Genomic DNA, 57,070 nt, shown 5'->3' with positions numbered 1-57,070 from the left:
CATGACCTTGGTCTTCGTGGTCAGGGGCTTGGGAGCGAACCACTGATCCAACAGGTCGCTTTGGGTGTGGCAGTCCCAGACAAGCTGGCGGCCCGCGTCAAAGGCGCGGCGGATGGTCATCCTGTGCAAGATGGTGTCGAAGGTGATGTCAAATTGCCGGGTCGTCATTCTTCACTCCATTCAACCTGGACATCAGGTGATCAAGATTGTCATAGCGGCTGGCCCAAAGCGCGCGGCGCTGCGCAAGCCAGGTGTCGATGGCCTGGATGGCCGGGGTCTGAACAAAGCAGGTGCGCACCCGCCCCTGCTTTTCGCTGCGGATCAGGCCGGCCCTTTCCAGGATGCCAAGATGCTTGGTAAAGGCAGGCAGGGCCATCGCATGGGGCTCGGCCAGTTCGCTGACCGAGGCCGGGCCTTGCAGCAGGCGTTCGACCACCGCCAGCCGGGTGGAATCGCCAAGCGCACTGAAACTGACATGCAGATACTTATCCATATGGTTAAGTTATCTGCCGCCCATCCGGACCGCAACGAAAACTTATCCAAACGGAGAAGTTTTCCAAGGCACGGCTCATGGCGAGACTGACCGGATCGGCACAACGACCGTCCCGGCGGCGCTACCCTGCTGGCGCGTATCGCCCAAAGATGCGACCAGCGGCGTCCTCGGACCTGACGCCCTGGTTGGCCCCCTGTGAATCCCCGCGGCCCCTGGCTAGACTGCAATAAACAGGAGCGCGCGATGACCATCACCCAGCAAGACGAACTCGACGGGCTGATGGCCATTGGCCGGATCGTCGCCAACACGCTGCAGGCCATGGGCAAGGCCATGGAGCCGGGCATGACCACGCGCGAACTGGATGCGCTTGGCCGGGCCATGCTGGACCGCGAGGGCGCGATCTCGGCGCCCGAGGCGAGCTACAACTTCCCCGGCGCCACCTGCATCAGCGTCAACGAAGAGATCGCCCATGGCATCCCGGGTGACAGGATCCTGTGCCGGGGTGATCTGGTGAACATTGACGTGTCGGCAAGCAAAGCGGGCTTCTTCGCAGACACCGGCGCCAGCTTTTGCCTTGGGCCAGTGCGGCCCAAGCTGCAGAGCCTTTGCCGCGACGGACGACGCGCGATGGAGATCGGCGTGACGCAGGTCGCGGCGGGCAGGCCCTTGGAGTCTATCGGCAATGCCATCGGCCGCTTTGCCACGGCGAGGGGCTATACTCTGATCCGCAATCTGGCGAGCCATGGGGTCGGCCGGGCGCTGCACGAGGCGCCCGATCAGATCGCCACCTGGCCCAACCGCGACCGCCGCAAGATGCATCGCGGCATGGTCCTGACGGTGGAGCCCTTTCTGGCCACGGGTGCCTTGTGGGCGGCTGAGGGGGATGACGCCTGGACGCTTTTGGCCGATCCCACCACGCCGGTGGTTCAATATGAACACACGGTCGTGGCGACCGAACGCGGCCCCTTGATCGTCACACTGCCCGGCTAAGCGCCTCTGCCGTCATTAAATGCACAAATGTGGCCGGGCAAAGGGGTCAACCCATGGCCCTCTTTGATTGATTGCGGATCTCTGAAGCTGACTTGGGTTGGACAAGTCCCTTTGGACTTGAATCGCTGCTGTCGAGGATTTTCGCAAACCTCCAAATAGGAGCTGAGCGAGTGCTTTCCGCACCTTGCAACGATCCGGGCCCATCGACGCGCTCGGCCCTTTGCGGGCACTCACTGGCGGGAAAAAGACTACCCCACCTTCTCACTCAAGGCCCAGCCTGCGCAGCGAAACGCTTCCGAATCCCCAGCCGCCCCCGATACGGCGGCGCTCTGAACATCCAGCGACAGTCCGGCCGAACTGAGAGAGGCGGCAATTTCCCTCTGAACTGACACGGTGGACCAATGCTGCCAAACCGGTCCGGTCTGGCCAGCCGGTTGACCGCTGCAAAGACGGTGAAACGCAAAAATGGCGGGCCGTACGGATCAACCCGACTGCCCCACTGCTCCATACAGCAGTTTTTCTCACTCGACAGAAGTGACAAAATTGACAGAACCAGGTGAGAGGGGCGCCGTGCATCTCTTGGTCACGGGGGGGCTGTCACTTTTGTCTTCTTGCCCGCAGAGCCCCATTCAGCCTTTCGCGAAGACGACAGGGTTGACGAGATAGAGGCGCGGTGGCGCCCCTCCGTTGGGTCCCGGGGAATGGGACGCGGGCCGGATGAGCTCTGCCTCTTCAAGCTTGCGCAGGGCGGGATCAAGGTCAGGCTTGCTTTCCAGCCCCTTGCGCCGGAGCCGTTGGATATCGCGAACGCTGAACCGCGGCTCCTTGCGTTCGGCCAGCAAGTCAAAATGCTGCCGGGCAGCCTTTTCGGATTTCGGCGGGCTGTCTTCGGCGAAGGTCGTGCGGGCCATGGGCAAGGCGTATTCTTTCAGGAAGGCTATAAACCTGCCGATGGCACCGAAGTGGATCGCGCGGGGCTCCACCTCGCCGGTCGCGGCCTATCAGAACCGTCGCCACCCTGATGGCAAGCCCCGGCAGCTTGCCGATGAAGGAGTGCAATATGCCGTCGGCGGTCGCCTCCAAGCCCCGGGTCTCATGACGCAAGATGTCTGGCAGATAAGTGAACGGCGCGACGACCGGATGCAGCCTGCCTTCCTCGTCTTGCTGCAGTTCCAGCGAAAGGAGACGCTCGTAAGCCGCTTGCAGGAAGCTGCCGTCATCCTGTTGGCAGGGGCGCTGGATGGGTGCGGGATTGGGCCAGAAGGTGAGGAAACGCGCGGTCAGCCCGTCGTTGTCGCTCTTCAGCAGCAGCGTGCGCAACCGAACCGGCTGGATCGACCCCAAGACTGCGATCGACAGATTTTGCAGGGTGACGCTCTCACGCCCCATCCTGTCAACCACACAGGGGCGCCCACCACAGGCCTCTTACCAGAAGCTCTGGTCCGTGCTGCCAGAATAGCGGGTCATCCCGGTGATCCAGGCTGACAGTTCGTCGCGGAAAAGCAGAAGCCCCCGCACCAAGCGCGAGAGATCGAAGGCCAGTTTCTCGATGGTCGCATTGTTCATCACGCGGCGCGCCGGACGCGGACCCGGGCCAGCATCGGCTTCAGCAGGCCGGTCAGGAACCGTATTTCCGGTCCTCATGGCCTGCTTGACCGCCTCTTTCCAGGTCAAATCGAAGATGGCGGCGACGTCAGCCTGTTCTTGCCACTTGCGCATCTCGGCCTCGATCTTGCGCAGGGGGTCGAGGATAGCATCCATGGCCGGGCTCTTGTTCATGCTGGGCGTGCCATTGTTCATCGCCCAAAGGATGGTGGATGCCCTCCGGCTCTGCCAGGGAGAGCCCCATTCGGGTTGGACGTCTTCAAGCTGCTGGATCATCACTGGCCGCCTTTCTGCATCAGCACATCGTTCCAATCGAGGCCGTCGGGCGCGGGCATCAAGCGCACCCTCCAGCCCAAGGCAGATGCACGGGTGGTCAGCTCCGTGGCAGCGGTCCTGCCCGCCACATCACCGTCTGATGCGATGATGAGGGAGCCCGGGCGGTCTGGCAGAGACAAACCCGCCATCCCCGGCAGACCACAGACGCATGGGCCAAAGACGCAAGCCACAGGCGAGGCTCAGGGCCGTCGCGATCCCCTCAGCCACGACGAGCGGCCCCGGACCATCCAGAAGCCGAACGGCACTCCCTTTGACGGGCCCGGGCATGGCCTTGTTGGGGTCCAGTTTGGCCTTGCCGGTGCCATCCTGTTTGATCCCGGTCCGATGCAGGGCAGGCAAAGCGCCGCCCTTGACGAACCCCAACATCGCAGGACCGTGCCGGGCGCTCGGCCCGCGCCATGCCGCAGGGTGGAAGCGGAGGTCCTGGACCGAGGCGCCATCGAGATTGCGGCCCCGCAAATAGACCTCGGCCGGCGTGCCCCGGATCGGCAGCGCCGCCCGCCAAAGCGCCAAGGCCTGGCGGGCGCGCTTCACGGCCTCGGCCCGCGCCTCGGCCTCAGCCCGGGCCAATTCCGCCGCATTGGCGCGTTTGAAGGTGCCGGGGACCAGTCCCAACGCCTTCGCGAGGTCCTTGAAGCGGCAACCCGCCTTCTTGCAATGGACGAGGAGCTTCTGATCCAAGGCTTCAGACAGGGTCAAAGCGTTCTGCCTCTGATGTCGTTCAGGCTGACAGATCGGGCAAGGTGCCGTGCCGTAACGCCCGTACCAATGGCCGCCGAGAGAGGAGGTCATCTCGCTGGCGCTGTTCATCGCTGGTCCCTCGGCAAACAGTTGCAGCCAAAGACCGGGACAGGCCCCAATGGCGGACGAAGCGCGCCATTCCAAGCGATGCTGTGATGTCTGCGCCCATATCCAATTGGCTCATCAAGGTCATGGTGCAGGCGATCAATCCGTCGGGCCGGTCATGGAAGAGCGCCGTTCGAAGCGTTCCTCGGGGCGTTCCCGGGTGTCAAAAGGCGGCCGCAGGTTCATGCCTTTCAACATGCCAGCCTGTTGACAAATGTTGACTTTGGAGCGGCAGATTTCGGCCTCGCTGAACAAGGCAGGGTCGGCAGCCGTGACACCCCAGCCAGAGGCACTGCAAGCCGGATCGGGGGGGGCAGTCTGTGCGGAGTTCAATCTTCTTCAACCTCTTCCATGAGAAGGGGCGGGCTGGACGTGCCATCTTCGCAGGTGTTTTGGCTGCCGAAGATGGAAGCCGCCGCCCGTGCAGAGGGTGGCGGCTTTCCTCCAGCGGGAGTGCGTTTGGCCTTGGCGCGCTCAATCACGGCAATCAGCTCGGATTGCGGCCAACGGCTCATGCCGCCAAGCTTCACGGCCTTCGGCAAGGTGCCTTGGGACACCCAACGCCAAAAGGTCGGAACTGAGATCTGGAGGAGGGCCGCGCCCTCGCGGGCGGTCAAAAGCGGGTCGGTCATCTAATGGCTCCATTTGAACCGACATGGAACGACAAATGATGAAATGAAAGCTGCGTGAATGGCTGGACTGGATCGGAAAACCTACCCACCCCAGCGTTCCGGTCAACCTGAGGAGTCCTCTAGGGACGTCTGACAAGGGACGTCTGACAAGGGACGTCTGACAAGGGACGTCTGACAAGGGACGTCGGCCTTCAGTTTCTTCAATGGAGTCCTGAACTGATTTATGTGGGCGTCTGCGGAACTCACATCTAGTCTAGCCGAGGCGCTGCGCCGGTTGGAGTCCAATTGACGACCGTGGCAACTCTTTCTTTCGCAGACTGGGAGATCGGCTCCTTCCCCTTCCAAGCTGAGTGATTTCGTTCGATCCATTCGGTGATCGCAGCCTTGCTGCTGCGCCTGAATATGTGCCCTTCTTCGAAGGCTCGCCAAGCAGAGACGTCCAGGGGAAGCTCTGGGGCAAAGTGGGGATGCTCAAATTGCATAAAGGTCTCTGGCACGGCCTGTAGGGATTCGATTTCAGGTTCGCCAAGAGGGCCTGCGAACAAAAAGCCCTTCGTCCAACCCTGGTTTCTTAGCCAATCCTTTTTGTCCTCAACAGCGGCCGTAGTCTTGCCCCAATCAGGTTCCTTCTCAATATAGACTTTCCCGCTTTCAGCATGTCCCACCCCATCTGCCCTTTCGATCAAACGCCAAAGATCGGGGTCAGAAAAACCCAAACGTGGCTTCGAATCCATTGGGACAGTAAGCGGAATGGTTGGCCGAATACCTGACTCGTGCGAGAAGTTTGCCTTCAACCACGGCAGTCCGCAGGGCAGCAGACATTGCGATGAAGCCAGGGGGCCAATGTCCGCTTGACGGCGATTGCGCGTCCAAACTGTCAAATTCCCAATCTTCCGCTCTGGGATCACCATCGGCCATTGGTATTGCGGCATCCTCAATCGAAAAACCGGACGCAAGCCGCCAAATCCAGAGTAAATCCTCATTGGTCATCTCGATTATCTCTTTCTATGCCTATTTGTCTTGACCCGTCACCTGCTTTACCCAGCGCGCCATTAAGACGCGCCTTTGATCAAGATAATCCGTCCGGCGACAAGCCCGCTGGACCGTGCCGCCCACGACATGGGCCAGGCAGCTTTCGACCACCTCATGGGGCGCGTCGGTGGCCTCGGCCAGCCAATTGCGCAGGCTAGAGCGGAAGCCGTGCGGGCGGGCTGCCACCCCCATCCGCTCCATGAGTCGTCCCATGGTCATGTCCGAGATTACGCCCTCTTTGACGCCGGGGAACGGAAGCCCTCCCGGGCCAGGGGCTTGGCTTGGTCGATTATCGCCAGAGCGGACACCTGTCAGGATGAGAAGCCGCAAGGCCAGGTGGGGGATGGAGCCGTCTGACGGGCTGGCATCCAAGGCGGGCACCTCTGGCCAGGGGACAGAGGGCACGTTCCGGACCTTATGCCGCTGCCTGCCCAGAAGCACCTTCGCCTTTTCGGTGGCCTGCAAGTCCACGTCGAGGCCCAGCGCCGCGGCATGGGTCAAGCAGATCCCCAAGCGGTTGAGGGCCTTCTTCGCGGTGTCGGCTTTCGTGTGCCAGATCGGCGCCAGAGTGTCGCGAATATCGGTCTGGTCAATGTCGGCCACGGGCACCTTACCCAGCTTTGGCAGAACGAGAAGCGCCCACGGAGAACCAACGCCCGGCCTCTCCATCACCCTTCAATTCGGCTTTGCGGCTGTTGAAGGCGTCCTCGGCACTGTCTTTCTGCAGGTGGAGGTTGCGCAGAGCCTCGCGCCGATCCTTTTCGCGTTGATTGATCGGGTCCACCTCTTGAGCCACCAGAGCCCGCCATTTAGAAGCCGCCGTCCTTGCATCCTATAGGCTAACGTCTTGGGTGGAGCCCAGACCCATTTCCCGCCGCCGCCCGTGAACCGTGACGCGCAAGACCCATTGGCCTTTGCTGCCCTCACGTTGATGGAGCCAAAGCCCGCCGCCGTCGCTATTCTTGCCAGGCTTGGAAGTTTTCGCCTCTTGGGCGGTCAACTTGTTCAGGGATGTGCGATCTTCCTGTCCACCCGTTTATCCACCTTTGACTTTAGGACCGGATGAGAGGGACTGTAGCGGATAGAAGACGTTGTAAGTCGGGTTCGGTCGAGGTCTGGTGTTTGATTAGACCTGAGAAGGACCAATATGGTGCTTCGTTGCCCATCTCCGGCACCAGTCGCCACAATAGCCGCGCCTCCGCAATGATGGCGCGGTTTATCTTGCGGTATATAATGCCGGTTTGCAGGCCTGACCATCAAGTTTTCAGCTTGCATTGGATAAAGAAAAGGAGTCCTAGTGGTTGAAAGCCGACAGTCGCTTAACCCATGCCACGCCCGACCCCGATCTTCTTCACCAGCCGCAGGATTTGATCCATTCCCTATCGTTGACGGGTCATTTCAACCCTGACGAAGGGTCGTCTGGATGCCCACCAACAGAGGATGGCTAAACCGCCAATGGCTCGATTTCATTCGCGAATTCCTCAACTCTGGCCAGATTTCGGCTCCAAACAGGACCGAAACTTATCCCAGAGGCGCGAATTCTTTCAAATACGTTTATTTCGCCGCACAATAGTCGTGCTATGGCAAAAGCCTCCGCCCCGCCGTATGGGATTCCATAGTAATTCTCGGTCAAGTTCTCAATTTTATAGGATCGCGGCAACGATTCCAAAAAAGAACGCTCAGAGGAAATATCGTAATCTGATAATACAATAGCATCGACAGTTTTCCTAAGCTCTGCAAGGAATAAAGGCAACTCGTTCTTTTGATAACAACCCTTTTCTCGCGGCAGCTCCTTGACCTCGAGCTCTATGAATTCCAGATTGGCCGAGTTGAAGCGTTCTTTCCAGAGTGATGATCGCCTATCCTTCACACCACACCCTCTCATCTGCAAATTGATCTGCGCAGGACCTGAGCCTGGTTTTCCAAAAATCTGAGCGAATACTTTCCGTGTAGAAGCGGACTCCAAAGGTGCCTTTGGCTGCAATGCGCAGAATTTTCCCCCATCCGTGAATGTGAAAATCGGATCAAGGTATTGCGCAACACCAAAGCAGAGTTTCTTGGCATAACGCAAGCCAGACCTTCTCACCTCCCACCCTGTACCCAGAGAATCTTTTTCCGTTTCCATGAAAATGCACAGGATTTCAGATTTCAAATACGAGGTCATGATTTATTTCGTCTTTCTTGCCAGCAGATCGCCGGACGCCACCAGGAAAAATTGATCCTTGCTGGAATTATGGCAGCTCTTGAGCGGGTAAAATCACAGGCCCTGCATTGATTGTAAATCAAACCCGCGGTTCCCGTCGTGATTTCAAGGCCAACAACGCCCGTGGCTTTGGGGAAAGGAAGGCGGAAGCCGGTCCATCCGGGCTTCGGTCAGCCGGCACGGGTTGCTCCCCAATCAGGTCTCCTGACCGACCATGAAGACACGCGCCCGGCATCATGAATGGCTCCTGACCCTAGACCCGGACGGCAAAGGCCTGTTGGTCGCCGACGCCAAAAACGCGCTTATACCGCGCGATCTCTTCGGCCGGGCCCATCGCTTTATTGGGGTTGTCCGACAGTTTCACCGTCGGGCGCCCATTGGCCGAGACCGCCTTGCAGACCAGGCTAAAGGGGGCCAGCCCGTCGTTCGGCGACAGGCCGACGAAGTCGTTGGTCAGCATCGTCCCCCAGCCGAACGAGACCTTGCAACGCCCGGCAAAGCGCGCTTGCAGGGTCTCGATTTCGGTCACATCCAGCCCATCCGAGAAGATGATCAGCTTTTGCCGCGGGTCCTCGCCGCGGGCCTGCCACCAGGCGATGGCGTTTTCCGCGCCCTCGGCTGGGTCGCCGCTGTCGATACGGATGCCGGTCCAAGAGGCAAGCCAATCCGGCGCGCGGTCCAAAAATCCTTTGGTTCCAAAGGTATCGGGCAAGATGATGCGTAGGTTGCCCTCATGCTCTTCCTGCCAATCGGCCAAGACCTGATAGGGGGCGCGGGCCAGTTCGGCATCGTTGCGGGCCAGTGCGGAATAGATCATCGGCAGCTCATGGGCATTGGTGCCGATGGCCTCGATGTCGCGGCGCTGCGCAATAAGGCAGTTGGAGGTGCCGGTGAACTTCGTGCCCAGCCCCTCCATCATGGCCTGAACCGCCCAGTCCTGCCACAGGAAAGAATGGCGCCGCCGCGTGCCGAAATCCGCGATCTTGAGGTCGGGGATCTGGCGCAGGCGGGTGATCTTTTCCCACATCTTGGTCATGGCGCGGGCGTAAAGCACTTCCAGCTCGAACCGGCCCAAGGTGCGCAGGACGGCCCTGCCCCGCAGCTCCATCAGCACGGCCAGCGCGGGAATTTCCCACAACATGACCTCGTGCCAGCGGCCCTCGAATGTCAGCTCGAACTGGCCGTCGCGCTTTTCCAGGTGATAGGGCGGCAGGCGCAGGGCCTCGAACCACTCCATGAAATCGGGGCGGAACATTTGGCGTTTGCCATAGAACATATTGCCGCGCAGCCAGGTGCTTTCGCCCCGCGACAGCGAGAGGCTGCGCACATGATCCAGCTGCTCGCGCAACTCGCCCTCGTCGATCAACTCGGCCAGGCGGATCTTGGAGGACCGGTTCAAAAGCGAGAATTGCACCGTCGTATCCGGCTTGTTGCGGAAAATCGACTGGCACATCAGCAGCTTGTAAAAGTCCGTGTCGATCAGGGACCGGACGATCGGGTCGATCTTCCAGCGGTGGTTCCAGACACGGGTGGCAATTTCGACCATGGATGGGCTCCTTCGGGCAGCACCATGGCACCGGGGCGGGCCAAGGTCAAATCAGCCGGTGTCGCGCAGGGGTTCGCCCGAGCAATGGTGGGCGATGGCGGACAGAAGGTCCTGTTTGCTCAGGGGTTTCACCAGAAAGCCGTCCATCCCGGCGGCCAGGCAGGCGGCGCGGTCCTCGCCAAAGGCATTGGCGGTCAGGGCCAGCACCGGGCAATGCGGCAAGCCGCCCTCTGCCTCGGCCAAACGGATGTCGCGCGTCGCCTGCAGCCCGTCCTTTTTCGGCATCAGCACATCCATCAGCACCAGATCGGGCTGGGTTTCATGCCACAGGCGCAAGGCTTCCTCGCCATCCTCGGCCTCGATCAGGGCGGCGACCTGATCTTTCAACATCTTACGCAGGATCATCATGTTGGTGCGGTTGTCCTCGGCCACGAGGATGCGCAGGCCCGGGCGCAGTTCGGTCTTGGCGGCGGCCGTGGCCTCGACCGGGGCCAGGCCAGTCAGCGGCATCGCGACGCGCAGGGTAAAGGTCGAGCCATGGCCGATTTCCGACCGCACCGAGATCCCGCCGCCCATCCGTTCCGCCAGCATGGACGAGATCGTCAACCCAAGCCCCGTGCCACCGAATTGCCGGCTGATGCCGTTGTCAGCCTGGGCAAAGCTTTCAAAGATGCGCTGGATGCGGTCGGGCGCGATGCCGATCCCGGTGTCCTGCACGGCGATTTCCAGCATCTGACCGGGCACGCAGGGCGGGCGGACTTTCAGAACCACTTCGCCCGCCAGGGTGAATTTCACCGCATTTCCCACAAGATTCACCAGAATCTGCCGCAACTTGCCCTCGTCGCCCAGAACGGCAGCAGGCCCCTCCATCTCGATCCGCAGGGCGATGCCCTTTTTGGCGGCAACCGGGGTCAGGATGCGGACCACGCCTTCGACCATGGCGCGCAGGTCGAAGGGCCGCGCCTCCAGCGCAGAGCTGCCGGACTGCAACTTGGCCAAGTCAAGGATATCATTTATGATTTCCAGAAGCAGTCGCCCCGAATCCAGGATCGTTTCGACGTAATCGCGCTGCGTCGCGTTCAGCCTTGTCTGGGACAAAAGCTCTGCCACGCCGATGACGCCATTCATCGGCGTGCGAATTTCGTGGCTCATGTTGGCCAGGAATCGCGACTTGGATTGCACCGCCTCTTCGGCGACCAGGCGTGCCCGCGCCAGTTCGGCTTCGCGCGCCTTGGCCTCGGTGATGTCGCGTTCGACGGCAATCCAATGGACCAGCGCGCCATCCTCGGCAAAGATCGGCGTGATCGAGGTTTCGACCCAGAAGAGCCGCCCCGACTTGCCACGGTTCAAGATCTCGGCCCGGACAGGTTGCTGTCGTCGCCGCGCCTCAACCAAGCGCGAGGTTGTGGCGCCATCCGTCTCGTCGGCGTTCAACACCTCTGCCGGAAGCTGTCCCATGACTTCGGACAATGTATAGCCGGTGATCCGCGTGAAGGCGTCATTGACCCAGGCGATGCGGCCATCTGGCGCACAAAGCAGAATGGAATCATTGGCATAGCGCGCCACCAGGGCCAGCCTTTGACTGTCGCGCGCGGATTTCGCCAGCTCTGCCCGGGCCAGGTCCTGTTCCTGCTGATGGCGCAAAAGCCGGTATTCCGACAGGCGGCGGTGTTCGTGATTGCGCTGCGCGGTCAGGATGAAAAGCGCGGCCAGAATCGCCAAAAGCAGGAAAGAGACCGCCATATACATATGGTCCTTGCTGACCCCGCCGGGGGTCTGCGCCATCTCCCAGGTGTTCAGCAAGACGCCGGCGGTCAGATAGATCGCCACCCGCAAATCGGCGATTTGCGGCAGATGCAGCCGCCCATAGCCCGCGTTGATGATCGCCCCGGCAAGAAAGACCGCGGCAAAGAACTGGATTCCGTGGTCGACCGAATGGCTCCAGGCGAGGTCGACGCTGGCCACCAGGGTCAGCGCCTGCACCACGGTGAACAGGGCGATGACGCGCAAAGGCCGGCGGCTTTGCACCCCGCGGGCGATGTCGCGTTCGGTCCATGCAATCGCGGTGCGCAGGCCAAGCGCGTCGAAGGCCTCTCCGACCATGCTGAGCAAAGCCAGCAAAAGCGCGAGGTTAGGGCTTTCCAGCATGGCCAGAACGGCGACGCCATAAAAGGTCAGGGCCAGCCGCATCGGAAAGGCCCGCAGACGCCCATGGGCAAAGCTCAGCAGACGGCCTTGCGGGCTCATCCGGTGTTCCAGCCGTTTCAGATCCAAAAGGACCTCGGAATCGTCGTCTTCCATGCCCACCTTCCGCAGTTCCCTGCAGGGTAAGGCAATGACCCTAATAGGGAATTAACCGAAGACCACGCCGGCGTCGGCCATCGCCTGCATTTGCCGCGCCAGCGAACCCGCAAGGTCGATGGCCCGGCAGGCCTGGGGCAGGACCGTGACGTCGAAGCCCAGCGCGCGGGCGTCCAGGGCGGAAAAGGCCACGCAATAATCGGTGGCCAGCCCCACCAGCGTCAGCCGCGTGATCCCGCGGCCACGCAAATAGAACTCCAGCCCGGTCGGCGTCGTCTTGTCATTCTCGAAGAAGGCCGAATAGCTGTCGACCGCGGCGCGAAAGCCTTTGCGCAGGATCAGTTGCGCCGGATCGGTGCGCAGGCCGGCATGGAACTCTGCCCCCTTTGTCCCCTGCACACAATGCGCAGGCCACAGCGTCTGCGGCCCGTAAGGCATTGCGATTTCAGTGAAAGCCTGGGCGCCCGGATGGTTCGCGGCAAAGGAGGAATGGTCGGCCGGGTGCCAATCCTGGGTCAGAACCACCGTATCGAAACGGTCCATCAGCGCGTTGATCGGCGCCACGACCTGATCTCCGCCCGTCACCGGCAGATCCCCCCCGGGGCAGAAGTCGTTTTGCACGTCGATGACGATCAGCGCTTCGGTCATGGCGGTCTCCTTTGGCCCAAGAGTGCCGCGACGCCGCGCCACAGGCAAGAGGCTGGACCTTGACCTTCCGCGGGTTTATCTGGCCCGCATGTATATCGTCGCGGCGCTTTATCACTTTACCGACTTCCCCGACCCCGATGGCTTGCGTCCGGGGTTGAAGGCGCTTTGCGCGGATCAGGGCGTCATGGGCTCGCTGCTTTTGGCGACCGAGGGGATCAACGGCACGATTGCCGGCACGCGCGACGGGATCGACGCGGTGATCGCCCATATCCGCGCGCTGGCAGGCTGCGCCGATCTGGTCTGGAAGGAAAGTCCTTCTGAAACAATGCCCTTCCCCCGCATGAAGGTGAAACTCAAGGCCGAGATCGTGACCCTGGGCGTGAAGGGTGTCGATCCGCGGGCCAAGGTCGGGCGCCATGTCCCGCCGCGCGACTGGAACGCCCTGATCCGCGCGCCCGATGTCGTGGTGATCGACACCCGCAACGATTACGAGGTCGAGGTGGGGACCTTCACCGGCGCCATCGACCCCAAGACCACGAAATTCCGCGACTTTCCGGCCTGGTGGCAGGCGCATCGCGACGACTTCGCGGGCAAAAAGGTCGCGATGTTCTGCACCGGCGGCATCCGCTGCGAGAAATCGACCAACTACCTGCTGGGCCAAGGCGTGGCCGAGGTTTTTCACCTGCAAGGCGGCATCCTGAAATACCTGGAGGAGGTGCCAGAGGCCGACAGCCTTTGGCAGGGCGAATGTTTCGTCTTTGATCACCGGATTGCGGTGGGTCATGGGTTGGCGCAGGGCAAGACCGGCATGTGCATGGAGTGCGGGCGGCCGGTGCCTGTGGGCGCCACACACCATTGCCCGAAATCACAAAACGGAATTTGACCTTGGCCGGTCAAGGCGTCAGTTTGGCCGCCTTCTCAGGAGCTCGCCCCATGTCGTCGTTGGCCAGACCTTCCGTCTTCAACCCCATCCTTATCGCCGGCTGCGTCGTCCTGATGCTGAACTTCGCGATCCGCGCCAGTTTTGGCGTCTTCCAGCTGCCGATCCATGACGCCTTCGGCTGGCCGCGGTCGGATTTCTCGATGGCGATTGCGATTCAGAACCTGGCCTGGGGCATCGGCCAGCCGATCTTTGGCGCCCTGGCCGAGCGGTTTGGCGACCGCCGCGCCATCATCGCAGGCGCGCTGATGTATGCGCTGGGGCTGGTCCTGTCGTCGTTCGCCACCACGCCGGGCGCGATGCAAGGGCTGGAGGTGCTGGTGGGCTTTGGCATCGCGGGCACCGGCTTTGGCGTCATCCTCGCCATCGTCGGCCGCGCCAGCCACCCTGAAAACCGGTCCATGGCCCTTGGCATCGCCACGGCGGCGGGCTCGGCGGGCCAGGTGGTCGGCGCGCCCACCGCGCAGGCGCTGTTGCATTACTTCCCCTGGACCACGGTCTTCGTGATCTTTGCCGCCGTGATCCTTTGCGCCCTTTTCGCCCTGCCCTTCCTGCGCGCCCAGGCCCCCGCCAGCAAAGCCGAGCTGCAAGAGAGCCTGGGCACCGTCCTGATCCGCGCCTTCAAGGACCCGTCTTACGCCATGATCTTCATGGGGTTTTTCTCTTGCGGCTATCAGCTGGCCTTTATCACCGCGCATTTTCCGGCCTTTGTCACCGAGGCCTGTGCGGCCATCGACCCGAATGGCGTGCTGGCCGGGATGGGGATTTCGACGACCTCGACTCTGGGAGCGGTTTCGATCTCGTTGATCGGGCTGTTCAACATCATGGGGTCGATCTATGCGGGCGCCCTGGGCAAGCGGTTTACCAAGAAATACCTGCTGGCGGGGATCTATACCGCGCGCACCATCGCCTCGGCGGCCTTTATCATGGCGCCGATGACGCCCTTTACCGTGCTGGCGTTTTCCGCCGTCATGGGTGCGCTGTGGTTGGCCACCGTGCCCCTGACCTCTGGCCTTGTCGCCCATCTGTTCGGCATCCGTTACATGGGGACGCTGTATGGTTTCGTCTTTCTGTCGCACCAGTTGGGCAGCTTTCTGGGCGTCTGGCTGGGCGGGCGGATGTATGACCTGACGGGGAATTACACCGTCGTCTGGTGGGTTGGCATCGGCGTCGGCGCCTTTTCCGCGCTGATCCACTTGCCGATCCGCGAGAACCGCAGCGCCGTTCCGGCATGAACCGGCTGGGGTTTCTATGGGCGCGGACCCTGCGGCAAGAGGACCCCTTGGCGGCGCTGTCGCAGGGCCTGAACCTCGCCGGGCATGTGGCGCTGGTCGGCAATGCGCGGTCCTTGACCGGGGCGGGCGCGCAGATTGACGCGGCCGGGACCGTGGTGCGAATCAACCGCGCGCCGATGCCAAGCGCGCAAAGCCACGGGACGCGGACCGACATGCTTGCGCTTGCGACCGGACTGCCCGCCGCCGACCTGGCGCGGCTGCGGCCCGGCCGGGTCCTGTGGATGAGCCCCAAGCGCAAGCGCCTGACCTGGGCCCTGGCCTCCAGCCCGGGGTTCTATCTGCATCCGTTGCAGGACATCGCCCGCCTGCGCCAGACCCTTGGCGCGCCGCCTACGACGGGGCTGATGATGATCGACCTTCTGGCGCGGTCGCGGGCGGAACGGGTGGACCTTTGGGGCTTTGACTTCTTTGCCTCTTTGTCCTTGTCAGGACGCAGGACCGCGGCGCAGGTGCCCCATGACTTTGCCGCCGAAAAGGCCTTTGTTCAGGCGCTGATCACCCGCGACCGCCGCTTTGTGCTTCACTCTCCGGCGGGCTGAACCAACAGGATCTTCAGGTCCTGATCCGGGGTGAAATCGGTCTTTTCGACAACGAAGGTGGTCGGCCCGGTCTTTTCCACCCCATCCGCGCACAGCGAAATCACGTTGCGCGCCTCGCCCTTGTCCAGCGTCAGGGTGAACCGCCCAATCGGCCCGGCCCAGGAATTCGCCGTCCGCAAGACATAGTCGATGTTATAGGCCATGCCCCAGGCGCCGTCCTGTGCATCGGGGCGGGCCAGGGCCTTGTAAATCGCCTTCGAGGTCCCCGCGTCGATGCAATAGGTCCGGGCGATGTCCTTCAGGTAATCCTGTTCCGGCGGGTCCTCCCAACCAAAGACGCCGCCGGTGGGGCGGTTTTCATAATCGTGATGGACTTTCGTCACAGCCCCCGCCTTGAAGGTCTGAGTCCAGTGATACCGCAGAACGACCGACCAATTCGGGTAAAGGTCAAAGCCCGCGCCGTCGTCATAGTCGCCGATCACGCCTTCGGCCAAAAGCGCATCGCGGGCGGCGGCGGGAAGGGCGTTGACCTCCTCCCAGGCCTTGCCGCCATCCAGCGTGACACTCATGCCATGGGCGGCCAAAAGCGCTGTCACATCGCGGCCGGGCGTGTCATATTGCGCGGCGGACGACAGGTCCCACCAGGCCTCGGGCAGGATCACCGCCAGCCGGTCGATTTGCACCTTGATCGGGACGCCATCGACCACGGCCTTGAAATCAATCAGGTTCTCGCGGTCGGTATCTTCGGGCAGGTTCCACATCCCGTTGATCAGATCGCCCATCGGCACCGGGGGAAGCGGAAAGATCACCTCGCCGGTGACATCCGTGTCGCCAAGGGTGCGAAAGGTGTAATCGACCGCAATCCGGTCGAGGCCGATCATCAGATCCTCGGTCTCCATCGCGACCTGGTCGGTCTGGCCAAAGGTCAGACCCGTGGCGGAAAAGCCACCAAACCCGTCGTTGGCCATCACCGGCCCCGCCAAAAGCACCACACAGAAAACCCGTTTCATCGCAAACTCCCTTTTGTCACGGAAGGGCAACCCGCCCGCCCAAGCGCAACGAATCCGCTTTCCCCCGCGCCCTATTCACGTTATGCGAGCCCGTCTTTCATGTCGAAAGTTCTATAGGAGAACCCCGATGGGCTATAAAGTCGTCGTCGCGGGTGCCACGGGCAACGTGGGCCGCGAAATGCTGAACATCCTCGCCGAGCGCGAGTTCCCCGTCGATGAGATCGTGGCGCTGGCGTCGCGCAAATCTCTTGGCACCGAAGTCAGCTTTGGCGACCGAACTTTGAAGACCAAGGACCTGGATACGTTCGACTTCACCGGCTGGGACATCGCGCTGTTCGCCGTGGGCTCGGACGCGACCAAGATCTATGCGCCCAAGGCCGCGGCGGCGGGCTGCATCGTGATCGACAACTCGTCCTTGTATCGCTACGACCCGCAAGTCCCGCTGATCGTGCCGGAAGTGAATGCCGATGCGATCTTTGGTTACAAGGCCAAGAACATCATCGCCAACCCCAATTGCTCGACCGCGCAGATGGTCGTGGCGCTGAAGCCCCTGCATGACCGGGCGCGCATCAAGCGCGTCGTGGTTGCGACCTATCAGTCGGTCTCGGGCGCCGGCAAAGAGGGCATGGACGAGCTGTGGAACCAGACCAAGTCGATCTACAATCCCGTGGATGACGTGCCGGCCAAGAAGTTCCCCAAGCAGATCGCCTTCAACGTGATCCCGCATATCGACGTTTTCCTGGACGATGGGTCGACCAAGGAAGAGTGGAAAATGGTCGCCGAGACCAAAAAGATCCTGGACCCCAAGATCAAGGTCGTGGCGACCTGCGTCCGGGTTCCGGTTTTCGTCGGACACTCCGAGGCGATCAACATCGAGTTCGAAGAGCCGCTGGACTGGCAAGAAGCGCAAGACATCCTGCGCGAGGCGCCCGGCGTGATGCTGATCGACAAGCGCGAGGCCGGTGGCTACATCACGCCGATCGAATGTGTGGGGGAATACGCGACCTATGTGTCGCGCGTGAGGCAGGATTCAACGATCGACAACGGCATCTCGCTGTGGTGCGTGTCCGACAACCTGCGCAAGGGCGCGGCTCTGAACGCGGTGCAGATCGCCGAGCTTCTGGGCAACAAGGTCCTGAAGAAGGGCTAAATTCGTTGTGATTTCAAAGGGGGCCCTGCCGACGGACGGCGGGGCCCCTTTCGTTTTGGCGGCCCTGCGGGCGGAAGCGGCGGAGGTCTGCACCGCCCAAACCTTGATGCGGCTAGGAGGACGGAGCCTCCGGCGGGAGTATTTGGGCCAGTATGAAAGACCGGGCCATCAAGCGACGTTTTGCCCCTGCTGCGACGCTGTTTGGCCTTGAAGGTCACTCCACAGCCCGGTCTGGTCTTTTGGGATGCGTATTTCCGCCAAGGTGAAAGACCAAGATCGCGCCCTGGGGACAGGTGTTGCCTGATCCCCAAGGGTGTCTTTGCGTTGCCGCGTCCTGCGTGATCGCCGCGCCCTTGGCTTTCACATTGACCCAAATATTCCGGAGGGGCTCGGGGAGGCAGCGCCTCCCCGCCTGTCAGCCATGCGACCGGGCGTCGCAGAGGGCGACAAAAGCGTCAAAAAGCTTGCGCATTGCCGGTTTCTTGTAGGGAAAGAGGGTCGCGCAATCCATGTCATGCACGATCATCGCCACGTCGATCTCGAAGACCAGAAGGCTGCCATCTGGCAGTTCGGCGCAGTCGATGCCGAAATAGTCCAGCCCCAGTTTCTCGGCCATCCGCGCCAGCGTCGCGCCATGACGGCGTGCGAAACCCGCGTCGAAATCCGCCATCCAGGCAGCTTCAGCGGCGCGGCGGTCGGCGTTCGTCTCCATCGCGGCGTTCAGGTAATGCACCATCCAATGGTCCGACACCGCCAGATGGCTGGCGAAGGGCTTGGCCCCGATCAGCACCACGCGGGCCTTGGCAAAGCGGCCGGCCGCGTTGCGGTAATCGACGAAGGGCGCGGTGTAGAACTCGTCCTCGGGGTTCAGCGACAGATAGGCCACCAGCTCGTCCGGGTCGCAAACCTTGACCAGACCGTGGCCCGCATGGCTGCCGATGGGGCGCAGAACGGCCGGATAGTCGAAGAACCGCCGCGCCTTTGCCACGCCGGTCAGCGCCGTGCGGGTCATGCGCGTTGTGGCCGGGCAGACCAGGCCCGGGATGTCCTGCAACATCGCGGAAACCCGGTCGCGGGACAAGCGCAAGATCATCTCCGGCGCGTTGTTCAGCACGGGGCCGGAGAAATCCTTGAGCAAATGCGAGAGGTTGCGCAGCACGGCCGCATTCTCCGGCCCCTCGCCCACGGCCATGAAGGCCACGTCATGCGGGGGCAGATCCGAAAGGCTCTCCGTCTCGGCATCGACGAAATGCAGGATCAGCACGGCATCGGTGCCGGCCAAAAGGAAGTCGATCGGCGTATTCGTCATGAAATCCCCGGGCGTCACCAGGGCCAGAATCCGCGGACCCGTCGCCTTGCCATGGGGGATTTCAAAGCTGCGCTGAAAGCGGGTTGCGGCGCGCTGCATCGCCTGACCCTCGACCGCAAGGGCCCCGCCTTGCGTCATCAGCAGTGTCGACAGGTCGAGAGCCGCTGCGGGATCGCGCGGACCTGCCCTTTCCGCCAGCATCGTGGCCAAGGGGCCAAGATCGGCCTGTTCATAGACCTTGCGCAAAATGGCCTCCTGGCCAAGGCTTTGCGCAAGAGGGGCGAGATTCGTCATGCCATGCTCCTTCTGGACCTGGGGGTCAGTTGGCCCCTCAGAGGTTCAGAATTGGTTGACGCGGGCGACGGAACGGCGGGCTTGCCGCGTTTCACACAGGAAGCTGCTAAAAATGAGGCGAAAATGCACAACGAAAAAGAGGGTCTGGCGCAGGATCTGCCGCGGCTGATGGGCCGGCGCGGGGTGCTTTTGACGCTGGCGGGGGCGGGGATCGCCGGCTTTGCCATCGCCCAGGGCGCCCCGCCTTCGGATGCCGAGGCCAATGTTTTCGGCCCCGACAAGGCCTGCCTGAAAACCCCGCGTGAGACCAATGGCCCCTATCCGGCCGATGGGTCGAACACCCGCGAAGGCCAGGTGGTCGATGTGCTAAAGCAGCAAGGCGTGATCCGCGACGATATCCGCGCCTCGTTTGGCGACCTGTCGGGGACCGCCGATGGCATCCCGCTAAAGCTGGAAATCGCGCTTGTCGATGTCGCGGGCTGCACGCCCCTGGCCGGTCATGCGATCTATCTGTGGCACGCGACGGCTGCGGGGCAGTATTCGCTTTATGACCTGCCCGATCAGAACTTTCTGCGCGGCGTCGTGCTGACCGATGCAAGGGGCGTGGCGCGGGTCACGACCATCGTTCCGGGCTGCTATGACGGGCGCTGGCCGCATATCCACTTCGAGGTCTTTGCCTCGGCCGAGGCGGCGACCCAGGGCATGGCACTCTTGACCTCGCAGATGGCCTTGCCGGAGGCCGTTTGCCGCCAAGCCTACGCCGATGCGCGCTATCCGGCCAGTCTGCAGAACCTGGATGATGTCACCCTGGCGCGGGACATGGTCTTTGGCGACAACACGGCGGAACAGGTGGCCCAGCAGACCCTTGCCATGTCAGAGACCCCCACGGGCTATGCCGCCAAAGTCACGGTTGGCCTGGCGTGACCTCTGTGTCCGCCGCGTAGCCCGGGGTATACCCCGGGTTTCCGGCCTTAGGCGGCGTCCAGCGCCTTGGCGAGGTCTTGCGCCTCTTCGCAGTCGCCGCACAGCTCTTGCAGGCGCAGAAGGTTCGCCTTGGCCGCGTCGATCTTGCCCTGGGTGATGAACAGCTCACCCTGATATTCCAGCGCACCGATATGGTCGGGGTTGATCGCCAGCACCTTCAGGTAAGCGGCGTCGCTGTCCTCCAGCGCGCCCAGCTTGCGATAGGTAAAACCCAAGAGGTTCCAGGCGTCGGCATTGCCCGGATCATTCTGCGTCAGGCCCACCAGCTTGGGCAGGGCGGCGGCAAAGCTGCCCTCTTCGACCATGGCCTTGGCCTCGTCATAAGGCGCGGTTTGCACCACGGTCTCTTCGGTCCCGGCCGAGAAAACCGGCCCCACCATCACCGTCACACAGGCGATCCCGACGATCATCAAGGCGGAATAGAACTGGATCATCGCGGCTCTCCTCTTTTTATCTGGCTACCACATAATCTGGCTCACGACTCATCAATGGAGCGTGAAAGTTAACCAATCCTTTCCGAATCCAGCACCTGTCGAATAGAAAGCGCGGTTATCTCGATGATCTCGACCAGTTCGGCGTCGGTTGCATTATAAGGCGGCGCCAGGATGACGATATCGCCGCGCTTGCCATCGACATTGCCGCCGACCGGATAGCAGATCAGCCCGTTTTCCATCGCCCGCGCGCGGATTTTCAGATGCAGCTTGCGGGCGGTGTCGAAGGGCTCTTTCGTCACCCGGTCCGCCACCAGTTCGGCGCAGATGAAATGCCCCCGCCCGCGAATATCGCCCACCCATTCCACATCGGCCAAAGCCTGCCCCAGCCAGGCTTTCAACCGGTCGCCATTCGCCGCCACCCGGGGCAAAAGCCCGTCGCGGTCGATCACCCGTTGCACCGCCAAAGCCGCCGCACAGGCCGCCGTATGGCCAGTAAAGGTGTGCCCGGTGCCAAAGGCGCCATCGCGGGCGGCGATCACCTCCCAGACCTCGGCCGAACACAAAGCCGCGCCCAGGGGCACATAGCCCCCCGCCAGACCCTTGGCCACCGACATGAGATCCGGGCTGACCCCGTCATGTTCCAGCGCGCGCCAGGTGCCGCAGCGACCCGCCCCGCACATCACCTCATCCGCGATCATCAACACGCCATACCGGGTGCAAATCTCGCGGACACGGGCCGCATACCCCTCGGGCGCGGGCACACAGCCACCCGCCGCCCCCACCACAGGCTCAAAGACGAAACCCGCCACGTTCTCGGCCCCCGCCTGCAGGATCGCGGCCTCCAGCGCGTCGGCGGGGTCCACCTCACCGGGGCGATAGGCATTGGCGGGCGGGATCTTGATCGAGGGGATGAAGGCCCCCTCATAGGCCGCCGTCCGCTCGGCAAACCCCGAGAGCCCCAGGGCCCCCAAGGTATTGCCATGCCACGATCTTTCCCGCGAGATAAACCGTCGCCGCGTCACCTCGCCCCGCGCCGTGTGATACTGCAACGCGATTTTCAGGCAGCTTTCCACCGCCTCTGACCCCGAGGACACAAAGACCATCTCGGCCATGCCGGTCCGGGCGCGCAGCACCGCGGTCAGCGACTCCAGCGCGTCGGTGGTGAAGTTATAGCGATATCCATGGGCGATGTCGCGCATCTGGGCAAAGACGGCCTCGTTGACCTCGGGATGGGCATGGCCGAGGCAATAGACCGCAGGCCCGCCCGACCCGTCGATATAGCGCTTGCCCGTGGCGTCCCACAGGTAAGACCCCTTGGCGCGGGTGACATTGGGCAGGTTCGGGATCATGGGGCACCTCCTGCGGGCAAGGTGGCAGGGCCGCGCCTTCCCCGCAAGGCTTTCCCACCTGCTGCAAAGGTGGTAGGGGAAGGGCATGATATCCCTTCCCAGCAAAGCCCAGATCCGCCAATGGATCGCCGAAAACCCGCTTCAGGCCAATGGCCGCGACATCGCCCGTGCCTTCGGCATCAAGGGCGCCGCCCGGGGTGACTTGGCCCGCATGATCGACGAGATCGAGGCCGAGGACGGCGTGACCCGCGCCCCCCGCGCCCGGACCTCCTACCTTGCCGCCGAGGGCGTGTTGCCCCCCGTCGCCGTGCTGGAGGTCCTGCCCCCCGACGCGGATGGCGACCTGTTCGCAAGGCCACTGGAGGCCGGCGTGCCGACCGATGGCCCCGCCATCCTGATCGTGCCGCAAAAGGGCGATGTGGCTTTGGGCGGCGGGATGCGCATCCTGGCGCGGCTGACCCGGGTCAGCGGAGAGGACCACGGCTATGAGGCGCGGTTGATCCGCGCGCTGGGGACGACGGCGCATAAGGTGCTGGGCATCTTCCGCAAATCGGCGGAGGGCGGGCGCATCCAGCCGATCGACAAGGGGTCCGACAAGGAATGGCGCGTCCCCCGCGATGGCGTCAACGAGGCGCGGGACGGTGAGCTGGTCGAGGCGGAGTTGATCGGCAAACGGTCGATGGGCCTTCCCTCGGCGCGGGTCATCGTGCGGCTGGGCGATCCTTCGGGGCCAAAGGCTGTCAGCTTGATCGCCATTCACCAGCACGGCATCCCCGACGACTTCCCCGATGCGGTGGTGGCCGAAGCGGACGGCAAGGTCGAGGCCCCGCTTGGGTCGCGCGAAGACCTGCGCGACCTGTGGCTTTGCACCATCGACCCGCCCGATGCCCGCGACCGCGATGACGCGGTTTATGCGGAACCCGACACCGACCCGCACAACCTTGGCGGCCATGTCCTGTGGGTGGCGATTGCCGACGTGGCGCATTACGTGACACCCGGCAGTCAGCTGGACCGTGAGGCGCGCAAGCGTGGCAACTCCAGCTATTTCCCCGACCGTGTCGTGCCGATGCTGCCCGATATCCTGTCGGGCGACCTGTGTTCCCTGCACGAAAATGTCGACCGCGCTTGCCTTGCGGTCCGCATGGTCATCGACAAGGACGGCACCAAGCTGCGGCACAGCTTTACCCGGGGGTTGATGCGCTCCAAGGCCGCTTTGTCCTATGCCCAGGTGCAAACCGCCATCGACGGCACCCCGGACGCCGCCACCGCGCCTTTGTTGGAGCCCGTCTTGCGGCCCTTGTATGCCGCCTATGCCAGCCTGAAGGCGGCGCGGGCGGCGCGTCAGCCTCTGGAACTTGACCTGCCCGAACGCAAGATCATCCTGAACGACGAGGGCCAGATCACCTCGGTCGCCTTTGCCGACCGCTATGACGCCCACAAGCTGATCGAGGAATTCATGGTGCTGGCGAACGTCGCCGCCGCCGAAGAGCTGATCCGCCTGAAGTCCCCGCTGCTGTTCCGCGTCCACGAGGAACCCAGCCCCGAAAAGCTGGACGCCCTGCGCGAGGTCGCCCAGGCCTCGGGCTTTGTGCTGGCCAAGGGGCAGGTCCTGCGGACGGCCCATCTGAACCGCCTGCTGGAGGCGGCTGCGGGCTCCGAATTTGCCGAGCTGATCAACATCACCGCGCTGCGGTCGATGACCCAGGCCTATTACAGCCCGCAAAACTTCGGCCACTTTGGCCTGGCCTTGCGGAACTACGCGCATTTCACCTCGCCCATCCGGCGCTATTCCGACCTGATCGTGCATCGCGGCCTGATCGCCGGGCATGGTTGGGGCAAGGATGGGCTGTCGCCGTGGGACCGCGAAAACCTGGAGGAAACCGCCAAGCTGATCTCGGACACCGAGCGGCGGTCGATGGCGGCGGAACGCGATACGACCGACCGCTATCTGGCGGCCTATCTGTCGGACCGCGTCGGCACCGAATTCAGCGGGCGGATTGCGGGGGTGCAGAAGTTCGGCCTGTTTGTGAAACTGGACGAGACCGGGGCAGACGGGTTGGTTCCGATCCGCTCTGTCGGGCGCGAGTATTTCCGCTATGACGAGGACACCCAGACTCTGACCGGCGCGGATACCGGCATCACCCTGGGCCTGGGTCAGCGCGTCACCGTGCGCCTGGCCGAGGCGACCCCCACGACCGGCGGCCTGGTGCTGGAGCTGTTGAACGTCGAGGGCGGCACGTTGCGCAACCCCGCACCGCGCGGCAAGGGCTATGCGCCACGCAAGGGCGCAGGCTTCAAGGCCCGCAGCGATGGCATCAAGAAGAAAGTCACCCGCACCCGCCGGTAAGTCCCGCCACAAAATCCCGGGGTATACCCCGGGCTACGCCGCGGATGCAGAGTTCTGACAGGCCCAAAAGGAAGCGTCCCATGCCGATCGTCCGGGTTGAAATCGCCAAAGGTGTCGCCACCGCCGAACAAAAGCGCGCGGTGATCCGCCGCATGACCGAAGTCCTGGTCGAAGAGCTGGGCCGCGACCCCGAATTTGTCTTCGTCCTGATCGACGAGGTCGACACCGACAATTGGGGCCGCAAGGGCCGCTCCCTGACCGAACTTTGGGCCAAGACCGACGAATGACGCCTTTCGCCCGCCTCGGTTGATTTCCCCCGCCCACCGTGTTACATAACCCCCGCGGACAGCACGTCCGTTTCACCCAAGGTTTCAACATGTCACCCGACAGTCGATCGACCGAGCCGTCCGAGGACCGCATCCAGGGGTGATACCCTTGTGCGCGGCCCGGGCGGCCGGTCGCACAAGGAGAATACGATGACCTTCATCCACAGCCGCTTTGAGCGGCTTGCCGAATGGATTTCCGCCGCCATGGGTCGCCCCCTGGCCTTTATCCTGGCCTTTGCCGTGGTCCTGTCCTGGGCCATCTCGGGGCCGATCTTTCAGTTTTCGGACACCTGGCAACTGGTGATCAACACCGGCACAACGATCAGCACCTTTCTGATGGTCTTTTTGCTGCAAAACACCGGCAACCGCACGATTGCGGAACTGCAAGACCACTTGCACCGGCTGGAGCGCCAGAACGCCGAGATCCTGGCCCTCTTGCGCGACACGCCGCGCCTGCGGGCTGCTTGAGGGGCGGCGGGATAAATCCCGCCCTGCGCGCAGGGGTAGGGCGGGGTTCACCCCGCCGCTTGCCATACCCCGTCCCATGAGGCATCAAACCCCCATGGGACGGTTCCTTCTCCTTCTGCTGGCGCTTGCCGCCCCGGCCCTGGCCGATCCGCCCGCCCACCGGGGCTATTCCCCCCTGTCCGAGAGCTGGATCATGGCCGACCTCCCCACTTGGCTTGACGCCTTCCACACCCGCGCTCTGGCGGCCGGGATCACCCAGGCCACCTGGACCCGCGCAAGGCCGCAGATGGTGGCGCGCGACGACGTGCTGGAGCGTGACCGCAACCAGGCCGAGTTTTCCCGCACGATCTGGGATTACCTGGACCGCGCCGTATCCGAGGACCGCGTGACCCGGGGGCAAAAGGCGATGCAGGACCATGCAGACGTGCTGGGGCGGATCGAGGCCGCCTATGGCGTTGACCCCGCCGTCGTGGTTGCCATCTGGGGGCTGGAAAGCGACTACGGCGCCAATCGTGGCGATGTGCCGGTGCTGGCGGGGCTGGCGACGCTGGCGTCTTCGACCCGGCGCGGGGCCTATTTCGAAAGCGAGCTGATCGCCGCCTTGAGGTTGGTGCAAAACGGCGCACCTGCGGACCTGAAGGCCTCTTGGGCGGGGGCCTTGGGGCATACGCAATTCATGCCCTCCAACGTCCTGACCCTGGCGGTGGATTTCGACGGCGATGGGCAAAAGGCGCTTTGGGCCGATGATCCGGGCGATGCGCTGGCCTCGACGGCGGCCTTCCTGGCGCATTGGGGCTGGGGCAAGGGACCCTGGGGCGTCGAAGTCACCCTGCCCGCCAACATCGACTGGTCCCTGGTGGGAGAGCGCGTCAAAAAGCCCGCCGTCGAATGGGCGGGCCTTGGGGTCAAGGGCGACTTGCCCGACTGCCAGGCCTCGCTTCTGGCCCCCGCAGGCCACCGCGGCGCGGCCTTTCTGATCTGCCCGAACTTCCACGCGATTGAATCCTATAACCCCGCCGATGCCTATGTCATCGCGGTGGGCCACCTGTCCGACCGCCTCAAGGGCGCGCCGCCGATCCGCGCGGAGTGGCCCCGCGACCTGCGCGCCCTGACCCTGGCCGAACGCATCCAACTGCAACAGGGCCTGACCCGCGCGGGCTTCGACACGAAAGGCGCCGATGGCAAGATCGGCCCCAACACCCAAGCCGCCATCCGCGCCTTCCAAAGGGCACAGGGCCTCCCCCCCGACGGTTACGCCAGCCCGGACCTTTTGCCGCTCCTCCCCTGATTTCATACTGACGAAAATACTCGGGGGGAGTCCCGGCACGGGGCGGGGGGCAAAGCCCCCCCAAACGCAAAGGCTTGATCCGCAGGATCTCCGCATGACAAAGGGCCGGAGCTTTCGCCCCGGCCCTTTTCAATCTCGCAAAGCCTTTACTCGGCCGGAACCTTAACCGCCTCATCCGACAAGGGATGCGACAGCCGCGAGACCATTTCCTTCGGGCAGACCTGCAGGAAATTCGCCCGCTCTTCGGCCCAATTCCCCAAGATGCGCGCCCCGTGCCGCGAACCGGTCTCGGCCACATGCGCCTCGATCAGGCCCTTCAGCTGGGCTTCCCAATGGGGGTGGCCCAGGCCGCAGGTCAACAGCGTCTCGTGGTTCATATAGTCTTCGGCCGTGCCTTCCGGGTCATAGAGGTAAGCCATGCCCCCGGTCATCCCGGCGCCAAAGTTGGCCCCGATCCTCCCCAGGATCACCGCAACCCCGCCGGTCATGTATTCGCAGGCGTTCGAGCCCGCGCCCTCGACCACCACCTTGGCGCCCGAGTTGCGCACGGCAAACCGCTCACCGGCGCGCCCTGCGGCGTAAAGGAACCCGTCGGTCGCGCCATAGAGAACCGTGTTACCCACGATGGTGTTCTCCTCGGCCTTCAGCGGAGAGGTCATCGACGGCCGCACCACGATCGTCGCACCCGAGAGCCCCTTGCCGACATAGTCGTTGGCATCGCCCTGCACCTCGATCTTCAGGCCCCGGACCGCAAAGGCCCCCAGCGACTGCCCGCAAGACCCGGTCAGCTTGACCGTCAGGTGATCGGCCTGCAGCTGATTGCGCATCCCGAACCGCTTGACGATATGGCTGGACGCCCGCGTCCCGATGGTCCGCAGAGTGTTGCGCACCGCATAGGACAGCTGCATCTTCTCGCCGTCTTCAAAGAAGCGCGCGCCATCGCGGATGATTTCGGCATCCAGCGTATCCGGCACCGCATTGCGCGGCTTGGAGCGGTCATAGGTGATCTTCTGCATCGCATCGACCGAGATCAGCAGCGGGTTCAGGTCGAGGTCATCGAGGAAGACCGACCCGCGCGAGACCTGCGCCAGAAGATCCGCCCGCCCGATGATTTCGTCCAAGGACCGCGCTCCGATGGAGGCGAGGATCTCCCGCACCTCTTGGGCATAGAAGGTGATCAGGTTGACCACCTTGTCCGCCGTGCCGGTGAACTTGGCCCGCAAGGCCTCGTTCTGCGTGCAGACGCCGACCGGGCAGGTGTTGGATTGGCACTGACGCACCATGATGCAGCCCATGGCGATCAGGGCGGCGGTGCCGATGCCGAACTCTTCGGCGCCCATCATCGCGGCCATGACGACGTCACGGCCCGTGCGGAGCCCGCCATCGGTGCGCAAAGTCACCCGTTCCCGCAGGTTGTTCATCGCAAGGACCTGGTGGGCCTCGGTCAGACCCATCTCCCACGGAAGGCCCGCGTATTTGATCGAGGTCCCCGGAGAAGCCCCGGTCCCGCCGTTATGCCCCGAGATCAGGATGACATCGGCCTTGGCCTTGGCCACGCCCGCCGCAATCGTCCCCACACCCGAGGAGGACACCAGCTTGACCGTCACCTTGGCGCGCGGGTTGATCTGCTTGAGGTCGTAGATCAGCTGCGCCAGGTCTTCGATGGAATAGATGTCATGGTGCGGCGGCGGCGAAATCAGCGTCACCCCCGGGGTCGAATGGCGCAGGCGCGCGATCAGCGCCGTGACCTTCATCCCCGGAAGCTGGCCACCCTCGCCGGGCTTCGCCCCTTGGGCCACCTTGATTTCCAGCTCTTCGCAGGCGTTCAGGTATTCCGCCGTCACACCAAAGCGACCGGAGGCGACCTGCTTGATCTTGGCCGAAGGGTTGTCCCCGTTGGCTTCCGGCAGGAAATGCGCGGGGTCTTCGCCACCCTCGCCGCTATCGCTCTTGGCCCCAATCCGGTTCATCGCGACGTTCAGCGTCTTGTGCGCCTCTGGCCCCAGCGCCCCCAGCGACATGCCCGGCGTTACGAAGCGCTTGCGGATCGAGGTGATGCTCTCCACCTCCTCAATCGCCACCGGCTTGCCCAGGGCCTTGATGTCCAGAAGGTCGCGGATGTGGATCGGCGGATTGGCCCGCATCGTCGCGGAATACTGCTTCCAGATGTCATAGGACGCCCGGTCGCAGGCCGATTGTAGCATATGCATGGTCTGGGCTTCCCAAGCGTGCTTTTCGCCCGACCGCCGCGCCTTGTAGAAGCCACCCACCGGCAGGACACGGGTATCCGCGACCCAACCCTTTGCGTGGACCTCTTCCGACTTCATCTGGATGCCGACCAGACCGATGCCAGAGATGCGCGACTGCATCCCAGGGAAATACTCGGCCACCATGGCGCGCGACAGGCCCACGGCTTCAAAGTTCAACCCGCCCCGATAGGACGAGATCACCGAAATCCCCATCTTGGACATGATCTTCAACAGACCCGCGTCGATGGCATCCCGATAGAGACGCATCGCATCGACCAAGGACCCCGGCAGCAACCCGCGCGTGATGCGGTCGGCGATGGTGTCTTCGGCCAGATAGGGGTTCACCGTGGTGGCCCCCGACCCGATCAGCACCGCGAAGTAATGCGGGTCGATGCACTCGGCCGACCGCACGTTGATCGAACAGAAGGTCCGCAGGCCCTTGCGGGTCAGCCAGCTGTGCACAGCCGAGGTCGCAAGGATCATCGGCATGGCGACCTTGCCTTCGCCCTGATGCTCATCCGTCAGGACCAGTTGGCCCGCGCCCGAACGCACTGCGTCTTCGGCCTCGGTCCGGATACGCTCCAGCGCCTTGCGCAGGGCATCCGGCCCCGGGGCAAAGGTGCAGTCGATATGCGCGACCTGGGCGCCGAAACGGTCCACCAGAACCCGGAACTCGCCATTCGCAATGAAGGGGCTTTCCAGGACCAGAATTTCGGACTGGCTGCTGTTTTCATCCAAAACGTTGCGCAGGTTGCCAAAGCGGGTCTTCAGCGACATCACCCGACCTTCACGCAAAGAGTCGATCGGCGGGTTGGTGACTTGGCTGAAGTTCTGGCGGAAGAAATGCGACAGCGGGCGGTAGACATTCGACAGAACCGCAACCGGCGTGTCATCGCCCATCGAGGCGACCATTTCCTTGCCATCCTCGGCCATCGGCAAAAGGACCTGCTCGATTTCTTCCAGCGTATAGCCCGCCGCCAACTGACGGCGGCGCAGGTCGTCACCGGTATGGGTCGGCGCCTCGGGGACATCGCGCAGCATCGCGTTCAGGTCGACGATCTTTTCGATCCAGTCGCCATAGGGCTGGGCAGCGGCGAGTTTGTCCTTCATCTCGGTGTCGTGGTAAAGCTTGCCCTCTTGCATATCGACGGCAATCATCTGCCCCGGCCCAAGCGCGCCCTTTTCGCGGACGGTGCCTTCGTCGACCGGAACCATCCCGGCTTCAGAGCCCGCAATCAGCATCCCGTCACCGGTGATGACATAGCGCATCGGACGCAACCCGTTGCGGTCAAGCCCGCCGCAAACCCAGCGGCCATCTGTCATCGCAAGCGCCGCCGGGCCATCCCAGGGTTCGATGATCGAGTTGCAATAGGAATACATGTCGGCCCAGGCCTTCGGCATGTTCACGGTCTGCTTGGACCAGGCTTCCGGCACCAACATCGTCTTGGCCATCGGCGCGTTCCGACCGGACCGCACCAAAACCTCGAACACCGCATCCAAAGCGCCGGAGTCAGACGTGCCGCCCGGGATGATCGGCTTGATATCCTCGGCCATGTCGCCAAAAGCCGACGAAGCCATGCGGATTTCGTGCGACTTCATCCAGTTGACGTTGCCCTTCAGCGTGTTGATCTCGCCGTTATGGGCCAGCATCCGGAAGGGCTGGGCCAGCCACCACTGCGGGAAGGTGTTGGTGGAATAGCGCTGGTGATAGATCGCAAAGGCGCTTTCAAAGCGGTCGTCCATCAGGTCGGGGTAAAAGACCGCGACCTGTTCGGCCAGCATCATCCCCTTGTAGATGATCGACCGGCAGGACAGCGAACACAGATACATGCCCTGGATGCCAGCCGCATTGGCTGCCTTTTCGATCCGGCGGCGGATGATATACAGCTCACGTTCAAACTGTTCCGGATCGGTGCCGTTTTCGCAGCGGATCAGGATCTGTTCGATTTCTGGCCGCGTCGCAGCCGCCTTATCGCCCAGAACCGAGGTATCCACCGGCACGTGACGCCAGCCATAGATATAATGACCCAGACGCAGAACCTCGGTCTCGACGATGGTCCGGCAACGCTCCTGAGCGCCAAAGTCGGTGCGCGGCAAAAACACCTGGCCGACCGCGATCAGCTTGCCCATGTCGGGCTCGTGGCCCGTGCGACGCACCTGGTCATAAAAGAACCGCGCCGGGATCTGCACATGGATGCCCGCGCCGTCGCCCGTCTTGCCATCGGCATCGACCGCGCCCCGGTGCCAGATCGCCTTCAGCGCGTTGATGCCGTTTTCCACGACCTTGCGCGACGGCTTGCCCGACACGGCCACCACCAGACCCACGCCGCAGGACGAATGTTCGTCCTCGGTCTTATACAGGCTGTTGGCGTCCATCCAGGCGCGCTTGGCTTCTTCGGCGGCAACCCAGGCTTCGTCGTATTGCGTCATCTTATGACCCTCCGTGGCTGTGGGGCAGGGCTTCCAGCTGCGACATCTGATCGTCACATTCGAAAAGCGGGATGGTGTTGCCGAACCCGGGCTCGCCGGGCTCGATGAATTTCACGGGGCTGTTGTCAGAGGCGACCCAAGAGCCGTCCTCCATCTCCCATTCGGACTTGCCGGACAGGAACGTGCGCCACTTGGGCGAGACATATTCGTGCCCGCGGGAATGGCGCAGGACGGTGCCGTCTTCGGCCGCCTGAGTGTATTCGTATTCCGATTCCTTCAGCGTGACGCCGTCGATGACGACCTCGCGGCCGGTCAGCTTGTCAAAGCCGGTGACACGGGTCTTGGTGCCATCCGCCTTGGTCAGGCCGAAGTCGAAAGAATCCAGCCCCGCCGTCAGCAGCTCGTCGAAATTGGCGCGGTCCTTGGGGTTGGTGTCCAGCGTCTCTTTCATCGGCGGGTCAAGCTCATAGCTTTCGACCCATTCGGTCTGTTGGTTGATCCGGCTTAGGTAAAACGGCCCGTTCGCGCCGTAATCCGCGCGCCATTGGTCGCCCGCTGCATCGCCCTCGCAGGTGTAGAAATGCGAGGCCAGACAGCCGCGCATCTGCACCGTCAGATGTGCAGTGCAGCCCTCGGGCGGGGCAAAGGTGCCCGCCGCGGCGGACGTGGCGGTCAGAAAGGCTGCCGTCAAAAGACAGGGGGTCAGCGCACGCATGGACATCTCCAATGGGCCGGGTTGGCCCTTCGCCCTACTCTGCCGCAACCGAGGCCGATTGTGCCAGATACGCGAGAATTTGATCGGCGGCCTCACGCCCATCGCGGATCGCCCAGACGACGAGCGAGGCGCCCCGCACAATGTCGCCCGCGGCATAGACGCCGGGCAGGCTGGTCACATGGGTGCGGAAATCGGCCTTGATCGTGCCCCAGCGGGTCACGGCCAGTTCCGGCACGCCCCAAAGCTTTGGCAGCTCTTCGGGTTCAAAGCCAAGGGCCTGGATCACCAGATCGGCGGGTTCGACGTAATCGGCGTCTTCGATGATTTCCGGCATCTGGCGGCCGGTGACATCGGGGGCGCCCAGGCGCATCCGTTGCACCAGGACACCTTCGACACTGTCACCGCCGGTAAAGCCCTTGGGCGCGGTCAGCCAGACGAATTCGACGCCCTCTTCTTCGGCGTTCTGCGTCTCGCGCTGACTGCCCGGCATATTGGCCTTGTCACGCCGATACAGGCACTTGACCGAGGTCGCGCCCTGGCGGATCGCGGTGCGCAGGCAGTCCATCGCCGTATCGCCGCCGCCGATGACGACGACGCGCTTGCCCATCGCGTTCAGCGTGCCGTTGTCAAAGGCCTCGACCTCGTCGCCGAAGGACTTCTTGTTCGACACGGTCAGGTAATCCAGCGCCTTGACGATGCCCGGCAGGCCAACGCCCGGAGCCTGAATGTCGCGCGCCTTGTAGACACCGGTGGCAATCAGCACGGCGTCATGACGGCCCCGGATGGCGTCAAAGGACAGGTCCTCTCCGACGCGGCAGTTCAGCACGAACTGGACGCCCGCGGCCTCCAGCTGGTCGATGCGCTGCATGACGACGGGCTTTTCCAGTTTGAACCCGGGGATGCCATAGGTCATCAGCCCGCCCGCGCGGTCATAGCGGTCATAGACCGTGACCTGCACGCCCGCACGCCGCAGCACATCGGCCGCCGCAAGACCGCCCGGACCGGCGCCGATGATGCCCACGGATTCGGTGCGATCCGCGCCCGGCTTGATCGGCGCGACCCAGCCGTTTTCCCAAGCCAGATCCGTCAGGTATTTTTCCACCGCGCCGATGGTCACGGTGCCATGACCGGATTGCTCGATCACGCAGTTGCCTTCGCACAGCCGGTCTTGCGGGCAGATGCGGCCGCAGATCTCGGGGAAGGTGTTCGTGGACTGCGACAGCTCGTAGGCCTCTTGCAGGCGACCTTCGGCGGTCAGGCGCAGCCAGTCGGGGATGTTGTTGGACAGCGGGCAATGCGCCTGGCAATAGGGCACGCCGCATTGGGAACAGCGGCTGGCCTGTTCGGCCGCCTTTTGTTCGGCAAACTGGCGGTAGATTTCGTGGAAATCCTCTGACCGCAGGGTTGCGGGGCGCTTCTCGGGGGTTTCTTTCCCCAAGGTCACGAATTTCAACATGCGTTGCACAGCCATGACAGCACCTCCGAAGTAACGGTCTGGGGGTGATAGCCGGGAGCCGGGGGGATTAAAAGTCAGTAGTGCTGACCTATATTCCGATTTCTTGCGGGTTTCCCGCCGCGCACCCGATTTTTCCGCCGAAAATGGGGAAACTGTGCTGACCTATGCGCCTAATAGCCCAGGGAAAGCAGCGCCAAGGCCCCCAGGCCCAGGATGATTCGCCACCAGCCGAACAGCGCATAGCCCCGGGTCGACACATAATCCAACAGCCAGCGCACCACCAAGCCGCCCGCGATCATAGCCGCAAGAAACCCCACCGCCAGCCCGGCAAGTGCCGAAAAATCCAGCTGATCCCAGGTTTTCAGCAGATCATAGCTGGCCGCGCCCAGCATGGTCGGCAGGGACAGAAAGAAGGAAAACTCCGCCGCCGCGCGTTTGGAAAAGCCCAAGGCCCGCGCGCCGACAATCGTGGCACCGGACCGCGACACGCCGGGCACCATGGCCAGGCATTGCGCGAACCCCAGCGCCAGCGCCTTGGCAAAGGGCACCGCGTCGGCCTCGGTCACGGTTTCCGTCACCTTCATGCGGTCAACGAACAGCAGCACCACACCCCCGGCGACCAGCATCGCGGCGATCAGCGCGGGGGTTTCGAACAGGACAGCCTTGATCACGTCATGCGCCAGCGCCCCGATCACCATGGCCGGCAAAAACGCCAGCGCGACCGAGATGATGAACCGCCGCGAGGCCGGATCGCTGTGGGCGGTGGAAAACACCCGCCCCAGCTTGGCGCGATACAGCCAGCCCAAAGCCAGGATCGGCCCCAATTGGACAAAGACCGCAAAGGTCGCCGAAACCTTCAGCCCCAGGAAATGCGTGGCCAAGAGCAGATGGCCGGTCGAGGACACCGGGATGAACTCGGTCAGCCCCTCCAGGATGCCCAGAAGGACCGCAGAGAGAAGATCCACCTCAGACCTTCTTCAGGTTCTTGGCCGAATCGCGGATCGCGGTGAACTGGCCCGCCGGGCGATAGCGCCAAAGGTATTCGCCAAAGACCGTCGCATAGGCGGTCGGCATGATGCCCAGATCGGCCAGCCCCCGCGCGCCCGGTGTCACGACATTATCGGTCCGCAACAGCTTGACCTGGTCGGGGGTGATGATCGTGTTCTTGAACAGGCCCAGGGTCAGCGCCTGCAGCAGGCTCAGCGCGCCGCCCATGGCCGTTCCGACCACGAAGGGCAGGTTGATCACAAGGCGACGGCGGCGGATTTCGGTCAACAGGTCGCCAATGATGGCGCGCAGGCTCTTGGCATCCGGGCCGCCCAGCTCATAGACGCCGGAGGCCTGTTGCGACAGGCCCTGCACGACGGCCTTGGCCACGTCCTCGACATAGACCGGCTGAAACCGGGCGCCCGCGCCGATCAGCGGCAGGATCGGCCCCATCCGCGCCATGGCGGCAAAGCGGTTAAAGAAGGCGTCCTCGGGCCCGAAGACCACCGAGGGCCGCAAGATCAGCGCGCCGGGGAAAGCGGCCAGAACCGCGGCCTCGCCGTCGCCCTTGGACCGCGCATAGGCCGAAATCCCCGCGGAATTGGCGCCGATGGCCGACAGATGCACCACTTGCGCCACACCGGCGACCAAGGCCAGCCGCGCGATGCGACCCGCGCCTTCGACATGCAAGGCGGTCTGGTTGTTGGCGCCCATCGTGTCAAAGGTGCCGACGCAGTTCACCACCGCCTGTGCACCCTGCAGCGCCTGCGCCACCGAGGCTTCGTTGCGGATGTTGCACAGCACCGGTTCGACCTGCCCCACAGCGCCAAAGGACCGGACAAAAAGCGCCTCGTTCGGGCGGCGGCAGGCGACACGGACGCGCCAGCCCTGCTGCGCCAAGGCCCGGGCGATATACCGCCCCACGAAACCCGACCCACCAAAGATCGTGACCAGCTTGCTCATGGCGCCCTCATAGGATTGTGCAGACCGGGCCTTGGATACAGCGGAGCCGGGATATCAGCAAGATCAAAGCCTTTCGTGTTTTTTTCGTGAGATTGTCATTTGGCCCTGTTGACACCCCCCGAATCCCTCGGTAAATCCCGCCTCACTGAAAGCGTGCCCAGATGGCGGAATTGGTAGACGCACTGGTTTCAGGTACCAGCGCTGCAAGGCGTGGAGGTTCGAGTCCTCTTCTGGGCACCATTTACAGGCCAAAAGCCGTGCAATCCTAACGGGTTGCGCGGCTTTTTCTTTGTCCCCCGGCGTTAACCCTGATCCAGCTTCGCGGTTCACCGGGGCGCCGGAAAGGGTTAAGCCTTTTCTCCCGCCGACGCCGCATCCGGGGCGCCGGTCAGAAGGACACAAGTCCCCAGGGAGCAAGGAAGTGACAGCAGCGTGGACAATTTGAAACATTCCCCCGGGCCGCGGCTGCCCGAAGTCTTGCGGCAGATCGAAGCCCGGGTGCTGGACCTGAACCGCCATGCCGCGGCCCTGACCGGCCAAGCGGCTGATCTTGCGGACATTGCCGCCTGCATCGCCCGCGCGCATCGTGACATTCGGGGATGACCCGGACGGACCCGGCTGCAAAGCTTTCGTTAAACCTGCGGTCAACTTGCGCAACCGCCACCCCGCGTTTCGTGCTACGGTAAACCCCTGATGCGCAGCTTGGAACAAGCCGCGCCACGTTCACCGACCGGCCGCGGCGAAGCCATGGCCTGTCTCTGGAAGTTCATGCGCATGGAAAAGCTGACAACTGGAAAACCCACGGTCTCTGATGCGCTCTGGCAGGTCGAACAAGGGTCCCGCACCCTGCAAGCCCATGCCGCCAAGTCGAGCGATATCTTCGAACAGATCGCCGTTCTGGTCAAAAATCTGAAAGCGGCCCAAACGAACTTCACCGGCTAGGTCCATCCGGCAACGCGGCGTGAAAGGCCCTCCGATGCGGGGGCCTTTTGCGTGCCTGCCCCCTGCATCATCAGGCGCGCAACCCGGGCCGAGTGCCCTGATTTTGCCACAATTCGGACCCACCCGCGCCCAAGGAATCGCATCTGGTCAAGTGATCAGCGGCAGAAGTTGCTTTCAACCTTTGGGCCCGGCCAGTCGCCAGAGACTGACCCCGGGTCCGGAACAGGGGAACGCATCTTGCCCACCACCTATACCGGAACCGGGGCGCCCGTGCGCCCGACCTTTGCCGCAGCGCCCTCGACCGCGGCCATTCAGACCATCGCCAACTATCTGGCCACGGGCTATTGGGCCGAGACGGGCCAGTCGGCCGCCAAGTTCAACGTCAAGGCGGGCGGGGCAATCACCGTCAACCTGAACGGCCTGACCACGGCGGGCAAGACCCTGGCGATCCAGGCGCTGGACAGCTGGTCGAAGGTGATCGGCGTGACCTTTACCCAGGTCAGTTCGGGCGGGAACATCGTCTTTGACGACAACCAGGCCGGGGCCTTTGCCTCTTATTCCAACTCGGGCAAGTTCATCACCTCGGCGCGGGTCAATGTGTCGACCGACTGGATCAACACCTATGGCACCGATCCGGCCGGCTATTCGCTGCAGACCTATATCCACGAGATCGGCCACGCGCTTGGGCTGGGCCATGCCGGCAACTACAACGGCAATGCCACCTATGGCCGCGACAACAAGTTCGCCGAGGACAGTTGGCAGATGTCCATCATGTCCTATTTCTCGCAATACGAAAACAAAAGCTCGGGGGCGTCCTTTGCCTGGGTCCTGTCGCCGCAGATGGCCGATATCAAGGCGATCGAGCAGCTTTACGGGGTGAACACCAAGGCGGGGGCGGGGAATACGACCTATGGCATCGGGTCGAATGCGGGGCTGGTGCAACAGGCCATCGGCGGGCTGATGGCGGGCGGCACCCTGGTCGAGCCGGTGGCCTTTACCGTCGTGGACCGCAACGGCACCGACCTGTTCGACTTTTCCACCGACACCAAGGCGCAGGTCATCAACCTGACGTCGGGGACGGTGTCGAACATCTATGGTCTGAAGGGCAATGTGGTGATCGAGGCCGGCACGGTGATCGAGAACCTGCGGGCCGGCAAGGGCTCGGACGCGGTGCGCGGCAATGCGGCGGCCAATGCGATCTATGGCGGACTGGGCGATGACACGGTCGAGGCGGGCGACGGCGCCGACACGGTCGATGGCGGGGCGGGCAATGACGCGCTTTTGGGCGGGCTGGGCAATGACGCCCTGATCGGGGGCGAGGGCACCGACTGGCTTTCGGGCGAAGAGGGGGATGACGCGTTGAACGGCGGGGCCGGGGTCGACACGCTGATCGGGGGGCTGGGCAATGACACGCTGACCGGCGGCGATGGCACCGATATCCTGGAAGCCGGCGATGGCAATGACGTGGTGAACGGCGATGGCGGGACCGAGCGGATCGCCGGGGGTCTTGGCAACGACAAGATCTATGGCGGGGCCGATGCCGATACGTTGATGGGCGAGGCGGGCAACGACAGTCTTTATGGCGGCGACGGGGTCGACAGCCTGGACGGCGGCGAGGGCAACGACCTTTTGTCTGGCGATGCCGGGGCCGAGGTTCTGACCGGGGGCGCCGGCGACGACAAGCTTTACGGCGGCACCGAGGCCGACACACTTTACGGCGGCTTGGGCAATGACCTGACCGATGGCGGCGACGGCGCCGACCGGCTTTGGGGCGAGGCGGGCAATGACTCGCTTTGGGGTCAGGCCGGGGCGGATACGCTGATCGGCGACGCGGGCAACGACAGCCTCGCGGGCGGGGCGGATGACGACCTGTTGCAGGGCGGCGACGGCACCGACGGGCTGAAGGGAGAGGCGGGCCATGACGCGCTGTATGGCGGCGCGGGCAATGACATCCTGGACGGCGGGGCGGGCGACGACACTTTGTCCGGCGGAGAGGGCGTCGATCAGCTGACCGGCGGGCTTGGCGCGGATGTCTTCATCCTGAACCCGATGGACAGCGCCCGCGACACGATCCGGGACTTTGTCTCGGGCGTGGACAAGATCGGCCTGGGCGATGGGTCCTTGGCCGATGGGGCGGGGATGATCGCCGCCCGGAGCTTCACCGGTTCGGCCGGAGAGCTGCGCTATACCGTCTCGCGGTCGGGGATCACGGTCGAGTTCGACGCCAATGGCGACGGGCTGGCGGATATGACCTTTGTCCTGACCCGGGCCACGGTGCTTCTGGCCAGCGACTTTCTGTGACGCGGCGCCTTTTCGCTTGATCCCGCGGCGGAGGGGCATCAGGCTTAGCCCATGCTGACCCTGACCTTCCGCCGCCTGTTCCTTGCCCAGCTTGTGGCCCTGACCGGCACGGGCCTGGCCACCGTGGCGCTTGGGCTGTTGGCGTGGAACCTGGCCGGGGACCGCGCGGGCGCCGTTCTGGGCACCGCCCTGGCTATCAAGATGGTGGCCTATGTGGGCTTGGCGCCTCTGGCCTCGGCGCTGGCCGACCGCTTGCCGCGACGCGGTTTCCTGGTGGGGCTGGACCTGATCCGGGCGGGCGCGGTCGCCCTGATGCCCTTTGTCACGACCGAGGGCCAGATCTATGCGCTGATCTTTGTCCTGCAGGCGGCGCAGGCGGGCTTTACCCCGGCCTTTCAATCCACCCTGCCCGATGTCCTGCCCGACCCGCGCGCCTATACCCGCGGCCTGTCCCTGATGCGCCTGGCCGAAGATCTGGAGCAGATCGCCTCGCCGCTTCTGGCCGCCGCGCTGTTGACCTTTGTCAGCTTTCCGCTGCTGTTTGCCGGGACGGTTCTGGGATTCCTCGCCTCGGCGGCGCTGGTCCTGGGCACCGCCCTGCCCCCGCGCCGGGTCGAACCCGAACGGTTTTTCCACAGCCTGACCAAGGGCCTGGCGATCTATGCCCGCACGCCCCGCCTGCGCGGCCTTTTGGCGCTGGAGGGCGCGGTGGCGGCGGCGGGCGCCATGGTTTACGTCAACACCGTGGTGCTGGTGCAGGCCGGGTTGCACCTGCCCGAGGGCTTTGTGGCCCTGGCCTTCGCGGCTTTCGGGGCGGGCTCGATGGCTGCGGCCCTGGCCCTGCCCCGGGTGCTGGAGACGCGCGGCGACCGTGGCCCGATGCTGGCCGGGGCGGGGCTGATGCTGGGGGCCCTGGCGCTTTTGCCGCTGGCGCCGGGCTTTGCCGGGCTGGCCGGGCTTTGGGCGCTGATCGGGGCGGGCTTTGCCGCCACGCAAATCCCCATCGGCCGCATCGTCACGCGGTCTTGCCGCGACGAAGACCGCGGCGCCGTCTTTGCCGCGCAATTCGCGCTGTCCCATGCCTGTTGGCTGGTGGCCTATCCGCTGGCCGGTTGGCTGGGGCCGGGCGGAGCGCTGGCGTTGGCCGGCCTGGGTGCCCTGGCCTGGGGCGCGGGTCTGGCGCTTTGGCCCGCCCATGATCCCGCGCGCCTGGCCCATGCCCATCCTGACCTGGCGCCGGACCATCCGCATCTGGTGGCCCATGACCACGACTATGTCATCGACCCGCTGCACCGCCACTGGCCATCAGCGCCGCACGCAGCCGGGCCAAGGCAGGGCTGACCGGGCGCAGCTGCGGCCAGACCAGCCAATAGGCGCCCTCCACCGGAGTATAGTGATCGGCCAGGGGATGCAGGCGGCCCCGCGCGAATTCCGCCTCGGCCAGGAACCGCGGCAACAGCGCGACCCCCAGGCCCAAGGCCGCCGCCTCGGCCATCTGAGTGAATTGGTCGAACAGCATCCCGCGCAGCCGTTCGGCGGGCGTGTCATGGCGGGCGAACCAATCCTCCCAGGCGCCGGGGCGGCTTTCCAGATGCAACAGCGGCAGGCCCAGAAGGTCGGCAGGCGCCACCAACCCCGGCACGGCCGCCGCCGGGATCATCTCTTCGCGCGTCAACGCCTGGTAATCGACACCCTGCCAATCCTGCCCGCCGAAATGGATGGCGGCGTCAAACGGCTCTCGCAGCACGTCAAAGGGCCGCAGCCGGGTCGACAGGTTCACCGTGATTTCGGGGTTGTCGGCGGCAAAGGCCTTCAGCCGCGGCAAAAGCCAATGGGTGCCAAAGGCGGGCAACACGGCCAGGTTCAGGCTTTGCCGCTCGCCCCCCGCGCGGATCTTCAGGCTGGCCCGGGCCAGGTCCTGCAGATAGCCGCGCACCGAAGCCGCATAGTCGCTGCCCGCCTGGGTCAGCGCCAGCCCCTTGCCCTCGCGGCGAAAGAGGGTGACGCCGATTTGTTCCTCCAGCGCCTTCATCTGGCGACTGACCGCGGAATGGGTCAGCGACAGTTCCTCCGCCGCTGCGGTGGCGGTGCCCAGCCGCTCGACCGCCTCCAGCGCCAGCAGGGACGAGATCGAGGGCAAAAAGCGGCGCGGGGCGATCATGTGCGTTTTACTCCAAGGATATGGAATAGAACTCGCTCATTTTATGGGGTTTGACCAGATAGACTGACGTCAAGCGACAGAATGGGATGTCTATGGACCGCGCAGAGATCGTGCATGAGAATTTCCGGGCGCGTGTGGCTTCGGGCGACCTGCCCCGGGGTCGGGCGCCTGCCGGGCCGCTGACGCCCGAACTGGCGGTGCAGGCCTTTCGCGCCGGATGCCTGACGCGGGCTTTGGACCGGCAAAGCCGCGCGATGAGCCGGGCGGGTCAGGGGTTCTATACGATCGGATCGTCAGGGCATGAGGCGATGGCGGCGGTGGCGCTGGCCCTGCGGCCCGGCGACATGGCCTTTTTGCACTACCGCGACGCGGCCTTTCAGATCGCAAGGGCGGGGCAAGTGCCGGGGCAGAACCCGGCCTGGGACATGCTGTTGTCCTTTGCCAGCTCGTCCGACGATCCGATTTCGGGCGGCCGTCACAAGGTGCTGGGGTCGCGGGCGCTGATGATCCCGCCGCAGACATCGACCATTGCCAGCCACCTGCCCAAGGCGGTTGGCGCGGCCTATGCCGTGGGGGCCGCCCGCAGGCATCGGCCCGAACATGCGCTGATGGCGGATGATGCCGTGGTCATGTGCAGCTTTGGCGATGCATCAGCCAACCACTCCACCGCGCAAGGCGCCTTCAACACCGCGGGCTGGACGTCGTATCAATCGGTGCCCCTGCCCTTGCTGTTCGTCTGCGAGGACAACGGCATCGGCATTTCCACCAAGACGCCGCGGGGCTGGATCGAGGCGGGGTTCGCGGCGCGTCCGGGGCTGAAGTATTTCAAGGCCGACGGGCTGGACATCTATGACACCTACCGCGTGGCCCAACAGGCCGCCGACTATATCCGCACCCGTCGCAAGCCGGCCTTTTTGCACCTGCGCACCATCCGGCTTTATGGCCATGCCGGCGCCGATATCCCCACCACCTATCTGACCCGCGAAGAGGTCGAGGCCGAAGAGGCGCAAGACCCGCTGCTGCACGCCGTCCGCCTGCTGGATCAGGCCGGGGTGATGGCGCCCGCCACGGCGCTGGACATATATGACCAGACCACCGCCCGCGTCGCCCGCGTGGCGGCCGAGGCCGTGACAAGGCCCCGCCTGACCGATGCGGCGGGCGTCATGGCCAGCATCCTCCCCCCCCGGCGCCAGAACCGGCCCAGCAACGGTGCCGACCGCGCGGCGGTCTTTGGGGCTGACCTGAAACAGATGGCCGACCCGCAGCCCATGTCGCGGCTGATCAACTGGGCGCTGACCGATCTGATGGCGGCGCATCCCGAACTGGTGATGATGGGCGAGGATGTCGGCCGCAAAGGCGGCGTCTATGGCGTCACGCAAAAGCTGCAAGCGCGGTTCGGGGCGGACCGGATGATCGACACGCTGCTGGATGAACAGGCGATCCTGGGACTGGCCATCGGCATGGCGCAGAACGGGTTTGTCCCCCTGCCCGAGATCCAGTTCCTGGCCTATCTGCACAACGCCGAGGATCAGATCCGGGGAGAGGCCGCGACGCTGCCCTTCTTCTCGAACGGGCAGTTCACGAACCCGATGGTGCTGCGCATCGCGGGGCTTGGCTATCAAAAGGGCTTCGGCGGGCATTTCCACAATGACAACTCTTTGGCTGTGCTGCGCGACATTCCCGGCGTGATCGTGGCGGTGCCCTCCAATGGCGCCGATGCCGCGATGATGCTGCGCGAATCTGTGCGGCTGGCGCGCGAGGAACAGCGGGTCGTGGTCTTCGTCGAGCCCATCGCTTTGTATCCGATGCGTGACCTGCACGCCGACAAGGACGGGCTGTGGATGCGGCATTACCCCGACCCCTCTCGGCTGATCCCGTTGGGACAGGTCGGCACCACGGGCAAGGGCGCCTGCGCCATCGTCACCTTTGCCAACGGGGTCTATCTGGCGACGCAGGCCCGGGCGGAACTGGAGGCCATGGGGCATCCCATCCGCATCATCGACACGCGCTGGCTGTCGCCCCTGCCCAAGGCGGCGCTGACCGAGGCCGTCGCAGGCTGCTCCCATATCCTGATCCTGGACGAGACCCGCCATTCCGGTGGCGTGGCCGAGGCCTTGATGGCGCATTTCCACGAGACCACTTCGGCGCAACTGGCCCGCCTGACCGCCGAGGACAGTTTCATCGCCACCGGCCCCGCCTATGCCGCCACGATGCCATCCAAGGCGGGCGTGGTCGCGGCGGTGCTGGACTTGGTGGGAGGCGTGAAATGACCCGCAAGACGGCTGTCGTGATCTGCCCCGGGCGCGGGACCTATAATGCCTCGGAACTGGGCTATCTGGCGCGGCACTTCCCCGACGCCGCGCTGTTGTCCCGCTTTGACGCCCTGCGGAAGGGCCAAGAGAGCCTGCGCGACCTGGACTCTGCCGCCAGCTTTCAGCTGTCGCGGCATGGACGGGGGGACAATGCCAGCGGGCTGATCTTTGCGGCAAGCTATGGCGACTTTCAGGGCCTTGATCTGGATGTCGTGGCCGTCACCGGCAATTCGATGGGCTGGTATACGGCCCTGGCCTGCGCGGGCGCCGTCACCCCCGAGGACGGCTTTCACATCGCCAACACCATGGGCCGCCTGATGACCGAGGCGCCCGGCGGCCAGCTGATCCACCCCCATACGACCGAGGATTGGCGCCCCGATCCCGCCCGCAAGGCCGCGCTTCTGGCCCGTGTGGCCGAGATTGCCACCCGTCCCGGCCACGCCCTTGCGCTGTCCATCGACCTTGGCGGCTTTCTGGTGCTGGCGGGCAATGACGCGGGGCTAAGGGCTTTTGAGGCCGCAACCCCGCCCGAAGGCCGCTTCCCGATGCGGCTGGCCCATCATGCGGCGTTTCACACGGGCCTGATGGCGCCCATCGCCGAAAAGGGCCGCGACCTCCTGCCCGCGACCCTCTTCAAGACCCCGGACCTGCCGCTGATCGACGGGCGCGGTCAGACCTGGTGGCCCGGCGCGCAGACGCCCGGCCAGATCCGCGATTACACCCTCGGCCACCAAGTCACCGAAGCCTATGACTTCACCGCCGCGATCCGCACCGCCGCCCGCGACTTTGCCCCAGATGTCTTTGTCCTGACCGGGCCGGGCACGACCCTCGGCGGGGCGACGCTGCAAGCGCTGATCCTCGCCAACTGGCGCGGCCTGTCCTGCAAGGCCGATGCCCAGACCCAAAACCCCCTTCTCTCCATGGCGCTGCCAGATCAGCGACCCCTGACAAAGGCCCACTCATGATCTCTCCCCTGCTTTCCCTGTTTGAAACCCAAGGCACCCTGCCCGTCTTTTCCCCCATCGACGGCGCCGAAATCGCCCGCGCGCCCGAAACCGACCCCGCCCTGATGCCCGAGGTTCTGGCGCAAGCCACCCGCGCCTTCCACGCCTGGCGCGAGGTCCCCGCCCCCCGCCGCGGCGAACTGGTGCGGCTTTTGGGCGAAGAACTGCGGGCCGCCAAAGAGGAGCTTGGCGCGCTGGTGACGCTGGAGGTCGGCAAGATCACCTCGGAGGGCCTGGGCGAGGTGCAAGAGATGATCGACATCTGCGATTTCGCCGTGGGGCTAAGCCGCCAGCTGTATGGCCTGACCATCGCGTCCGAACGCCCCGGGCATCGCATGGCCGAGACCTGGTTGCCCATCGGCCCGGTGGGCATCATCACCGCCTTTAACTTCCCCGTCGCGGTCTGGGCCTGGAACGCGGCACTGGCGCTGGTTTGCGGCAATCCGGTGATCTGGAAGCCGTCGGAGAAAACCCCGCTGACCGCCCTGGCCACGCAGCGCATCTTTGAACGGGCGCTGTCGCGGTTCGGGGACGCGCCCGAGGGTCTGGCGCAACTGGTCATCGGCGGCCCGGCGCTGGGGGCGGCTCTGGTGGCGTCAAAGGCCGTGCCGGTGATTTCGGCCACGGGATCGACGCGGATGGGGTCGGTCGTGGGGCCCGCCGTCATGGCGCGCTGGGGGCGGCCGATCCTTGAACTGGGGGGCAACAATGCGATGATCGTGGCGCCTTCGGCAGACCTCGACATGGCGGTGCGGGCGATTGTCTTTGGCGCGGTGGGGACGGCGGGGCAGCGCTGCACCTCCTTGCGGCGGTTGATCGTGCATCGGTCCTTGCGCGATGATCTGATGGCGCGGCTGATCAAGGCCTATGCCAGCTTGGCCCTGGGTGATCCGCGCAAACCGGGCACGCTGATCGGGCCGCTGATCGACCAGGCCGCCCGCGCCCGGATGCTGGCCCAACTGGACCGCGCCCGGACTGAGGGTGGCGTGGTCCATGGCGGGGTCGCCCTGGAAGGCCCCGGCGCCTATGTCACGCCCGCCCTGGTGGTGATGCCCGCCCAGACCGAGACGGTGCGCGAAGAGACCTTTGCCCCGATCCTTTACGTCCTGACCTATGACGACTTCCCGGACGCCATCGCCTTGCAAAACGACGTGCCGCAGGGGCTGTCGTCCTGCATCTTTACCCTGAACCTGCGCGAGGCCGAGGCCTTTTTGTCGGCCTCGGGGTCCGATTGCGGGATTGCCAATGTGAACATCGGGCCGTCTGGGGCCGAGATCGGCGGGGCCTTTGGTGGCGAGAAAGAGACCGGCGGCGGGCGGGAAAGCGGCTCGGACGCCTGGAGGGGGTATATGCGGCGCCAGACCTCGACCGTGAATTACTCGGCCAAGCTGCCGCTGGCGCAGGGGGTGAAGTTCGATGTCTAACCTTTGGCGCGCCACGGCGGAGGGGTTTTCCGCCCCACCGCTGGCCGCCGATGTCACGGTCGACCTGGCGGTGATCGGCGGCGGCTTTACCGGTGGGGCGGCGGCCCTGCAGGCGGCCGAGATGGGGGCAAAGGTCGTCGTGCTGGAGGCCGAAACCGCGGGCCATGGCGGGTCGGGGCGCAATGTGGGCCTGGCCAATGCCGGGCTGTGGTTGCCGCCCGAAACGGTGGTGGCCCAGATGGGCGAGGTCGCGGGGCGGCGGTTGATCGCGGCGCTGGCGGCGGCGCCGGGGCGGGTTTACGACCTGATCGCGCGGCATCAGATCGCCTGTGAGGCGACGCGCAACGGCACGCTGCATCTGGCCCATTCGGCCAAGGGGCTGGCGGACCTGCGCGACCGCCACCGGCAAGGGGTTGCCTTTGGCGCGCCCTTGCAGCTGTTGGACCGGGCCGAGACCGCGCGGCGGACGGGAAGTGTGGCCTTTCACGGCGCGCTGTTCGATCCGCGGGCGGGGACGATCCAGCCGCTTGCCTATGCGCGGGGGCTGATGCGGGCGGCGCAGGCCGCGGGTGCCATGGTCCACGAGGCCAGCCCCGTGACCGCGCTTGCCCGCGCGAACGGTTGGGAGCTGACTTGCCGCGGCCACCGCATCCAGGCGCGGGCGGTTCTGGTGGCGACCAATGCCTATCACCTGGGGCTTGCCGCGCTGGCGCCGCGCTATGTGCCGGTCAGCTATTGCCAATTCGCCACCGCGCCGCTGGACCGCGCCGACATCCTGCCCGGGGGTGAGGGCTGTTGGGATACCGCCATGGTCATGTCCTCTTTCCGGATCGACCAGGCGGGGCGGATGATCCTGGGGGCGATGGGGAACTCTGAAGGGCCTTTGGGGCCGCTGCACGCCGCCTGGGCGCGGCGCAAACTGGCGCAGGTCTATCCGCAGATCGCCGATGCGCCGTTCGAACATGCCTGGCGGGGGCGGATCGCGATGACAAGCGACCATGTGCCGAAGATCGTCGCCTTTGGGCCCCAGGCCTATGCCTGTTTCGGCTATTCCGGGCGCGGCATCGGGCCGGGCACGGTCTTTGGGACCGAAGCCGCAACGGCGCTGATCTCGGGCGACGAAAGCGGACTTCCCGTGGCCCCGATCCCGGCGCATCACGAAAGCCTGACCACGCCGCGCGCCGCCTGGATCGAGGCGGGGGCGGGGCTGATCCACGCGGTCTCGGCCCGGGGATAGGGGGGGGTGGTGTTGGGGGCGGTGCGCTGAAGCGCACCCTACGCTTTGGGCTGGGTCCCCCTTGCACCCTGCGGCGGCCCCTGACACTCTGGCGTCAGCCGCTTTGTCAGGACGTCGCATTTGACCTTCCGTTTCGTCCACACCGCCGACCTGCATCTGGACAGCCCGCTGGTGTCGCTGGCCCTGCGTGATCCCGGTTTGGCAGCCGAGGTCGCCACCGCCTCACGCATGACCCTGACCCGGATCATCGACCTGTGCCTGACCGAACAGGTCCATGCCCTGATCATCGCGGGCGACCTGTGGGACGGTGGCCAGACCTCGGCCAAGACGCCGCGCTTCTTGAAGCAGGAACTGGGGCGGCTGTCGGACGCTGGCATCCGGTGTTTCATCATCCGCGGCAACCATGACGCGGCCTCCAAGGTGACACGAGAGCTGGAGCCGCCGCCGCTGACCCATGTCTTTGCCACCAAGCCCCAGACCCAGACCTTCGAGGCCGGGGGGCATCAGGTCGCGGTCCATGGAATGTCCTTCCCCGAAGGCGCGGTGCCCGAAAGCCTTTTGCCGCGCTATCCGGCGCCCCTGCCGGGGGCCTTCAACATCGGGGTCATGCATACGTCACTGAACGGCAGCGCCGCGCATGATGTCTATGCGCCCTGCGCCGCGACGGAGCTTGACGCCCATGGCTATGACTATTGGGCGCTGGGGCATATCCACAAGCGCGCCGCCTATGTCGGGCGCGCTGCTGTGGTCATGCCCGGCATCCCCCAGGGCCGCGACATCGGCGAAGCGGGGGCCTGCAGCGTGACGCTTGGCAGTTACGACGGCACGCTGCGGCTGGAAACCCGGTCGGTCGCCAGCCTGCGCTTTGACCGTGTCACGGTGGATGCATCGGGGCTGACCGACTGGACCGCGCTGATCGACCGCCTGGCCGCAGCCCTGCGCCACGAGGCCCGCGCCCGCGCCGAGGATCACCTGGTCCTGCGCCCGATGATCACCGGCGCCACGCCCCTGGCCTTTCGCATCGCCCGCGACCTGGACCGCCTGACCGAAGAGGCCCGCACTCTGGCCGAGGGCCTGCCGGGCCTGTGGATCGACAAGCTTGAAAACCGCAGCACCGGCGCGCGGCAAACCACGCTGCCCGCCGACCTGCTGGCCCTGCTGGAGACCCCCGACCCCGGCCTGATGGCGGCCCTGACCCGCAGCGCCTCTGACCTGGTGCAGGACCTGCCGCCAGAGCTGCGCGACCTGCTGGGCCAGGACCAGGCCGCATTGGACCAGGCCTGCCGGGACCTGTTGGCCGAGGGTCTGGCGCAGCTGCTTCCGCGCCTGACCTTGGGTGAGCCGTGATGCGGCTGAACCGGCTGGACCTGACGCGCTATGGCCGCTTTACCGACCGGCGGCTGGACTTCCCCGCCCCCGAACCCGGCGCGCCCGACCTGAATATCCTGTATGGCCCGAACGAGGCCGGGAAATCGACGCTGTTTTCCGCGTGGCTGGACCTGCTGTATGGCATCCCCATGCAGTCGCGCTACGCATTTTTGCATCCGGGGCCGACGATGCAGATCGGCGCCAGCCTGACCGGGCTGGACATCCTGCGGGTGAAAAAGAACGCGGGCTCGTTGCAGGATGCCAGCGGTCAACCCCTGCCCGAGGCGGCCTTGCAAGCGGCCCTGGGTGGGCTCACGCGCGAGGCCTATCAGGCGATGTTCTCGCTGGATGATGACACGCTGGAACAGGGCGGCGAGGCGATCCTTTCGTCGCGGGGCGATCTGGGCGAGATGCTGTTTTCCGCCAGCGCGGGCCTGTCGGCGCTGGCTCCGCAGTTGGAAGGGGTGCGACGCGAGCTGGATGCGTTCCACAAACCGCGGGCACGGGCCTCGACGCTGAAACTGACCAAGGATCGGCTGGCCGACCTGGACCGGCAAAGGCGCGAGCTGGATGTGACGGCCGCGGCGGCGCAGGGCCTGGCCCGGGCGGTGTCGCAGGCGGAAAGGACCTGGACCGCCGCGCGGGAGGCCGAGGCCGCGATCGGCGTGACGCTGGACGGTCTGCGCCGCGCCCTGGCGCTGGTGCCGCAGCAGGCCCGCGCGGAACGGCTGGCGGCAGAGCTTCAGGCGCTGTCCCACCTGCCCGACCTGACCGAAGCCGATGCCGCCGAAGACCAGGCCCTGACCCAAGAGCTGCGCGCCCTTCAGGGCCAGTTGATCCCCCGCGCCGAGGCCGTGGCCCAGGCCGAGGCGCGGTTGACAGGCCTGGCCCGCGACCCCGTCATCCTGCCCCTGGCCGAGGCGATTGCCCAGGCCCAGGCGCTGTATCCCCTGCACCAAAGCGCCACGCTGGACCTGCCCAAGCGGCGCGATGCCCTGTCCGGCCTGACCGCCGATCTGGCGCGGCAGATGGCGGCGCTGGGGCTTGCGGGCGATCCTGCCGCCCATGTTCTGCCCGCGCCGGTGCTGGCCCGGCTGCGCGCGCTGTTGACCCGGCGCGAGGCGCTTGGCCTGGCCGCCACCCAGGCCGCCGAGGAACTGCGCCGCGCCGAGGAAAAGCGCGCCTCCCTGCCGCAGGCCGCCGCGACCGAGGATCTGGCAAGCCTGGCGCATCTGATGGCCGACCTGCGCGCCCAGGACCCCGAGGCGCAGGTGGCCCGCGCCGCCGAGACCCTGGCCCAGCGTGAGGCCGATCTTGCGGCGGCCCTGCTGCGGCTGGCGCCCTGGACCGGCAGCCCCACGGCGCTGGGGGCCCTGACGCCGCCTTCGGCCTGGGATCTTGACGCCTGGACCCGGGACGCGGCGCAGACCCGCGCCGCTTTGTCCGACGCCGCCCATGCCCTGACGCGCGCCCAGGGCACCGCCTCTGACGCCCCCGCCCTGACCGAGGCGCTGGACGCCCGTAGCCAGCGCGAGGCGCTTTGGGCGCTGCATCTGGCCGACCTGTCCGTCGAAAGCGCCCGCGCCTTCGAAGCCGCGCTGCGCCATGACGACCGCACCAATGCGCGCCTGGCCGAAGCCGCCCTTGCCGCAACGGCCCAGGCCGCGCTGGCCCGCGCCCGTGACGCCCATGACCAGGCCCAGGCCGCCCATGACGCGGTGACGGCCCGGATCGCGGCGGCGGCCCTGGCGCTGGACCTGCCCGGCGCCGGTCCTGCAGAGCTTGCCACCTGGTGCGAGGCACGCACCCGCGCCCTGACAGCCCTGACCGCCCGCGACGCCGCCCTTGCCGCGCTGACCCAGGCGCAAACCGCGCTGGCCCGGGCCGCCGCGGTCCTGGCTCAGGCGCTTGGCCACCCGCCCGCCGACCTGCCGCTGTTGCGGGCCGAGGCGCTGGCGCTTTTGGACCGCGCCGCCCGCCAGAACGACGCCGCCCGCCAGCGCACCGAGGCCGAAGCCGAGCTCGCCACCCGCCAAGCCGCCCTGACCCGCGCCGAAACCGCCCTGACCGATTGGCGCGCCGATTGGACCAGGGCCACAGAGGCCACGCCGCTGCAGGCCCGCGCCAGCGACGATGCCGGGCTGGCGGCCGTTCTGGATGGGCTGGACACGCTGGCGCGCACCGCGGCCGAGGCGGCGGAACTGGCGCATCGCATCGCGGGGATGGAGGACAACAGCGCCGCCTTCCACCGCGCCGCCGCCCGCGCCTTGCCGCCCGATACCGCCTGGGAGGGGCTGGCCGACCGCCTGAACCGCGCCCAAGAGGCCGAGCGCGCCCATGTTCAGGCCACGGCCGACCTGGCCCAGGCCCGCGCGGCTCAAGACAGCGCAACCCGGGCGTTGCAGGCCATCGAGGCGCGGCGCGCGGCCCTGGCCCTGCGTGTCGGCTGCGACATCGCGGCGCTGTCCGACCACATCGCCCAGGGCCTTCAGGCCGCCCGCTTGCGCCGCGACCTGGCCGAGCTGCGCGCCGAGTTGGGGCCAGAATTGGGTGCTGAATCCGGGCAAGCCCCACCGCAAGACCCCGAGGCGCTGGCCCGTCAGGCCGCCGACCAAGAGGCCCACCTCGCGCTTGCCCGCGCCGAGACCGAAGCCGCCTTTGCCGCCCTGACCGAGGCGCGCCGGGCTCTGGCCGCCGTGGGGGGTGACGATGCCGTGGCGCGGATCGCCTTTGACCGCGCCAATCTTGTCAACGACTTGGCCGAAGCTGCGCGCGCGCATCTGGGGCAACGCCTGGCGCTGATGGCGTTCGAGGCGGGGCTAAGGCGCTACCGCGAAAGCCACCGCAGCGCGATGCTGGCCCGCGCCTCCGAGGCGTTTTCGCGGCTGAGCCAGGGCGCCTATCGCGGGCTGGATGCCCAGCCCGAGGGCGGCTCCGAGGTCCTGGTGGCGCTGCCGGCCCAGGGCGGGGCAAAGCTGGCCGCCGACCTGTCCAAGGGGACGCGGTTCCAGCTGTATCTGGCCCTGCGCATCGCGGGATACCACGAGATGGCCCGCAGCCGCCCGCCCGTGCCCTTCATCGCCGATGACATCATGGAGACCTTCGACGACGGGCGGTCGGAACAGGCCTTTTTGCTGTTGGCCGAGATGGCGCAGACGGGGCAGGTGATCTATCTGACCCACCACGAACACCTGGCGCGGCTGGCGGTTCAGGCCTGTCCGGGCGCGCGGGTGCAGGCGCTGTAGACCTGCCAGGCGCGGTGCGCAGACAGGTTTGCAGACAGGTTCTCGGTCAGGTTCCAGGTCCGGCGGGGCCCCAGGCTTCGGCAAAGGGGTCCGACCATGTCGGGCGCAATCATGCCCGTTCGGTCATGGGTTGACGATATCCACCCTTGTCCCGACCACCTCGGCCGCGCGGCGCAGAGGGTCGGGCATGTGATCTGTCACGATATCATGGACCGCCGACAGGGGGGCGAGTTCAAAGACACCGGCCCGGCCCATCTTGGACCCATCGGCCAGGACCGTCACCCGATCCGCCCGCAAGATCATGGCGCGAGCGACCTCGGCTTCGGCGGGGTCGATGTCGTGGATGCCCCGTTCCGTGACCGAAGCGACCGTCAGAACTGCCCGCGCCGCCCGCAGCTGACCGATCTGCGCGACGACCAGGGGGCCCAAGGTCTCGCGCCCTTCGGCCCGGAATTCGCCGCCCAGAAGGATGACGCGGTTGCCCTCGCCGCGGTGACACAGTGCGGCGATATCGGCGGAATTCGTGATCACAATCAGACCCTTGCAGCGCGAAAGCTCTTCGGCGAGGTAAAGCGTCGTGCTGCCGGTGTCCAAAAACAGGCTGTCCCCCGGGCGCAGGCCCGCGGCCAGGTGGCGGGCGATGGCGCGCTTGGCTGTGACCGCCTCATGCATCCGCTGGTGAAAGGGGCCCTCTTGCACCGCCTGCGCCCCGCCATGGACGCGGCGCAACAGCCCCGCCCGGTCCAGCCGGGCCAGATCACGGCGGATCGTCTCACGCGAGGCGCCCAGGGTCAGGGCCAGATCCTCGACCTCCAGCCGGGCGCCGGACCGCGCGCGGGACAGGATGGCATCACGGCGGGCTTCTGCGTTCATCATCGACCGTTCAGGAAAGGATATTGACCGTTCGGGCATATGCCCCTAGTCATCAGGCCATGAAACGGCCCGGGGGTCAACGAGATGACGCGATATGATGCGGCGGTGATCGGGGCGGGCGTCACGGGGGTGGCGACCGCGCGGGCGCTGGCCTTGGCCGGGTGGCGCGTGGTGCTGATCGAGAAAGGCGCCGATATTCTGTCGGGGGCCAGCAAGGCCAATTCGGCGCTGTTGCACACCGGCTTTGATGCGCCCGAGGCCAGCCTGGAACTGGCCTGTATGCAGGCGGGCTACCGCGACTACATGGACCTGGCGGGGGCGATGAACCTGCCGATCCTGCGGACCGGCGCCATGGTCCTGGCCTGGACCGAGGCGCAAGAGGCCGCCCTGCCCGCCATCCTGGCCCAGGCCCATCGCAACGGCGTCCCCGATGCCGCCCCCCTGACCGCCGCCGAAATCCGCACGCGTGAGCCGCATCTGGCCCCCGCCCGCGCGGGCATCCTGGTGCCCGGCGAACATGTCATCGACCCCTGGTCGCCCTTTCACGGCTATGCCGCGCAACTCCTTGACCTGAAAGGCACAATCCTGCGCGGGACCGAGGTCACGGGCGGCGAATTCGACGGCCATTGGACCCTGCAGTCCCCCAAGGGACCCATCAAGGCGACCCATGTCATCAACTGCGCCGGGCTTTATGGCGACCGGGTCGATGCCTTGGTCTTGGGCCATCAGGACTTCACCATCCGCCCGCGCAAGGGTCAGTTCGTTGTCTTTGACAAGGCCGCCGCGCAGTATCTGACCGCGATCATCCTGCCCGTTCCCGATGCCCGCACCAAGGGCGTCGTTCTGACCCGCACCGCCTTTGGCAACCTGCTGGTGGGGCCGACGGCTGAGGAAACCCCCGACCGCCACCGCGCCACCACCACCGCGCCAGAGCTTCAGGCCCTGATCACCCGCGCCGCCGAAATCCTGCCCGCGCTGCGTGATATGCCCGTGACGGCGACCTATGCCGGCCTGCGCCCCGCGACCGAGTTCAAGGACTACCGCATCCGCCACGAGGCCGCGCGCAATTGGGTGACGGTGGGCGGCATCCGCTCTACCGGGCTGACGGCCAGCCTGGGGATTGCGCGGCATGTGGCGGGGCTTTTGGGCGCCGAGGTGCCGCGCCTCCCCGGCCCACCCATGCCCAACCTCGCCGAGCATTTGCCCCGCGACCACCAGACGCCGGGCTATGACGAGATCATCTGCCATTGCGAAATGGTGACGCGGCGCGAGATAGAGGCGGCCTTGGCCAGCCCCTTGCCGCCTGGCGATCTGTCGGGGCTGAAACGGCGGACGCGGGCGATGATGGGCCGCTGTCAGGGGTTCAATTGCCTGGGCGCCATCACCGACCTGACGCGGGGGAGGCTGTGATGCGGGTCGTGGTGATTGGATCAGGACCGGCGGGGCTGGCGGCTGCGGCGGAATTGGCCCTGAAAGGCGCCGAGGTGACGGTGGTCGAACGCCAGTCCGTCGCGGGCGGGGTGCCGCGGCTTTGCGGACACTCCCCCTATGGCCTGCGAGAGTTTCACCGGGTGATGGGCGGTGCCGCCTATGCCCGGCGCCTGCTGGAACAGGCGGCGGGGGCGCGCATCCTGCTGCGGCACGCGGTCACGGCGATCGACGAGCGTGTCCACCTGTCGACCCCCGACGGCCCGCTGACCTTGCAGGCCGACCGCATCCTTCTGGCGACCGGCGCGCGTGAGGCCTCTCGCGCGGAACGCCTGCTGCCCGGAGAGCGGCCACAGGGCATCCTGACCACCGGCGCGCTGCAGGACCTGTGGTTCGGCCGCGGCCTGGTGCCCTTTCGCCGCCCGGTGATCCTGGGGTCAGAGCTGGTGACACTGTCGGCGCTGTTGACCTGCCGCCAGGCGGGGATGCAGCCGGTTGCGCTTTTGGACGAGGGGCTGAGGCTGCCCTTCCGCGCCCTGCCCTTGGCCTTGGGCGTGCCCCGGCTGCGGGGGCGGGTCGTCGATATCCTGGCCACGGATGGGCAGATCAGCGGCTTGGTGATCGAAGAGGGGTCCACGACAAGGGAGATCCCCTGCGACGGCTTGCTATTGACCGGCCAGTTCCGCCCCGAAGCAGGGCTTGCCCGGATGGCGGGGCTGGACATCGACCCCGAAACGATGGGGCCCCGGGTGGATGCGCGCGGCCAAACCTCACGCCCGGGGATATTCGCCGCCGGAAACCTGTTGCGCGGGGTCCGGACGGCGGGCCAGTGTTGGTCCGAAGGCCGCGCCACGGCCCGCGCGATGCTGGAGTCCTGATGCGTATTCTGGCTTTGGATCAAGGCACGACCTCGACCCGGCTTTTGCAGGCCGACCCGGACCTGCGGGTCTTGGGCCAGCGCCGCCACCAGACCTTTTACCCGGGGCCTGAAAGGGTCGAGATGGATGGCGCCGAAATCCTCTCCCATTGCCGTCAGCTGTTGACCCTGGCCGGGCCTGCCGATGCTTTGGGGCTGGCGAACCAGGGGGAAAGCTGCCTGGCCTGGGACCGCGTCACCAAGGCGCCGCTGTCGCCGGTGATCTCGTGGCAGGACCGCCGCACCCTGGGCGACCTGGCCCGGCTGGAGCCCCTGGCCGAGGAGGTGCGCGCCCTGTCGGGCCTGCCCTTGGACCCCTATTTCTCGGCGGCGAAACTGGGGCAACTGGCGCGGGCCCATCCCGGGGCGCGGCTGGGGACGACGGATGCCTTTTTGCTGGACAACCTGACCGGGCATTTTGCGACTGACCGGGCCACGGCCTCGCGGACCGGGTTGATGAACCTGGACCGGGGGGAGTGGGATGCGCGGCTTTGTCAGATTTTCGGCGTGCCGCTGGGCGCCCTGCCGGAAATTCGCCCGACCTTGGCGGGGTTTGGCACGGCGCAGGGGGCGCCTGTCACCGCCGCCATCACCGACCAGCAGGCCGCCCTATACGGCCATGGCTGCCGCAATCCCGGAGAGGCCAAAATCACCTTCGGCACCGGCGCCTTTGCCCTGGCCCTGACCAAGGGCCGACCGCATCCCAAGGGCATCCTGCCGACGGTCGCCTGGGACTTGGGCGGCATCACCTATGCGCTGGATGGTGGGGTGCAGGATGCGGGGTCCGCCGTGGACTGGGCCTTGCGGGCGGGGATTGCGCAAAGCCTGGACGACTTCGCGGGCTTTGACACGCCGGCCATCGCGCGGGGGCTGGCCTTTCTGCCCGCCTTCTCCGGACTGGGCGCGCCGCATTGGGACCGGACGGCGGCGCCGCTGATCATCGGCATGGGACCCGATACGACGCGGCGCGACCTGTGCCAGGCGCTGCTGGAGGGGCTGGCCTTTCAGACCGCCGCCCTTGTGGCGGAAATCGCGGAACATGTGCCGCTGATGGGCCTGTTCATCGACGGCGGGATATCATCGAACAGCTATTTCGCGGGGTTTCTGGCGACCGTCACCCAAAGGCCGGTGACTTTGGCGGGCACCCAGGAATGTACCGCCTTTGGCGCGGCGAGCCTGGCCGCCCGCGCGCTTGGTGTGACGCTGACCCCGCCGCCGCCGGGGCCGACGCATCAGCCCGGCCCCCCGGCGCCGGAATGGGCCGCGCGGTTTGACGCCGCCCTGACCCGCGCAAGAGGCTGGCGCGACCTTTCCCTTTGACGCGCGGCGGAATAGGCTGCGGCCAAAGGGGACACGCATGAAACGCAATCGCCTGGGCCTGTCGGGCCTCACCGTCTCGGAACTCTGCCTTGGCTGCATGACCTTTGGCGCGCCTCTGCGCGGCGGCCATCCCTGGACCCTGCCGCGCGACCAGTCCGAACCGCTGATCCGCCAGGCTTTCGAGGCCGGGGTGACTTTCTTTGACACGGCCAATGTCTATTCGGATGGCAGTTCCGAAGAGATCCTGGGCGATTACCTTTGGACCCTGGCGCCGCGGGAAGAGATCGTCTTGGCCACCAAGGTTTACGGCGATGCGCAGCCCGACCGGGTGGGCCTGTCGCGGCGGCTGATCCTTCAGCAGATCGACGCCAGTTTGCGGCGGCTGAAGACCGATCATGTCGACCTGTATCAGATCCACCGCTGGGACCCGAACACGCCCATCGAAGAGACGATGGAGGCGCTGCATGACGTGGTGAAGGCGGGCAAGGCGCGGTATATCGGGGCCTCGACCATGTGCGCCTGGCAATTCGCCAAGGCGCAAGAGGTGGCGCGGGCCAATGGCTGGACGCGGTTCATCAGCATGCAGAACCAGATCAACCTGATCTACCGCGAGGAAGAGCGCGAGATGATCCCGCTGTGTCAGGATCAAGGGGTGGGCCTGATCCCCTGGTCGCCCATCGCCCGCGGTCGGCTGGCGCGCCCCCCGGGGGCCGAGACGGAGCGCACGCAAACCGATGCCTATGGCCGGTATCTTTATGCGCGGACCGCCGAGGCCGATGCGGAGGTGATCCGCGCGGTGCAGGACCTGGCCGAGGCCTTGGGCCGCACGATGGCGCAAGTCGCTCTGGCCTGGACGCGACAGAAACCCGGCGTCACCGCGCCGATCATCGGCTTTTCGCGCCCCGAGCAGTTCACCGAGACCCTGACCGGCCTGGACCTCGTGTTGTCGCCCGAAGAGATCGCAAGGCTCGAGGCGCCCTATATCCCCCATGTGGTGTTGCATTGATGACCCTGACGGCACCTTTGACGATCCGCGGCGTGACCTTCCCCAACCGGATGGTCGTCTCGCCCATGTGCCAGTATTCCCTGCGTGAGGGGCTGATGGGGGATTGGCACCTCGTCCACCTCGGCCGCTTTGCCTTGGGGGGCTTTGGCGCTGTGGTGGTGGAGGCCACCGGCGTGACGGCAGAGGGCCGCATCACCTATGGCTGTCCCGGCATCTGGTCAGAGGATCATATCCCGGGACTGGCCCGGGTGACCGGCTTCCTGCGCGGGCAAGGCGTGGTCTCGGGCATCCAGCTGGCCCATGCCGGGCGCAAGGCCTCGACCCTGCCGCCTTGGCGGATCGGGGAGGGGGCGGAGGCGGATGGCACG

Annotated in this window: 50 protein-coding genes, 1 tRNA gene and 1 pseudogene (2 of these 52 running past the window's edge); 26 read left to right on the top strand and 26 right to left on the bottom strand. The window is 65.4% G+C overall.

Annotation, left to right across the window (positions count from 1 at the left end; all coding sequences use genetic code 11):
- Together NX862_RS05415 and NX862_RS05410 are read right to left on the bottom strand one after the other, a co-directional pair.
- Positions 1-168 carry the start of an SRPBCC family protein gene (locus tag NX862_RS05415; RefSeq protein ID WP_264492866.1) on the bottom strand. The gene continues 333 nt to the left of window position 1, outside the view, so 168 of the gene's 501 nt are visible here — the first part of the coding sequence; its start codon is at positions 166-168; its stop codon lies off the left edge, out of view.
- Positions 149-493, bottom strand: a complete 345-nt coding sequence (locus tag NX862_RS05410) for an ArsR/SmtB family transcription factor (RefSeq protein WP_264492865.1) — start codon at positions 491-493, stop codon at positions 149-151. The genes NX862_RS05415 and NX862_RS05410 overlap by 20 nt, the downstream gene beginning before the upstream one ends.
- Before the next feature lie 243 nt (positions 494-736).
- Between NX862_RS05410 and map the strand changes: the two genes are divergently transcribed.
- Entirely contained in the window at positions 737-1,483 is a 747-nt protein-coding gene (map, locus tag NX862_RS05405) for a type I methionyl aminopeptidase (protein ID WP_264492864.1), read from the top strand.
- 629 nt (positions 1,484-2,112) lie between these two features.
- On the opposite strand, the gene NX862_RS05400 is transcribed toward map, so the two are convergent.
- From NX862_RS05400 to pncA, 13 genes and pseudogenes are all read right to left on the bottom strand, one after another.
- Positions 2,113-2,394 carry a hypothetical protein gene (locus tag NX862_RS05400; protein WP_264492863.1) on the bottom strand — a complete coding sequence of 94 codons (282 nt, stop codon included), beginning with the start codon at positions 2,392-2,394 and terminating at the stop codon, positions 2,113-2,115.
- Positions 2,327-3,364 (bottom strand): annotated as a pseudogene (locus tag NX862_RS05395) (DUF3987 domain-containing protein). The gene NX862_RS05400 and the pseudogene NX862_RS05395 overlap by 68 nt, the downstream one beginning before the upstream one ends.
- On the bottom strand, positions 3,364-3,552 hold the full coding sequence (locus tag NX862_RS19440; protein ID WP_413694537.1) for a toprim domain-containing protein: 189 nt from the start codon (positions 3,550-3,552) through the stop codon (positions 3,364-3,366). Before NX862_RS19440 ends, NX862_RS05395 begins: the two are co-directional and overlap by 1 nt.
- Complete coding sequence (locus tag NX862_RS05390) at positions 3,494-4,216, bottom strand: DUF7146 domain-containing protein (RefSeq protein WP_264492862.1); 723 nt, start codon at positions 4,214-4,216, stop codon at positions 3,494-3,496. The genes NX862_RS19440 and NX862_RS05390 overlap by 59 nt, the downstream gene beginning before the upstream one ends.
- Positions 4,217-4,599: 383 nt before the next feature.
- Positions 4,600-4,902 carry a helix-turn-helix transcriptional regulator gene (locus NX862_RS05385; RefSeq protein ID WP_264492861.1) on the bottom strand — a complete coding sequence of 101 codons (303 nt, stop codon included), beginning with the start codon at positions 4,900-4,902 and terminating at the stop codon, positions 4,600-4,602.
- A 248-nt stretch (positions 4,903-5,150) separates the two neighbouring features.
- The gene (locus NX862_RS05380) at positions 5,151-5,885 is read right to left on the bottom strand and encodes a hypothetical protein (protein WP_264492860.1); all 735 of its coding nucleotides are present in this window, start codon (positions 5,883-5,885) and stop codon (positions 5,151-5,153) included.
- Between the two features lie 28 nt (positions 5,886-5,913).
- Entirely contained in the window at positions 5,914-6,537 is a 624-nt protein-coding gene (locus NX862_RS05375; protein WP_319800865.1) for a tyrosine-type recombinase/integrase, read from the bottom strand.
- A 7-nt stretch (positions 6,538-6,544) separates the two neighbouring features.
- Positions 6,545-6,730, bottom strand: a complete 186-nt coding sequence (locus tag NX862_RS19375) for a hypothetical protein (RefSeq protein WP_319800864.1) — start codon at positions 6,728-6,730, stop codon at positions 6,545-6,547.
- Between the two features lie 36 nt (positions 6,731-6,766).
- The gene (locus tag NX862_RS19435; protein WP_413694536.1) at positions 6,767-6,934 is read right to left on the bottom strand and encodes an Arm DNA-binding domain-containing protein; all 168 of its coding nucleotides are present in this window, start codon (positions 6,932-6,934) and stop codon (positions 6,767-6,769) included.
- A gap of 444 nt (positions 6,935-7,378) precedes the next feature.
- On the bottom strand, positions 7,379-8,098 hold the full coding sequence (locus NX862_RS05370) for a hypothetical protein (protein ID WP_264492859.1): 720 nt from the start codon (positions 8,096-8,098) through the stop codon (positions 7,379-7,381).
- Positions 8,099-8,390: 292 nt separating this feature from the next.
- Positions 8,391-9,683 (bottom strand): nicotinate phosphoribosyltransferase, encoded by a 1,293-nt coding sequence (gene pncB / locus NX862_RS05365; protein ID WP_264492858.1) that lies wholly within the window; start codon positions 9,681-9,683, stop codon positions 8,391-8,393.
- A gap of 51 nt (positions 9,684-9,734) precedes the next feature.
- Positions 9,735-11,984 carry a hybrid sensor histidine kinase/response regulator gene (locus NX862_RS05360; protein WP_264492857.1) on the bottom strand — a complete coding sequence of 750 codons (2,250 nt, stop codon included), beginning with the start codon at positions 11,982-11,984 and terminating at the stop codon, positions 9,735-9,737.
- Positions 11,985-12,035: 51 nt separating this feature from the next.
- Positions 12,036-12,632 (bottom strand): bifunctional nicotinamidase/pyrazinamidase, encoded by a 597-nt coding sequence (pncA, locus tag NX862_RS05355; protein WP_264492856.1) that lies wholly within the window; start codon positions 12,630-12,632, stop codon positions 12,036-12,038.
- Between the two features lie 88 nt (positions 12,633-12,720).
- Between pncA and trhO the strand changes: the two genes are divergently transcribed.
- From trhO to NX862_RS05340, 3 genes are read left to right on the top strand one after another with little or no spacing between them, the layout of a single operon-like run.
- A complete protein-coding gene (trhO, locus tag NX862_RS05350) occupies positions 12,721-13,515 on the top strand; it encodes an oxygen-dependent tRNA uridine(34) hydroxylase TrhO (RefSeq protein ID WP_264493462.1) in 795 nt (264 codons plus the stop codon).
- Between the two features lie 50 nt (positions 13,516-13,565).
- A complete protein-coding gene (locus NX862_RS05345) occupies positions 13,566-14,807 on the top strand; it encodes an MFS transporter (protein ID WP_413694535.1) in 1,242 nt (413 codons plus the stop codon).
- The gene (locus NX862_RS05340; RefSeq protein WP_264492855.1) at positions 14,804-15,406 is read left to right on the top strand and encodes a glycosyltransferase family 29 protein; all 603 of its coding nucleotides are present in this window, start codon (positions 14,804-14,806) and stop codon (positions 15,404-15,406) included. Before NX862_RS05345 ends, NX862_RS05340 begins: the two co-directional genes overlap by 4 nt.
- On the opposite strand, the gene NX862_RS05335 is transcribed toward NX862_RS05340, so the two are convergent.
- The gene (locus tag NX862_RS05335; protein WP_264492854.1) at positions 15,388-16,416 is read right to left on the bottom strand and encodes a DUF4424 family protein; all 1,029 of its coding nucleotides are present in this window, start codon (positions 16,414-16,416) and stop codon (positions 15,388-15,390) included. The genes NX862_RS05340 and NX862_RS05335 overlap by 19 nt on opposite strands.
- 127 nt (positions 16,417-16,543) lie before the next feature.
- On the opposite strand from NX862_RS05335, the gene NX862_RS05330 reads away from it, so the two are divergent.
- Complete coding sequence (locus tag NX862_RS05330) at positions 16,544-17,566, top strand: aspartate-semialdehyde dehydrogenase (protein ID WP_264492853.1); 1,023 nt, start codon at positions 16,544-16,546, stop codon at positions 17,564-17,566.
- 415 nt (positions 17,567-17,981) lie between these two features.
- Here NX862_RS05330 and NX862_RS05325 read toward each other — a convergent pair whose 3' ends face one another.
- The gene (locus NX862_RS05325) at positions 17,982-19,169 is read right to left on the bottom strand and encodes an ATP-grasp domain-containing protein (protein ID WP_264492852.1); all 1,188 of its coding nucleotides are present in this window, start codon (positions 19,167-19,169) and stop codon (positions 17,982-17,984) included.
- A 123-nt stretch (positions 19,170-19,292) separates the two neighbouring features.
- Here NX862_RS05325 and NX862_RS05320 point away from each other — a divergent pair, with 123 nt between their 5' ends.
- Positions 19,293-20,093, top strand: coding sequence for a dioxygenase family protein (locus NX862_RS05320; RefSeq protein ID WP_264492851.1), 801 nt, complete (start codon positions 19,293-19,295; stop codon positions 20,091-20,093).
- A gap of 47 nt (positions 20,094-20,140) precedes the next feature.
- On the opposite strand, the gene NX862_RS05315 is transcribed toward NX862_RS05320, so the two are convergent.
- Together NX862_RS05315 and NX862_RS05310 are read right to left on the bottom strand one after the other, a co-directional pair.
- Entirely contained in the window at positions 20,141-20,587 is a 447-nt protein-coding gene (locus NX862_RS05315) for a tetratricopeptide repeat protein (protein WP_264492850.1), read from the bottom strand.
- 68 nt (positions 20,588-20,655) lie between these two features.
- A complete protein-coding gene (locus tag NX862_RS05310) occupies positions 20,656-21,936 on the bottom strand; it encodes an aminotransferase class III-fold pyridoxal phosphate-dependent enzyme (RefSeq protein ID WP_264492849.1) in 1,281 nt (426 codons plus the stop codon).
- An 85-nt stretch (positions 21,937-22,021) separates the two neighbouring features.
- Here NX862_RS05310 and rnr point away from each other — a divergent pair, with 85 nt between their 5' ends.
- From rnr to NX862_RS05290, 4 genes are all read left to right on the top strand, one after another.
- The gene (gene rnr, locus NX862_RS05305; protein ID WP_264492848.1) at positions 22,022-24,283 is read left to right on the top strand and encodes a ribonuclease R; all 2,262 of its coding nucleotides are present in this window, start codon (positions 22,022-22,024) and stop codon (positions 24,281-24,283) included.
- Between the two features lie 80 nt (positions 24,284-24,363).
- On the top strand, positions 24,364-24,570 hold the full coding sequence (locus NX862_RS05300; RefSeq protein WP_264492847.1) for a tautomerase family protein: 207 nt from the start codon (positions 24,364-24,366) through the stop codon (positions 24,568-24,570).
- A 189-nt stretch (positions 24,571-24,759) separates the two neighbouring features.
- Positions 24,760-25,077 (top strand): low affinity iron permease family protein, encoded by a 318-nt coding sequence (locus NX862_RS05295; protein ID WP_264492846.1) that lies wholly within the window; start codon positions 24,760-24,762, stop codon positions 25,075-25,077.
- A 94-nt stretch (positions 25,078-25,171) separates the two neighbouring features.
- Positions 25,172-26,365: a lytic murein transglycosylase gene (locus NX862_RS05290; protein WP_264492845.1), complete on the top strand. Its 1,194-nt coding sequence runs from the start codon at positions 25,172-25,174 to the stop codon at positions 26,363-26,365.
- A 146-nt stretch (positions 26,366-26,511) separates the two neighbouring features.
- On the opposite strand, the gene gltB is transcribed toward NX862_RS05290, so the two are convergent.
- The 5 genes from gltB to NX862_RS05265 form a co-directional block, all read right to left on the bottom strand.
- Positions 26,512-31,044 carry a glutamate synthase large subunit gene (gene gltB, locus NX862_RS05285; RefSeq protein WP_264492844.1) on the bottom strand — a complete coding sequence of 1,511 codons (4,533 nt, stop codon included), beginning with the start codon at positions 31,042-31,044 and terminating at the stop codon, positions 26,512-26,514.
- Between the two features lies 1 nt (position 31,045).
- On the bottom strand, positions 31,046-31,759 hold the full coding sequence (locus NX862_RS05280; RefSeq protein WP_264492843.1) for a hypothetical protein: 714 nt from the start codon (positions 31,757-31,759) through the stop codon (positions 31,046-31,048).
- Between the two features lie 34 nt (positions 31,760-31,793).
- A complete protein-coding gene (locus NX862_RS05275) occupies positions 31,794-33,230 on the bottom strand; it encodes an NAD(P)-dependent oxidoreductase (protein ID WP_264492842.1) in 1,437 nt (478 codons plus the stop codon).
- Between the two features lie 155 nt (positions 33,231-33,385).
- Positions 33,386-34,180 (bottom strand): undecaprenyl-diphosphate phosphatase, encoded by a 795-nt coding sequence (locus NX862_RS05270; protein WP_264492841.1) that lies wholly within the window; start codon positions 34,178-34,180, stop codon positions 33,386-33,388.
- Between the two features lies 1 nt (position 34,181).
- On the bottom strand, positions 34,182-35,165 hold the full coding sequence (locus NX862_RS05265) for a complex I NDUFA9 subunit family protein (protein ID WP_264492840.1): 984 nt from the start codon (positions 35,163-35,165) through the stop codon (positions 34,182-34,184).
- A 155-nt stretch (positions 35,166-35,320) separates the two neighbouring features.
- Between NX862_RS05265 and NX862_RS05260 the strand changes: the two genes are divergently transcribed.
- From NX862_RS05260 to NX862_RS05240, 5 genes are all read left to right on the top strand, one after another.
- A tRNA-Leu gene (locus NX862_RS05260) sits at positions 35,321-35,405 on the top strand.
- Between the two features lie 237 nt (positions 35,406-35,642).
- The gene (locus NX862_RS05255) at positions 35,643-35,768 is read left to right on the top strand and encodes a hypothetical protein (protein ID WP_264492839.1); all 126 of its coding nucleotides are present in this window, start codon (positions 35,643-35,645) and stop codon (positions 35,766-35,768) included.
- A gap of 90 nt (positions 35,769-35,858) precedes the next feature.
- Positions 35,859-36,107 carry a hypothetical protein gene (locus tag NX862_RS05250; RefSeq protein WP_264492838.1) on the top strand — a complete coding sequence of 83 codons (249 nt, stop codon included), beginning with the start codon at positions 35,859-35,861 and terminating at the stop codon, positions 36,105-36,107.
- 237 nt (positions 36,108-36,344) lie between these two features.
- A complete protein-coding gene (locus tag NX862_RS05245) occupies positions 36,345-38,408 on the top strand; it encodes a M10 family metallopeptidase C-terminal domain-containing protein (protein ID WP_264492837.1) in 2,064 nt (687 codons plus the stop codon).
- A 51-nt stretch (positions 38,409-38,459) separates the two neighbouring features.
- Entirely contained in the window at positions 38,460-39,749 is a 1,290-nt protein-coding gene (locus NX862_RS05240) for an MFS transporter (protein WP_264492836.1), read from the top strand.
- Here the strand turns inward: NX862_RS05240 and NX862_RS05235 are convergent.
- Positions 39,685-40,569, bottom strand: coding sequence for a LysR substrate-binding domain-containing protein (locus tag NX862_RS05235; RefSeq protein WP_264492835.1), 885 nt, complete (start codon positions 40,567-40,569; stop codon positions 39,685-39,687). The genes NX862_RS05240 and NX862_RS05235 overlap by 65 nt on opposite strands.
- Positions 40,570-40,661: 92 nt before the next feature.
- On the opposite strand from NX862_RS05235, the gene NX862_RS05230 reads away from it, so the two are divergent.
- The 6 genes from NX862_RS05230 (at position 40,662) to NX862_RS05205 (ending at position 51,159) form a co-directional block, all read left to right on the top strand.
- Complete coding sequence (locus NX862_RS05230; RefSeq protein WP_264493460.1) at positions 40,662-42,839, top strand: thiamine pyrophosphate-dependent enzyme; 2,178 nt, start codon at positions 40,662-40,664, stop codon at positions 42,837-42,839.
- Positions 42,836-43,846: an ACP S-malonyltransferase gene (locus NX862_RS05225; RefSeq protein ID WP_264492834.1), complete on the top strand. Its 1,011-nt coding sequence runs from the start codon at positions 42,836-42,838 to the stop codon at positions 43,844-43,846. Before NX862_RS05230 ends, NX862_RS05225 begins: the two co-directional genes overlap by 4 nt.
- Positions 43,843-45,309 carry an L-piperidine-6-carboxylate dehydrogenase gene (gene amaB / locus NX862_RS05220; protein ID WP_264492833.1) on the top strand — a complete coding sequence of 489 codons (1,467 nt, stop codon included), beginning with the start codon at positions 43,843-43,845 and terminating at the stop codon, positions 45,307-45,309. Before NX862_RS05225 ends, amaB begins: the two co-directional genes overlap by 4 nt.
- Positions 45,302-46,546: an NAD(P)/FAD-dependent oxidoreductase gene (locus NX862_RS05215; protein ID WP_264492832.1), complete on the top strand. Its 1,245-nt coding sequence runs from the start codon at positions 45,302-45,304 to the stop codon at positions 46,544-46,546. Before amaB ends, NX862_RS05215 begins: the two co-directional genes overlap by 8 nt.
- 120 nt (positions 46,547-46,666) lie before the next feature.
- On the top strand, positions 46,667-47,893 hold the full coding sequence (locus tag NX862_RS05210; protein ID WP_264492831.1) for a metallophosphoesterase family protein: 1,227 nt from the start codon (positions 46,667-46,669) through the stop codon (positions 47,891-47,893).
- Positions 47,893-51,159: a YhaN family protein gene (locus tag NX862_RS05205; protein ID WP_264492830.1), complete on the top strand. Its 3,267-nt coding sequence runs from the start codon at positions 47,893-47,895 to the stop codon at positions 51,157-51,159. The genes NX862_RS05210 and NX862_RS05205 overlap by 1 nt, the downstream gene beginning before the upstream one ends.
- A 123-nt stretch (positions 51,160-51,282) precedes the next feature.
- Here NX862_RS05205 and NX862_RS05200 read toward each other — a convergent pair whose 3' ends face one another.
- Positions 51,283-52,035 (bottom strand): DeoR/GlpR family DNA-binding transcription regulator, encoded by a 753-nt coding sequence (locus NX862_RS05200; protein ID WP_264492829.1) that lies wholly within the window; start codon positions 52,033-52,035, stop codon positions 51,283-51,285.
- A gap of 81 nt (positions 52,036-52,116) precedes the next feature.
- Between NX862_RS05200 and NX862_RS05195 the strand changes: the two genes are divergently transcribed.
- The 5 genes in view from NX862_RS05195 to NX862_RS05175 are tightly spaced (at most 37 nt apart) and all read left to right on the top strand, a layout consistent with a single transcriptional unit that may run on beyond the window.
- Positions 52,117-53,442 carry an NAD(P)/FAD-dependent oxidoreductase gene (locus NX862_RS05195; protein ID WP_264492828.1) on the top strand — a complete coding sequence of 442 codons (1,326 nt, stop codon included), beginning with the start codon at positions 52,117-52,119 and terminating at the stop codon, positions 53,440-53,442.
- On the top strand, positions 53,442-54,338 hold the full coding sequence (locus tag NX862_RS05190) for an NAD(P)/FAD-dependent oxidoreductase (RefSeq protein WP_264492827.1): 897 nt from the start codon (positions 53,442-53,444) through the stop codon (positions 54,336-54,338). The genes NX862_RS05195 and NX862_RS05190 overlap by 1 nt, the downstream gene beginning before the upstream one ends.
- Entirely contained in the window at positions 54,338-55,696 is a 1,359-nt protein-coding gene (locus tag NX862_RS05185) for an FGGY-family carbohydrate kinase (protein WP_264492826.1), read from the top strand. The genes NX862_RS05190 and NX862_RS05185 overlap by 1 nt, the downstream gene beginning before the upstream one ends.
- Before the next feature lie 37 nt (positions 55,697-55,733).
- A complete protein-coding gene (locus NX862_RS05180; protein WP_264492825.1) occupies positions 55,734-56,702 on the top strand; it encodes an aldo/keto reductase in 969 nt (322 codons plus the stop codon).
- Positions 56,702-57,070, top strand: partial view of an NADH:flavin oxidoreductase/NADH oxidase gene (locus NX862_RS05175; RefSeq protein WP_264492824.1) — the 5' portion only. The gene runs 720 nt beyond the window's last position; only the first 369 of its 1,089 coding nucleotides appear in the window; it begins with the start codon at positions 56,702-56,704; the stop codon falls past the right edge of the window. Before NX862_RS05180 ends, NX862_RS05175 begins: the two co-directional genes overlap by 1 nt.

This window comes from Stagnihabitans lacustris (genome assembly GCF_025950525.1).
GTDB lineage: Bacteria > Pseudomonadota > Alphaproteobacteria > Rhodobacterales > Rhodobacteraceae > Stagnihabitans.
This window is presented reverse-complemented; position numbering and strand designations above follow the sequence as displayed.

Excerpts from the sequence above, each read along its gene's own strand:
- trhO (WP_264493462.1), top strand. The coding sequence starts at position 12,721 with ATGTATATCGTCGCGGCGCTTTATCACTTTACCGACTTCCCCGACCCC.
- NX862_RS05300 (WP_264492847.1), top strand. The coding sequence starts at position 24,364 with ATGCCGATCGTCCGGGTTGAAATCGCCAAAGGTGTCGCCACCGCCGAA.
- pncB (WP_264492858.1), bottom strand. The coding sequence starts at position 9,683 with ATGGTCGAAATTGCCACCCGTGTCTGGAACCACCGCTGGAAGATCGAC.
- NX862_RS05265 (WP_264492840.1), bottom strand. The coding sequence starts at position 35,165 with ATGAGCAAGCTGGTCACGATCTTTGGTGGGTCGGGTTTCGTGGGGCGG.
- NX862_RS05310 (WP_264492849.1), bottom strand. The coding sequence starts at position 21,936 with ATGATCCCGAACCTGCCCAATGTCACCCGCGCCAAGGGGTCTTACCTG.
- NX862_RS05225 (WP_264492834.1), top strand. The coding sequence starts at position 42,836 with ATGACCCGCAAGACGGCTGTCGTGATCTGCCCCGGGCGCGGGACCTAT.
- pncA (WP_264492856.1), bottom strand. The coding sequence starts at position 12,632 with ATGACCGAAGCGCTGATCGTCATCGACGTGCAAAACGACTTCTGCCCC.
- NX862_RS05235 (WP_264492835.1), bottom strand. The coding sequence starts at position 40,569 with ATGATCGCCCCGCGCCGCTTTTTGCCCTCGATCTCGTCCCTGCTGGCG.
- NX862_RS05180 (WP_264492825.1), top strand. The coding sequence starts at position 55,734 with ATGAAACGCAATCGCCTGGGCCTGTCGGGCCTCACCGTCTCGGAACTC.
- NX862_RS05195 (WP_264492828.1), top strand. The coding sequence starts at position 52,117 with ATGACGCGATATGATGCGGCGGTGATCGGGGCGGGCGTCACGGGGGTG.
- NX862_RS05290 (WP_264492845.1), top strand. The coding sequence starts at position 25,172 with ATGGGACGGTTCCTTCTCCTTCTGCTGGCGCTTGCCGCCCCGGCCCTG.
- gltB (WP_264492844.1), bottom strand. The coding sequence starts at position 31,044 with ATGACGCAATACGACGAAGCCTGGGTTGCCGCCGAAGAAGCCAAGCGC.
- NX862_RS05205 (WP_264492830.1), top strand. The coding sequence starts at position 47,893 with ATGCGGCTGAACCGGCTGGACCTGACGCGCTATGGCCGCTTTACCGAC.
- NX862_RS05185 (WP_264492826.1), top strand. The coding sequence starts at position 54,338 with ATGCGTATTCTGGCTTTGGATCAAGGCACGACCTCGACCCGGCTTTTG.
- NX862_RS05295 (WP_264492846.1), top strand. The coding sequence starts at position 24,760 with ATGACCTTCATCCACAGCCGCTTTGAGCGGCTTGCCGAATGGATTTCC.
- NX862_RS05280 (WP_264492843.1), bottom strand. The coding sequence starts at position 31,759 with ATGCGTGCGCTGACCCCCTGTCTTTTGACGGCAGCCTTTCTGACCGCC.
- NX862_RS05215 (WP_264492832.1), top strand. The coding sequence starts at position 45,302 with ATGTCTAACCTTTGGCGCGCCACGGCGGAGGGGTTTTCCGCCCCACCG.
- amaB (WP_264492833.1), top strand. The coding sequence starts at position 43,843 with ATGATCTCTCCCCTGCTTTCCCTGTTTGAAACCCAAGGCACCCTGCCC.
- NX862_RS05340 (WP_264492855.1), top strand. The coding sequence starts at position 14,804 with ATGAACCGGCTGGGGTTTCTATGGGCGCGGACCCTGCGGCAAGAGGAC.
- NX862_RS05335 (WP_264492854.1), bottom strand. The coding sequence starts at position 16,416 with ATGAAACGGGTTTTCTGTGTGGTGCTTTTGGCGGGGCCGGTGATGGCC.
- NX862_RS05390 (WP_264492862.1), bottom strand. The coding sequence starts at position 4,216 with ATGACCTCCTCTCTCGGCGGCCATTGGTACGGGCGTTACGGCACGGCA.
- NX862_RS05385 (WP_264492861.1), bottom strand. The coding sequence starts at position 4,902 with ATGACCGACCCGCTTTTGACCGCCCGCGAGGGCGCGGCCCTCCTCCAG.
- NX862_RS05380 (WP_264492860.1), bottom strand. The coding sequence starts at position 5,885 with ATGAGGATTTACTCTGGATTTGGCGGCTTGCGTCCGGTTTTTCGATTG.
- NX862_RS19440 (WP_413694537.1), bottom strand. The coding sequence starts at position 3,552 with ATGGCGGGTTTGTCTCTGCCAGACCGCCCGGGCTCCCTCATCATCGCA.
- NX862_RS05345 (WP_413694535.1), top strand. The coding sequence starts at position 13,566 with ATGTCGTCGTTGGCCAGACCTTCCGTCTTCAACCCCATCCTTATCGCC.
- NX862_RS05275 (WP_264492842.1), bottom strand. The coding sequence starts at position 33,230 with ATGGCTGTGCAACGCATGTTGAAATTCGTGACCTTGGGGAAAGAAACC.
- NX862_RS05410 (WP_264492865.1), bottom strand. The coding sequence starts at position 493 with ATGGATAAGTATCTGCATGTCAGTTTCAGTGCGCTTGGCGATTCCACC.
- rnr (WP_264492848.1), top strand. The coding sequence starts at position 22,022 with ATGATATCCCTTCCCAGCAAAGCCCAGATCCGCCAATGGATCGCCGAA.
- NX862_RS05360 (WP_264492857.1), bottom strand. The coding sequence starts at position 11,984 with ATGGAAGACGACGATTCCGAGGTCCTTTTGGATCTGAAACGGCTGGAA.
- NX862_RS05230 (WP_264493460.1), top strand. The coding sequence starts at position 40,662 with ATGGACCGCGCAGAGATCGTGCATGAGAATTTCCGGGCGCGTGTGGCT.
- NX862_RS05240 (WP_264492836.1), top strand. The coding sequence starts at position 38,460 with ATGCTGACCCTGACCTTCCGCCGCCTGTTCCTTGCCCAGCTTGTGGCC.
- NX862_RS05325 (WP_264492852.1), bottom strand. The coding sequence starts at position 19,169 with ATGACGAATCTCGCCCCTCTTGCGCAAAGCCTTGGCCAGGAGGCCATT.
- NX862_RS05190 (WP_264492827.1), top strand. The coding sequence starts at position 53,442 with ATGCGGGTCGTGGTGATTGGATCAGGACCGGCGGGGCTGGCGGCTGCG.
- NX862_RS05330 (WP_264492853.1), top strand. The coding sequence starts at position 16,544 with ATGGGCTATAAAGTCGTCGTCGCGGGTGCCACGGGCAACGTGGGCCGC.
- NX862_RS05400 (WP_264492863.1), bottom strand. The coding sequence starts at position 2,394 with ATGGCCCGCACGACCTTCGCCGAAGACAGCCCGCCGAAATCCGAAAAG.
- map (WP_264492864.1), top strand. The coding sequence starts at position 737 with ATGACCATCACCCAGCAAGACGAACTCGACGGGCTGATGGCCATTGGC.
- NX862_RS05200 (WP_264492829.1), bottom strand. The coding sequence starts at position 52,035 with ATGATGAACGCAGAAGCCCGCCGTGATGCCATCCTGTCCCGCGCGCGG.
- NX862_RS05250 (WP_264492838.1), top strand. The coding sequence starts at position 35,859 with ATGCGCAGCTTGGAACAAGCCGCGCCACGTTCACCGACCGGCCGCGGC.
- NX862_RS05315 (WP_264492850.1), bottom strand. The coding sequence starts at position 20,587 with ATGATCCAGTTCTATTCCGCCTTGATGATCGTCGGGATCGCCTGTGTG.
- NX862_RS05320 (WP_264492851.1), top strand. The coding sequence starts at position 19,293 with ATGCACAACGAAAAAGAGGGTCTGGCGCAGGATCTGCCGCGGCTGATG.
- NX862_RS05370 (WP_264492859.1), bottom strand. The coding sequence starts at position 8,098 with ATGACCTCGTATTTGAAATCTGAAATCCTGTGCATTTTCATGGAAACG.